The sequence below is a fragment of the Paenibacillus sp. 19GGS1-52 genome, from assembly GCF_022369515.1.
Classification (GTDB): Bacteria; Bacillota; Bacilli; order Paenibacillales; family Paenibacillaceae; genus Paenibacillus_AQ.
Genome location: NZ_CP059724.1, coordinates 4,786,384 through 4,844,054 on the forward strand (window position 1 = coordinate 4,786,384; position 57,671 = coordinate 4,844,054).

Consider the following 57,671-nt stretch of genomic DNA (forward strand, 5'->3'; position numbering starts at 1 on the left):
GGGGATTCTTTCCCTGTTCCAACTGCTGCGTCCCCAGCTCCACCGGTTTGCCCCGCAACGTCTCCAGCTCTTCAACAGGTTGCTGCACAAGACGCAATCCTTCTCCGGGGATGTCCCTCAGCTTCAATTCACGCGGCAGCGACATATTGCCTTTCCATGGATCGGTTGGCATGGTGAACGGATAACGCCAATTGGACATCCAGCCGACATATATCCGGCGTCCGTCCGCCTGCGGAATATCCGAATAGGATACCGCGGCATAGAAATCTTTTCCGTAATCGGTCCAAAGAATCTTTGAGGCCTCATTGTCATTCTTAAAAGTCTTGCCGTCGAAGCTGCCTATAAAGTATTGGGCCGTTGAGCCCTTGGTTACAGCGTTATTGCCAATGCTCAGTGCCAGTACCCACTTTGTTTCACGGCTTCCCTCGACAGGGAGCTCGAACAGATCTGGGCATTCCCATACGGCGGCATGCGAGCCCTGATCAGCACCGAATTCGCTAGTCATTTCCCATTTTTTCAGATCTTGGGAGGTATAGAACCTTACCTTGTTATCCACGGAGACGACCATAATCCATGATTTTGACGGCCCATGCCAGAGAACCTTAGGGTCCCTGAAATCCTTAAGTCCAGGATTGGGTATAACGGGATTCCCTTCATATTTGGTCCAAGTACGTCCCTTATCGGAGCTGTAGGCCAGACTTTGCGACTGCGTTCCTCCCTTAAAATGGGTGAAGATTGCCACCAGTCCTGGCTTGCCGCCGAAAAAACCACTCGAATCCTTCCAGTCAACGACCACGCTGCCCGACCATATCTCGCCAAGTGAATCGCGCAAAAGCGCCACTGGAAGATGCTTCCAATGAATCAAGTCCGTGCTGACCGCATGCCCCCATTGCCCGCTGTTCTGGTAGAACTGGTGATACTCTCCTGCAAAATAGACCATCCCATTCGGGTCGCTCATATTCCCGCTCTCCGGGGACAGATGATACTGCGGACGATATAGCTCCGTATAATAGTCAGGGATCGAAGAATATTCATACGCCGTCGTTACAGCTTGAGAATTATTTACTTTAGTGCCCTTCTCACAGCCGGAAACCACGAGCAACAGAATCACCAGACCCACCAGCTTGCTTGTATTTATACTCATAGCGCCTCCTGACTAACTCCCGATTGATTTCAGATTCCACATATGGAGCGACTGCAGGGATACGCTTCCGCCCTCAGCCTTCATCGTTAATCCGCCCCTCAGGGCAGTTGGATATACCCGGCTCGTTAATGCATATTGCCCGTCATTTACAAATACCTCAATGGACGAGCGATCGACAAACACCTGCAGCTTCAACGTACTGCTTGTTTCCGGCAAGGTAACCGCGCTTATAGATGTATCTCCAGCACCAGAAGTGCAACAATCCAGAAGCAGTTTGCGCTCACTGGGCAAATACCGGATAACCGTTCTTTCCTGGCCATCCTCTGAGACCAGCAGGCTCAGTTCAAGCAGCTTCGCTTGTATGCCCTCAAGGTCAAACTCAACGATCCATTCGCAGCCTTGACCGTTCTTCAAGCTCCAAACAGCGCTTTCACCTGCCGCGAGGGTCACACCGGAAACCATTATTCCTTCCTCCCGCAGTAGCTCCAACTCAGGCACCGGCCGGGAGGCTAGCTTTCCATCCAGCATTAGAACCAGTTCACGCGGAACTGTCATTGCGCCATACCAGCCGCGATCCTCACGTGCCATCTCCGCTCCCCAGTGATCCATCCAGGCGATCATGATCCTTCTACCTTGATTGTCCAGTAGTGTCTGCGCCGCATAGAAGTCAGGTCCGTGATCAAGCATTGCTTCTTGCTCCGGTGTGAATTTGCCGCTCTCATAATCCATTTCGCCGACCATATATAAATTTTTCGCACCCTCCATATTCATGGGCGACAGCACCAGTACATGCTTATCGCCAAGGGGGAACAGATCGGGACATTCCCACATATCGCCATGGGTGCCGTCACTTTCGGCTGCCACTCCCATGTACGCCCATTCCTCCAGATCCGCTGAGCGGTAGAGCAGCGCTTGGCCTTTGCCTTCTCTCCCGGAGCCGATCACCATATACCACAGCTCCCCATGACGCCAGACCTTCGGATCACGGAAACCTGTATTCCCTTCATCCGGGGAGACGGCAATCAGTGGATTAGCGGGATGCTTGTCAAAAGTAATCCCATCTACGCTCGTAGCCGCACACTGCACTTCCATCGGCTGCCTGCCGTCGACATGACCGGTATAGATCAAGGTCAATACGCCATCCTGTTCAATGGCACTGCCGGACCAGCAGCCGTAACCGCCGCTTTGCCCCAACTCATAAGGCTCGGTGGGTGCCAACGCGATGGGCAGATGCTTCCAGTGCAGCAGATCTTTACTTGTCACATGGCCCCAGTGCATCGGCCCCCACTTATCACTGTAAGGATGATGCTGATAGAATAGGTGGTATTCCCCTTTGAAATAAATCAGTCCGTTCGGATCATTCATCCAGCCGGCCTCCGGCATAACGTGATATTGCAGCCGATAATCATCCTGTGCCACAATCTTCGCTGCAGCTGCTACCGCCTCATCCGCCAGCCGGATACTCTCTTTGTGTTGTTGCTTCTCTCCCGAGACATTCATGCTGCATGCTCCTATTCATTGATTAGTTGAGCTAATTGTAGCTGAGACAGAAGAGAAATCATTTCAAAATGATCGGGTGTGGAGTTGTGATGTTTTCAGGGGCTGTTGGGGCTGGGATGCCGTCCATTGCGTGAAAGTTTTGGACTTACGATCTCTGGTATCTTTGGATTTCCTGATTGGAACCGCCTCTCGCGGTAGAAATCCAAAAATAAAGGAGAACGCTATCGCTTCTCCAGTTCCAAAATTTCACTCCATTCCTATATCCCAAAGAGTAGAACATGCAAAGGGGCCTCTACTCAGAAGTTTAATCATCTGAGGAGAGACCCCTTTAAGGTTAATGCCATACTCAACACATAATGAACACTTTTAGGGAATATTGGCGGACAGAGGTTCTGTTATTATCCATCCAAATTTGTCTAGAGCCCGCATCCCATTTCACTCTTAAAGAATTTCTCCACTACCCCTGTTTCTTCAAAAAGCACTCCCGGTACTCCTTCGGGCTTTTGCCGCAATATTTTTTGAAGGAGGTACTGAAATAGCTGGAGCTGGAATAACCGACGAGCATGGCGATATCGGTCAGCTTGAGTTCGTTCTCCCGCAGGAGCTGTTCCGCCTTCGTAATTCTTAGTCTAGTGACATAATCGCTGAACGTGATCCCCACATGCTGCTTGAATAGTCCAGACAAGTAGGTCTCATTCAGATGAAACATATCTGCAAGGGAAGAGAGCGTCAGCTCATAGCTGAAATTCTCTTCCACATATTTCCTGACTGCCTCAACCATATGTTGACCATTGGAAAAGCGTGTTTTCTTCACTTCCTCCATCACGAGCTGCGCCAGCTCCTCAATCTGTCCCATCACCCCTTCACGAGACTGATAGTCGGAAATGGTCATTTGGCAATTCCACAAATATTTCTGCAGTGAGGAGCCTCCCCATTCGAATTTTTTGGCAATGGAGCTGAACAATAGCAGCATCCGCAGTGCAAGGAAGGTAAAAGCGAACATCGGTGTATCTCTTTCACTGGTAAAAATTACATCAAGCTGGTTACGGAAGGCATTCATGTCCAGGTTCTCAATCGCCTGCACCAGCTTCCGTTCTGCCTCCGGGGAGAAGGCTCGCGTCAGCTCCCGCACCCGCTCGCCATCGCCATTCTTATAGACTGTACTTTGGCTCCAGGACAGCATGCAGGAAGCATAACCGTTCTTTAGCCGCTTTAGTCCCTTCATTTCCTCCCCTATCCCCGATACACTTTCCAGCTTCAGATAGCTGCTAATGTTCCGCTTCAGCTCTTGTACGAAACGTTCAGCTTTGCTGTGTTGCTCCGCCCCCTTCTTCACGATGATCAGAAAATACATCATGGAGGAATTGCTCACATCACTGAACGGGTACAGCCCTTTCCATTTGGCTGCAGTCTCCCGGCATAACATTTGAAAGGCCAAATTCAGCAGATCCCGGCGTTCCTGCCGGTCTGTCATTCGTCCTTCCGGGATTCTCATCTCCATGGCCACAAACTGTACCACCAAATCATCCGCAGCAAGCGGAGTCAGCTGGAGCTGCTGCAATCGTTCTTTTACAGCCGCTACGCTGTACCACTCATCCTTCACCATTTGCAGCAAAAAATTCTCCTGCAGCAGCCTAAGCTGCTCATTCTTCCGCAGTAATTCCAGCTGAGAGGCTCGAATATGCTCATGCTCCGCCTTAATATCTTCCCCAAGCTTGCCAAGCAGCTCATTCAGTTCACTGCGCGCTACCGGCTTAAGCAAATAATCCTTCACTCCGAGCTGAATAGCCGCTTTTAAATAATCAAAGTCAGAGTACCCCGACAACACAACAGTCCGCAGGAACGGATACCGCTGCTTGCATATTCTAATAAATTCAATACCATCCATCTGCGGCATACGGATGTCGGAGATAACCACCTGTGGCAAGGGTCCTCGTTCCAGCAGCTCCAGTGCCTCACTTCCGCTTGCAGCCTCCGATACAATGGCAAAGCCGGCAGCCTCCCAGTCAATCTTGGCTTTGATACTATTGCGCACGCCCTTTTCATCATCAACCAGCATAATTTCGAACATCATTTCACCCCTTGATCATTGGCAGCATTAACGAAATCGTTGTCCCCGTCCCCATTTTCGAATCCAGCACAAATTCAAACTGTTCATCATAATACAAAAGACATCGGGATAGCACATTTCGCAGTCCAATGCTGTCTCCCTTATCGTTTAGAATCCCCACGCTGTCCTTCAGCTCCGTATCAGCAATGATATTACGAATCAGCTCCTGCGTCATTCCAACACCGTTGTCCTGAATCTTCAAGTGCAGACGACCTTCAAACAAGCAAGACGTAAGCGTAACCTCGGCGATACCACCTTTTTCCAGACTATACTTCACGGCATTCTCGACCAGCGGCTGTAAAATGAACTTCGCAATCAACAGATCATCGGCTTCAGCCTCTTGGTTAATCTTCACAACAAGATGATCCTCGTGACGCAGCTTCAAGATAAATAAGTAATCATGGATATAACTGAACTCCTCGCTGACTTTGACCAGATCGCTATCCAGGTTCAGAGAATATCGCATCATTTTTGCCAAGGCCTCTGTTGCATCCATGACCAGATCCTCTCTTTTCATCGCCGCAAGACCGCTGATGATCTCCAGGGTGTTGTTGTAAAAATGCGGATTAATCTGCAGCAGGAGCGCCTTGTATTCGGCATTCTTCCGCCGCAGATTGGTCTCAAACTCTGTCTCGATCAAATACTGCAGCCGATGGGTCATCTGTTCGAACACGCCAGTCACATATCCGACTTCGCTCTTCCTAGCTCTAACCTTTGGCATATTCTTCAACGCTAGCTCAAATTGTCCGTGTTTGACATGTCTCATCGCCCGCGCCATCGTACTCAGAGGTTTCGTAATATCGGTAGACAACCATAAAGCAACAACAATAACAACGATAAGTAGAACAAAGCTGGCATACAACAGCGTTTCTTTGATATGAGTAATGGTGGCATACAATTCCGCCTCTGGCACTTCACCGACAATCAACCAGTCTTGCGCTGGAAGTTTACGGTAAAAGAACAAATAATCCATACCTTTCAGGTGGAGCGGAAAAATTCCGCTGGTCTGCCCATCCCTATTATTTTCAAGAATATAAAGCCCCTCGTTAAGCACATTTTCGTAGCCAGACAGGTTCTGGTTTAACACACTGAGGCCATCATCAGTCAGCAAAAAAGCCTTACCACTCTTGCCAAAGCTAATCTTGTCAATATCCTCGCGGAGCAGTTCTGAAGGATAGTTAACTTTGATCACCCCTACATTTTTTAACGATTGCAGCTGCACCAGAGGCAGCACCAAGCTGTTAATATCCCGCGCCCGCATGCTGTCATCAGCCTGTTCTTTGTCCTTATGTGCTTGCGTCCAGCGAACGTCTTGTTCCTTGTACTGCTTATACCAGATACTATTCCTGTAACTCTTATCCTGCGTCCAGAGCCCTCCCTCTTCCTCCGCAAAGGTTGAGATGGAGATCACATTCGAATTATTAATGGCATAGGAAGAGAGAAACTCCCGCAGCTTTTGCTTGGCCAAAAATTGTTCGCCCTTTGTACTCTCATCATTCAGATCAGCCGTGATCCAATCCTGCGTAGTATCGCTGCTCAGAATCTGATTGCCTGTATCCTCGATTTGGGTCAATAGCGTACTGACATGGGAAGCATACTGATCAATGGTTTGCAGGGTCGAGGTCTGGGTGGACGCTTGGATCAGCTTGGCAGATTCCCTGCTCAGGATAAAGACAACAGCGGTAATCGGAATAATCAACAAAATTGAAAAAACCAGCATCAATCTGCTGCGTAACGAGTACAACATGTTTTCGCGCTCCTTGCCTATCAGTATGATCCAAAAACTCAAGAAGAAACGGCTTCGCCGTCCTTTTATGGACGGTGCCCGTTTCTTCGAGAAAAATAAACATAATTTATCGTGTGAAACCTATACATTCTTATCTTTCAGAAAGAGACGACCGGTATCCCGGAATCGCCTCTTTTGAAATGCATTGCGAGCTTTTTTTTATTTTTGTGGCAGATCCTTATAGGCTTTGTCTATTTTTTTGATGGCATCAGCAATAGAGGCATCAATGTTGCGGCCGCTGATCGTAACTTCTTCGAACACTTTGTTAACGGCTTCCGACATTTGCGGAAAGATTGGTGTGATTGGGCGCGGTCTGCCGAATTTCTGGTTTTGGACTACAAAGATATTCTTCGGATATTCGTTCAGCTCCGGAAATTCCTTGGATACGGAATAGCGGGCTGGAATATCCTTCGTGATCGTGCAATAGGTTAAGGCACCGTCATGCCCGGTTACCCAGTTCACAAATTGCCAAGCAGCCTCAGCATTTTTACTCTTGGAGGATATCGCCAACGACCAGCTACCGTTCGCTACTGCCTGTTGTACTTCTTTTGGTAGAGGAGCAATGTCGAAATCTTCTCCTAATTTAAAATTCGGAAATTTATCCGCATAATTCGAGAGCGACCATGAACCGTCAATCGTCATCGCCAGTTTGCTGTTAGGAAACGGTTCAGGTGGATACTCAAGTGACGATACCTTGTCTTTATTATAGAGGTCAGAGAAGAACTGCAACGCTTTTTTGGTCTCCGGCTTATCCAGATAGCCTTTGGAGGTCGTTCCGTCCGGACTCATAATCTCGCCGCCAAACTGCCAGATAATCGGATATTTGAAGTACGCCGTTCCACCCGCATTGCCAAAGCCCTGCGCCGGATCTATTCCGTAAATCCCTTTTGCTGGATCATTAACCTTTTTGGCCGCATCCAATACCTGATCCCAGGTCCAAGCTTCCTCTGGGTTTTTAGATGGAAGAGCAATTCCCTTTTCTTCGAACATTTTTTTATTATAGAATAAAGCAATTGAGGATTCCGTAAGTGGCGCCATATAAATTTCGTTCTGATAAGTATACGTAGCAATAGTTGATTCCGGTATATCCTCCAGATTGCCGTCTGTTTTAAAATAAGCAGTCAGCGGCTGTAATGCACCAGCTTGAGCATAGGAGGCCATATTCGGACCATCAATCGCCATAATATCCGGCGGGTTGCCCGACGCGATCGATGTACGCAGCTTGGTATCATAATCAGAATAAGGGATGGGACTCATCTCAACTTTAATATTTGGATGTTTTTCATTAAATGAAGCTACCAGTTGATCGTAGGCCGAGTTCTCTGCATCATTTCCCGAGTTTCTCCAGAACGTTAGTGTCACTTTCTCTTCTTTAGGTGTAGATGACGCCCCCGCCGGCTCTGAATTCCCTCCCTTGTCTCCACATCCGGCGAGCAGACCGAATGCTAACATCACGCTTAATACGACTCTACTCTTGCTGCTCAATAATGCTCTCCCCTTTCATCTACTTGCTTACGCTTACAACTGAATAATATCAGACCATTCCCACGATAAAATTCATTATCCTCTGCTTCGCACTTTCAAAATATTCGGGATTTCACTGAATACCTGCGCGACCCGAGTTTCTTCCGCGATCTTGAGGTGATGAAAGATAGTCAGGAGGTTATACAAAGCTTGAGCCAGCAGTATGAGATCTATATTACTACGGCAACGTTGGAATTCCCAAGCTCGTTCACGGCAAAATACGAATGGCTGCGTGAGCGGGTATGACCGGGTGAACAATTGGCAGGAGGTCCGGCATTATTTCCTTAAACAAGAACAGCCGGCTTCGCCGTCCTTTTAGGAATGAGATAGCATGCAAGCACACGCAAATGAACCCCGCCGGCAACCAACCGGTGGGGTCCATTATATTTAGAGCTTTATATCTTAAACTTCTCGACCAGACCCAGCAATTCTTTGGCACTTACCGTATTCTCATCTGCCATCGCTGCTTCCTGGAAAGTCTTCTCCACAATATCCGCCGTCTTCTCGGCAATATCCTGAACCCCAATAGCACCTTCATTAACTGTCGCGGCTACCTCATTAACCGCAATAGCGATACTGGATACCGTCATGTTCAAATGTTCAGCAGCAGTATCCAGCTGGTTCATCAGCTCATTTACCATAGAGGCATCATTATTGTATTGCTGGCTGACCTCATTCAAACGCTCGTAATCGCCCAGTACATTCTGGTCTATAAAGGAAAGGATCGCCTCAGAGTTCTCTTTCATTTGCTCAACGGAGCTGTATACACCCTTCACGACGCCTTGTATTCCTGCTGCCGTCTCCGAAGATTTCTCAGCTAACTTGCGGATCTCTCCGGCAACGACTGCGAACCCTCGGCCTGCTTCTCCCGCTCTGGCGGCCTCAATCGCTGCATTTAGTGCCAGCAGATTGGTCTGGCTCGTAATCGAAAGAATCGTATCGGCCAATACATTGATTTCCGATATCGAATTGGATTGCTCAATCGCCTTTTCCATATCAATCCGCACCGATTCATAGATCCGCTTGGCATTCTCCGTAGATTCATTCGCATCATGCTGTAAGGCCAAGGCGCGTTCCGTAATCTGGCCGGAAACTTCGGCCCCTTCCTTAACTCTGCCGGAGATCGTTCTTACGTTGTTCTCAATCTCATGAATTGCGGCGGTCATCTCTTGGGTCGAAGCCGCTGTCTCTTCCATACCTGCAGATAATTGCTCTGTAGTAGCCGAATTATCATGGGCATTTTCTCTTACGTAATTAGACAGCTTCTCCAGCGTTTCCGCATTATCCAACACCTTGGTAGAAATCGTGATTAAGCTTTCGGCCATTTCCCGCAGAACCGCCCGGGTCTTGAACATGGCTCGGGCGATTGTCCCCGTCTCATCCTTACTCTTGCCCAAATACTCATATTTTTCATTATATTCCAGATCAAGATCTGCTGTTTTATTAATCAGTTCTGTGAGCTTAACAATGGGTGAAGAAATCCTCCCCGCTACGACAAAACCAACAAATATGGTAAGCACGAGACTGATTATACCAATCAGCAGAATAAAGTTGGTCATATCATGCACAGGTTTCGTGATTTCACCGATATCCCCTGTCAGGACTAACGTCCAATTGGTTTCGGGCAATACTGTATATGCTGCTTTTTTATCCTTACCATTAAAAACATATTCCACGATGCTATCAGCCGGTTTCTCACCGCCTTTTATACGTTCAACTACAGCCTTAATCTGTGCATTCTCTACAGATGTTCCGATCTTCGTCTTATCCGGATGGTATAATATTACGCCGGTCTCATCAACCAGATAGGCATACGAGGAGGCTGCGCTCATCACCTTGGCACTTGCTAAGTACTTTATGATACTATCTGCACTTACAGCCGAAGCTACGAAGCCGATCATCTTCCCATCACTCTTTACTGGATGTACGAAAGCCAGTACAAAAGCTCCTGTGGCTTTGGACTTCAGTGTCTCACTGATTACAGGCTCACCAGTCTTAATCACAGTCTTTGTATAATTTCTGTCACTAAAATCTGTTCCCTGCGTCTTTAGGTTACTATCTGCAATGGCTATACCTTTCATATCAACAACAAACATATGCTCAAGGTTGCCAGCATCCTTCACCAGCCCTTGAAGCTTAGTATCAACTTCAGCCTGGAGCTTGTCTCCTGTTGGAATTCCGCCGTTTCCAGCTTTGAGCAGCAGATCAGTAATCTCTGTCTCTCCGGCAACCAACTGCATATTCCTTTTTTCTTTATCAATCATTGCTTCGATCGTTTCTGCTTTGTCTGTGTTGATTTGCTTCATTGAAGATTCGGTAAGATCCATAATGGTGCTGGTGGACTTATTGTACGTAAATCCTCCCATTAGTGCAGTTGAAAAGACTGTAATAGCAATCATCATAACCGATAGTTTCATTCGAATCTTCATATTAATCTACGTCCTTCCGCCTTGTTCTCTACTCGCCCCAAACGAATTACAATTTCAAAAAACGAATTACATTTATTACAATTAATATCGGAAATATGAGTATGATTATGAATATTGCAACGTAGAAAAATAGAATATATTATCGTATTTTGTCGAATTTTAAAGATTAAAGTTTTTTTATGTTTATTTTGAACTAAGACAGAAAAAAAGACAGACCGGATAATTCATCCGATCTGCCGTTTTTCCTTAACTTACATCTTAAACTTCTCGACCAGACCCAGCAATTCTTTGGCACTTACCGTATTCTCATCTGCCATCGCCGCTTCCTGAAAAGTCTTCTCCACAATATCCGCCGTCTTCTCGGCAATATCCTGAACCCCAATAGCACCTTCATTAACTGTCGCGGCTACCTCATTAACCGCAATAGCGATACTGGATACCGTCATGTTCAAATGTTCAGCAGCAGTATCAAGCTGGTTCATCAGTTCATTAACCATAGAGGCATCATTATTGTATTGTTGGCTGACCTCATTCAAACGCTCGTAATCGCCCAGTACATTCTGGTCTATAAAGGAAAGGATCGCCTCAGAGTTCTCTTTCATTTGCTCAACCGAGCTGTATACACCCTTCACGACGCCTTGTATTCCTGCTGCCGTCTCCGAAGATTTCTCGGCTAACTTGCGGATCTCTCCGGCAACGACTGCGAACCCTCGGCCTGCTTCTCCCGCTCTGGCGGCCTCAATCGCTGCATTTAGTGCCAGCAGATTGGTCTGGCTCGTAATCGAAAGAATCGTATCGGCCAATACATTGATTTCCGATATCGAATTGGATTGCTCAATCGCCTTTTCCATATCAATCCGCACCGATTCATAGATCCGCTTGGCATTCTCCGTAGATTCATTCGCATCATGCTGTAAGGCCAAGGCGCGTTCCGTAATCTGGCCGGATACTTCAGCTCCTTCTTTAACCCTGCCGGAGATGGTTCTTACGTTGTTCTCAATCTCATGAATTGCGGCTGTCATCTCTTGGGTAGAAGCCGCTGTCTCTTCCATACCTGCAGATAATTGCTCTGTAGTAGCCGAATTATCGTGGGCATTCTCTCTCACGTCATTAGACAGTTTCTCCAGCGCTTCCGCATTATCCAGCACCTTGGTAGAAATCGTGATTAAGCTTTCGGCCATTTCCCGCAGAACCGCTCGGGTCTTGAACATGGCTCGGGCGATTGTCCCCGTCTCATCCTTACTCTTGCCCAAATACTCATATTTTTCATTATATTCCAGATCAAGATCTGCTGTTTTATTAATCAGTTCTGTAAGCTTAACAATGGGTGAAGAAATCCTCCCCGCCACGACAAAACCAACAAATATGGTAAGCACGAGACTGATTATACCAATCAGCAGAATAAAGTTGGTCATATCATGTACAGGTTTCGTGATTTCACCGATATCTCCAGTCAGGACTAACGTCCAATTGGTATCGGGCAATACTGTATAAGCTGCTTTTTTATCCTTACCCTTAAAAACATATTCCACGATGCTATCAGCCGGTTTCTCACCGTCTTTTATGTGTGCTACTACAGCCTTAATCTGGGCATTCTCTACAGGTGTTCCGATCTTCGTCTTATCCGGATGGTATAATATTACGCCGGTCTCATCAACCAGATAGGCATAGGAAGAAGCTGCGCTCATCACCTTAGCATCTTCCAAATATTTCATGATACTATCCGCACTTACTGAAGCGGCTACAAATCCTATCATCTGCCCTTCGCTCATCACGGGATGTGCAAATACTACAACATAAGCACCAGTAGCTTTGGATTTCAGCGTCTCACTAATAACTGGTGCAGCAGTTTTGATCACGTCCTTCGTATAATTCCTTTCACTATAGTCTGTTCCGAGTGTCTTAGGGTTACTATCTGCTATAACAATGCCTTTCATATCAACAACAAACAGATGTTCCAGATTACCAGCATCCTTTGCCAGTCCCAAAAGCTTAGCATTGACCTCAGCTTGAAATTCGTCTCCCACTGAAATCCCACCGCTACTGGCTTTAGTAAGTATGTCAGTAATCTCTGTCTGGCCAGCTACGTTTGCCACATTTCTTTTTTCTTTATCAATCATTACTTCGATCGTTTCTGCTTTGTTCGTGTTGATTTGCTTCATTGATGATTCGGTAAGGTTCATAATAGTGCTGGTGGACTTATTGTACGTAAATCCTCCCATTAGTGCAGTTGAAAAGACCGTAATAGCAATCATCATAACCGATAGTTTCATTCGAATCTTCATCTTATTCTACTTCCTTCTCTCTGATTTCTACTTTTCACTAAATAATTTTATTTTCAGAAAACAAATCATATGTATTACAATTATATCGGGTGCCTGTGTATGATTATGAATATGTACAGCAGAAAAAAGAAAATATTATCGTATATTGTCGTATATTGTCTAAATTTAAATATCAAAGTATTTTTATTATGAATTTTGAACTAAAATAGAAAAAACGACAGACCGGATAAATTATCCGATCTGTCGTTTTTTTTAAGAATGTGCCTCTGTTTTGGGTACCCTCTTGCCTGCGTCTTCCAGCAACAAGCGCCTAGCCCTGCCCCGAATAAAAAATCCGGACGCTGCAGCTAGAATCTGCTGGAATAACATCCCCGAAATGACCGGAAGCGCAACAGCGGGAGGAAAATACTTTACGGCAAGTACAGCGCCGGCGCTCAAATTGCGCATACCGGAATTAAACTGAACCGCCACTGAATCTTCGTAATTCCAGTGAAAGCGGCGGGCCACTAATGCTCCAACCACATAGCCAAGCACAACGGTTACGAAGGTTATACCAATAATTAAGGCCAGTTTGCCATCTGGATGCTTCAAATAACGGGCAATACTGGCACCGTTAATAGCTACAACAATGAACAGTCCTACTTTAACAAATGGTGACAGCGGCGGGCCACATACGGTGCTGATCTTCCCCTTGGTCCACTGATTCAGCAGCATTCCTGCTAGAGAAGGCAACACGACCATCCACAGCAGCCCCTTCATCATATCTCCCAGCTGAATCTGTACACTCGTACCCATCAGCAGATGCAGTGTACCTGGCACGATAAGCGGTGAGAGCAAGGTATCAATCAGAATAAGTGCCAGTGTCAGCGCGATATTGCCACCGTATATGGATACCCAAACCACACTGACTACACCCGTAGGAATCGCAAACAACAGCACGTAACCCGTTACCGTATAAGGATCATCCGGAAAAATAGCCATCGCCACCAGCCAACCAATCAGCGGCATAATTACATGGAGAATCAGCATGAGGATAATCAGCTTCTGCGGTTTAACGAGAACGGTCAGCAGATCACGGAAATTGGACTTAAAGCTACCGATTAGCGTCATCATGGCAAATATCCACGGCACAAGGCCTGTGTACGGCAGCAGTCTGCTTTCGTTCAGCACACCGACCACGATCGCTGTCGGAGTGATCAGTGGCATTATTTTTTCCAAAAAGCTATTCGAGCGCACTAGTCCATTCCGAATTTGGGTAAGCATTTGGTCCTCCTTCCCTCTGTTTGAAGCTCCATTATGACGAACTTACACTCCTTGCGGAAACAATGCATCCAGCGCCGGACAAGGAAGCTTATCCAAAAATTGCGCCAACGGTGCAGGCATGTTGCTGTAAAGATCCTTAAGTGAGGTACCCTCATAGATATTGCCGATAATCACCGGATGGCATAACTCTGAAATAAGAATATCCCCGTTGCCATGCAAATGCAGCTGCTTTTTCCCTTCGATACAATGTGGAAAATAAACTCCAGGCTGCTCCTGAAATCCCAGTTGCTCCATAAAACGGTCCATGCAAGTAAAGTAGAGAATCGTATCCTCATTCTTCTGTGTGATCAGCTCATTTACAGCATTTTTTAATTGCTCCCGAGCTGCAATCGATTTCCACCCGGTGTGATCCATGATTATACTATTCTGAATCTCATGGGTACGGACACCCATCGCATAGACATGTTCACTAATTTCCTTCATATTATCCTGCGTTTCATTGAACAGCAGGGTCTCCAGAACCGTATCTACGCTAGTTGCTGCAAAGAGAGTAATGTTCTCTCTAATTTTCTCATAGATGCTTGGATGGATATTGTAGTAACGGGAGAAGGCTTCTTCATCCGTAAAGTTAAAAGAGATATGTATCGTCGTCAATCCTGCGGTCACCAACTGACCGATTCGTTCTGCATTCAGTAGACTTCCGTTGGAATTCAGCTGTGTCGCAATGCCTCTCGATGAACAGTAGGTTACAATCTCTACGCAGTCTTGAAACTTTAAAGTAACCTCTCCGCCGGACAGCCGCACTCTTTTGAGTCCAGGCAATTCTTCCAGAATACGAATGACTTCTCCTGCCTTGATGCTTTGTCCGTCATTTCTATTATAAGCACAGCAGTAATCGCAGCGAAAATTGCAATTGGAAGTTACTCCTATTTCCAACCCCTCTAGCTCATAAGTAAGCGGCTTGTCTAATTCCAGTGATTTATAACGCATGCTCTAAAGTCCTCCTGAGTAATATAATGTCTGCCTAGGGTTTAACCTTAGAGATTATAAAGGTTTGTGCTCCAGGTTTATGTGAGGTTTATAATAGCCAAACCAAACGTTCCACCAATACATTACTCTTATTCAGTCTTGAATGCGTTTTGCGAGACATATACAAACCGCTCTGCCCTTGCCATCACATGGAACTTCTGCTCCGGGAAATGCTGGTACAGATAATCAACAAAATAACCTGGATGCTCGGCATTCCCTGCGAATACATCATAATGCAGCGGAATTACCGTCTCAAATCCGGCTACAGCCGTGAACTCCGCCGCTTCCCGATAATTCATATTGCCGACAATATTACGTGCATTCCTGAAATAGTCCCGGCCATTAATCGGCAGCAGCGCAAGGTCAATATCATGACTGGACACGGTCTCGATCAGCGCAGGAAAAAGTACGGTATCTCCTGCATGATAGAAGGTAACTCCGTTAAGTTGGATAATATAGCCTACATACTGAGGATTGCCCTGTTCATCCAGATCCAGTTGTTCGTGCGCTGCGGCAACCGGCAATACCCGAAATTTGGGACCGATGCTGCTCCACTTCTCCGTCTCTGCTAGTATATATTGTTCTTCCTTCATGCCCAGCCCCACAAGCTGAGACTCACATACAGCCGGAGCCATGATCTTAATGGAAGGATTATTTCTGATCATCCACGGAAGGGCCTCTTTATCCAAATGGTCTTCATGGTCATGTGTAATAAGGCATACCTGAGCATTGTTTATATCCTCCGGGGCAAGGGCTGGCGGATAGGTACGATCTTGATTCTGCGACACGTATGGATCAATGTACAGTGTAACTCCATCTCCTTTGACAATCACACTTTCCTGACCGAGAAACCATACCGCTAGACAGCCATACGGCACCTCCGTTGCATCCACCTCGTGTATAAGTTGTGAACCCTTACGTACATTCTGCTTCTTCATAATCCTTTGCCTCCTTATATATAACCACAGAAAAACAGGCTGCCCAAGGGTAGCCTGTTAAATGTATCACAAATCTTCTACAGTTCCACCGACTTGCTCATTTCGCTCCAGACCGGTTCTCCAATCAGACCTAAACGCCAGATGGCAATGCCTTTAAGACCATAGCGTTTGGCTAGTCCGATCTTGGAGTTTACAGAAGTTTCGTTCTCACTATGCACCGATATGCCAAGCAGCAGCTTGTCCTTGCTAACCTGCTGTAACGCAAGCCGGATGCTTTCATCCACTTTGTTCAGTGGCTCTGGCCCGGTCTCGTTCTCATAGGCATAAGCCATGATAACCAGATCGTCGGCAAGGCTTCCCAGCGTTTTGTAATCATAGCCTTTATAAGAGCTGTTCAATGGATGAAGAATGACAGTTAACTTAAGAGCATTGGCGCGTGCTTTTAAGGATAGACTTTTGACGAAAACATTATACTCCGCCCGCACTTTCGCCTTGTCTCCTGTGAGACCTAATCCCTCCAGATCCAGCGCGATTCCCTGAAAGCCATTCTTTGTAGCCGTATCGATAATGCCTGTGATCGTCTGTTCCTGAAGCGACATGTCTTCCATATTCTTGGTCAGCTCCAGCTCCTTATCCCCAGAGAAGACCATTAAATAAGGTGCCGTTCCTCCGGCAGCAGCATTCAGCACAATGGATTCCGGTGTCACATCACCCGCAGGCTGCGGCCACTTGAAATCAGTACCCGTCGTCGTGAATTGTCCACTCCGATCAATCCCACTCCAGCCAAAGGCCATCGCATTGAAGCTTGGAATCCGCGAGACTTCACCGTAAGCACCCAGGGCATAGAAGCCCAGTGTGTAGATATCTTTTTTCGGAGAAATAATAGATACAGTTTTGGTAGACTGGTCCCAGGATACGCCTGCACCAAACTGTCCACTGAAGAAGCTCAGCGGAATCAAAGTGTTGTTACGCACACTTTGCGGAGCCACAGTCAGCTTCACGGCTGCTCCATTAACTGCTGCATTCTTGCTGCCCAAGGTGAGAATGACCGTCTTCGCACCTGTTGCATCACTCTTGGTGGCAGTAATCTTCTTCGCCGCCTGATTCCACTCCACCTTAATTCCCAAGGCTTCAGAAATGGCCCGGAATGGGACCATGGTCGTTCCGTTCATCACAACAGGATCTACCGGAAAAGGCAGTGGATAACCGTCCAGCATAATACTGACCCCGCTTGCAGCAGCTTGTGTGGAATTCCCTTGTACCGCTGCAGCACCGCCTAGTGAAATAGCGCAACACAATAATAGCTTGCCAAACTTCTTCATATTTAATCTCCGATCTATTGTGATATGAATCTAGTCTTCCTACTCCAATACCCAACTCTATTATTTTACCAAAATAGAGATATATAGCAAATTAATAGATGGTCACTTTGGAGTGGTAGAGTCCTTTCACTCACGTAATCGGATTACATAAAGACACTTAGGAACAGCCCCAGCGCGCGATCAGCATCCACATCCACAGCCACCTCAATGAAATGTCCAACTTTTGGCTGAGGCCGTAAATCTGCTACAACCATCCCTGCTGTATGCTCTCCCTTGTGCTCTACGCGAACCTTCATTTGCCGATAGGTTACGAGGTCCGGCTGCAGCGCGACCATAAGGGCGAGTGGATCATGCAGCGGTGCACTGTTTTGCAAATAATTTGTTTCACGGTAGAAATTAAAATAATGCCGGAGCGATTGCTCCATAAACGCAATAATAGCCTTATTTTCTTCACGTCCATACCGGTTCAATAACTCCAAATGCTCCGCTGTAATTCGTGTCTTCAAAGTAACGTCAAGACCGACCATCGTGATTGGCAAGCCGGATGTGAATACATGGTCGGCGGCCTCGGGGTCACCCCAAATATTGGCTTCGGCAACCGGGGTTGAATTTCCAGGTCTAAAGATCGTGCCGCCCATGACAACTACTTTTTTCAAGGTCTCTTTAAGTGTCGGTTCCATCTCTAAAGCCAACGAAAGGTTGGTCAGACGGCCGAGCGTAACCAGTACAATTTCACCGGGATTCTCCTTGGCTGTTCGTATAATAAATTCAGATGCCGTCTCGCTAACCGGACGCTGAGTAGCGGCAGGAAGCTGAACATCGCCTATCCCATTCTCGCCATGCACATGTGTTGCAAATCCCGTAGACTCGCGGACGAGGGCTTGAGAAGCACCGAGGGCTACCGGAATCTCATACCCAGGCTGGGCTAAAGCCAGTAACCGCAATGTATTATCTGCCGCCTGCTCAACATCTATATTTCCGAAGACGGTGGTGATGCCCTCCACAATGACATTCGGGGCCCGCAGAGCATACAAAATTGCTAGAGCATCGTCAATGCCAGTATCGCAATCAATAATTATACGTGTTTTGGTCATCATGATTTCACCACATAGGCTTTGGCGGCCCGACTGAAACGTTCGAGCGCCTCGACCAGAATAGATCTTGGACAGGCCATATTAATCCGCAAGTGGCCTACGCCTTCGGTTCCAAATACAGAGCCTTCATTAAAAGCTACCTTAGCCTCACTGTACATCAGCTTCTTCAGCCCGGCGATATCCAGCTTCAACTCGCGGCAATCGAGCCATAACAGATAGGTGGCTTGAGGACGCATGACATGTACCTGAGGCAGATGCTCAGACAGGTAACTAATGGCATAATCGACATTTCCGGCGATGTACTGCTGCAGCTCATCCAGCCACTCTTCTCCTTCATTGTAGGCAGCTTGTACTGCTTCCGGTGCCAGGAAGCCAGACATATGTAGGCTCAGAGCTTTCAAGCGTTGATCGAATTTCCGTTTCAAGTCTGGGTTCGAAGTCACAATATATGAAGTTTGCAGCCCAGGCAGATTAAATGTTTTGGTCGCTGCAAGTGTGGTAAGAGTAATATTGGCGATTTCTGCAGATAACGAAGCAAACGGAATATGTTTATGCCCTGCCAGTGCTAAATCACAGTGAATCTCATCAGAGATGACCGTCACCTCATAACGCAGACATAATGCTCCAAGCTGCAGCAGCTCCTCCCGCTCCCATACTCTTCCGCCCGGATTATGCGGACTGCAGAGCAGCAGCAGCTTTGCCCCTCCCTGCATTAGTCCTTCCAACTGCTCAAAATCCATCTCAAACCGGCCGTTGCGCTCGATGAGCGGATTCTTGGCTACATTACGATCATTCATATTAATCACATCATAGAACGGATAATATACCGGCGATTGTATAATAACCTGATCTCCTGGCTTGCTGAACAATTCTACCGAGAGACTTAGGGAAGTAACGATTCCAGGAGAATCCGTAATCCATTCCGGTTGAATCTCCCACTGATGCCGTCTGTTAAACCATGCTATAATCGCTTCTTTATACGAGTCGCTGGACACACTATAACCGTAAATTCCCTCTTCAGCCCGACGCAAAAGCGCTTCCTTCACCGCTGGTGGACTTTCAAAATCCATATCAGCTACCCATAGAGGTAGGATATCCTTGTCACCAAACAGCTTCTCGGACTGGTCCCATTTATAGGAGCGGGTATTGCGGCGGTCTATTACACGATCAAAATCATATTTCAACAAAAGTCACCTCATCCTTCTCAACTTGTTCAGTCATTGTATCATGAGGGAAAGCATTCTGGCATCTTCACCACAGCAAAAAGGGTAACACCTAAGTGTCACCCCAATTCCCTCATCATTTTATCTCTTCACAGCAGACTTGCCAATCGCCTGACCCACTTGCCTCAGAATATCCGACATGGAAGCCGGATCATTTACGTCATAATCATCAATGTTCAAACGCAGTACAGGACAAGCGGTAAACTCGCTGATCCATTGGGAGTATCGGCCGTGCATCTCTTCCCAGTACGATACGTCCGTCTGAATTTCCATCTCGCGCCCACGCTCATTAATGCGCATCAGGATGGACGGCAAAGAGCCTTCAATATAAATCAGTACGTCCGGGTGCGGGAAATAAGGAGTCATGACCATCGCCTCATACAGACTTGTATAGGTCTCATAATCCGTCTTGGACATCGTGCCTTTATCGGCATGCATTTTGGCAAAAATACCGGTATCCTCATAGATGGAACGGTCCTGGACAAAACCGCCGCCCAGTTCGAACATCTTCTTCTGCTCTTTAAAGCGTTCAGCCAGAAAATAGATTTGCAGATGGAAGCTCCATCGTTCGAAATCATGATAGAACTTCTCTAGGTAAGGATTCTGGTCAACCTGCTCCAGTGAGATTTGAAATTGCAGGCGTTCGGCCAGAGCGGCTGTTAAGGTGGATTTACCAACTCCTACTGTGCCAGCTACAGTAATTAATGCATGATCCGGGATGTTATATTTATTCATTGCATAAGCTCCTTTACACGAGAGGCTATCTCCACAAAATGTTCTCTATTTTCCACAAAATCGATCAGATTCCCGTCAATCGTGAGTATGGTTGTCGATGGTTCGCGGATAGCCAGAGAGGCCATCGCAGCATCATAATCTTCGATTAACTGCTGTAAATAAGCCGTTTCTATGGCTTCTTCAAAAGAACGCCCACGTTTGGCGATTCTCCGTAATAACGTATCCAGATCTGCTTTAATGTAGAGAATGATATCCGGCTTCGGCAGATCATCCGTCAGCACATGATAAATTTGCCGGTACTTATCACGCTTCGTGCCTTTCAGTGTTCGTTCGCCAAAGATCAAATTCTTATAAATATGATAATCCGAAATAACCGGCTTACCCTTATCTATGTAATGAATCACGGTATCCTCAAGCTGCTTGTAACGGTTGCAGAGAAAGAACATCTCCAGTTGAAAGCTCCAGTCATCCATATTCTGATAGAATTTATCCAGAAACGGATTCTCCTCCACAATTTCTTTAATGACGGGAAGCTGCAATTCCTCTGCCAGCATCGAAGCTAACGTTGTTTTACCAGCTCCAATCGGCCCTTCCACTGCAATAAACGGTGCATGTTTCATTGATGCTACTTTCCTCCTCGAATACGGACAATGCTAAGCAGAAACAGCAACGCTATCCCTACTAAAAAACAGACTAAGCTATTGTATCACAGGAGCGCTACATTGCGAGAGCATTTATTTGTGAAACTTTCCTGCCTTCAGAAGCATCTAAGTTTACGGTGATTATTTTATTAATTTCCCTTTATATGAAAATTAAGTAAATACTAGAGAAACCACAGTAAATAATACAATCGTTGACCTGCCTAACCTGCCCTATATTGTGAACGGCTCCATGTACCTGTCACTGCGTTTTATTAGCGAGAGGCTTGGTGCAACTGTTAACTGGCTCCCGCAGGAAGAACGGATCGCCATAACATTTCAATAAAACAAGAAAAACCTGAAGCTCCACCTCATGTTCTTGTCTGAATCTATACCACTGGCGTTAGATGATGAATGGAGATGAGTCGAGAGGGAGGGGCCTTTCTTTCGGATACAATTGGAGGAATAATGAACTGGGCGCAGCAGATTTTGGCTAAATGTTGTATTTTTTGCAACATTCCGCTCGTAAATAGTCACTTATTGGTGAATTGTTGTAAGGAATACAACAAATTAATGCAAAATAAACTCCACAGCTAGTGAATGTTGTATTTCATACAACAATTCCTATTTGCAGAGTAGATATAACAAATATTGTTGTAATTAATACACTATTTTCATTGGAGAGCTAGCTGCTATGTGCATTTCAACTTTTTTGGTTAGGGTCAAGCTTCCCGAAAATCATATAAATTCTTAAATATAAATTAAGGGATGCCCCCGTAACTACGAAAAATCTGCCGGGGGCATCCCAATGTTTTTGAGCGAAATTCATCACTTCGTTAAATCTCCGCGCCAAAACTCGTTTTCTTATTCTCCAATGCTTTAATCAGTTTTGAGCGCAGATGGGTTAGCCACTCAGGCTCATGCTCCCATTGTTCAGCCATGGATCTCAGAATGCGAGTATATCCATATAAATTAGCAAAGCGGCGGCAGGCAGTCGCGACTGATGAATACTCATCTGGGAGATTGTACTCGCTAACATATCCGTCCATAAAGCATTGTTTCTTATGGTTGTACAACTCAGAAGGAAAACAGTCCTCCAAGCTATCAAGTGCCTGCTCTATATCCATAACATACCAGTGATACATAGCATCGTCGAAATCAATAGCATTACAAGCATTTGTAGCTTCATCATAAAAAACATTATCATATTCAAAATCATAATGTATGAGCCCAAAATTTTCTTTAGTGATAGGAAGATTTGAAAAATAATCCTGCAGTAATTGGGTTTCTGCCAAAGCCGCTGTTTCTAGTGGAAGCTCCATTAGCGTTTCCTTCATCCATTTTAATACATCGCTGTATGACCATCTTTTGTGATGAAGAGGTGTATACTCACTGGATAATTGATGAAGCTTTCCTAATGCCTTGCCATGGCTGAAGATAACAGCATCGCTACAATCGGTCTTACTAATCTGAACACCGGCCACATGTTTAAATACAGAAGCAAAATATTCACCCCACGGAGTTTGCAGCTCGACCAGTTCCTCTCCATTCGTGGCTCTAACGGATTCCAGAACTCCGTAATGGCGGTTACGTAGGTAAGCAATAAACTCCAATTCTGCTAAGATATTGTCCTTACACTTCTCAGTTTTTGGGGCAAACCTTAACAACTGGCTATTCCCTTGGCATTCAAACGGATAAATGGCATTGGAAGATATTCTATAGTACTGAAACCGTTCAAGAGATTCTTTATCAAATTCCCAATTCCTCAATACCATTTCCGCTAAATCCTCATTATTAAAAAGATATCTCAACTTCAACATTGACCTGTAGCTCCTTATTTATTAGATACTTGTAGTTGAATTCATATTATCCAATATCCTCCAGATCAGCAATGTAAAAAACCTTTTAATTTATATTGTGCAGCTCTATCCTTCCAGAAGAGGCATCGTGCATCAAAAAAAGGCGTCCCGCCGGCCATGGATATGGCTGGTGGAACGCCTTCTACTCTAACTTTATTAAGACAAACGGCCACTGAAATCTTCATAGGCGAACTGTTTGATCACCTTGATGCCCTCTTCGTCGTTATACGAAGCAATCGCCGGCAGGTTTACGCCGTTGAACATGTGATTCTTCACCATTGTATAGTGCCCCATATCGAGGAAGATCAGCTTGTCGCCGTACTTCAGAGGTTCCTTGAAGGAATAATCTCCGATGACGTCTCCTGCCAGGCAGGTCATACCGCCAAGTCTATAGGTGTATTCATATTCGCCTGAGGTTCCAGCACCGATGATGCCCGGTCTGTACGGCATCGCCAGCACATCCGGCATGTGACATTCGGCCGAAGTATCCAGAATAGCAATGTCCATTCCATTGTGCATCGTATCCAGCACGGTCGCGATCAGATATCCGGTATTGAGTGCAATCGCCTCACCTGGCTCCAGATAGATCTGCACATCATATTTCTCTTTCATATGCAAAATGCAGCGGACCAGCGTATCCAGATCATAATCAGGACGAGTAATATGATGGCCGCCACCAAAATTCAGCCATTTCATGCCTTTCAGATACGGTCCGAATTTCTCTTCGACCACCTTAAGCGTACGCTCTAGTGTATCTGAGTTTTGCTCGCACATCGTATGAAAATGCAGTCCATCAATGCCTTCCAGCTCTTCCGGCCGGAAATTTGGCAGTGTGACTCCCATTCTGGAGTAATTGAAGCAAGGGTCATACAGCGGTACCTCAATCTCTGAATACTCTGGATTGACACGGATGCCGCAGCTGATCTTCTTCGGAGCATTTTGCACGCGATCCTTGAACCGATTCCACTGGTCAAATGAGTTGAACACAATGTGATCACTGTAGCCCAGCAGCTCTTCAAATTCAGAGTCTACATAAGCCGGTGCGTAGACATGCACTTCTTTGCCCATTTTCTCATAGCCCAGTCTGGCTTCGAATAAGGAGCTGGAGGTGACGCCATGCAGATATTTAGCAACCAGCGGATACATGGAGTGCATGGAGAATCCCTTTTGAGCCAGCAGAATTTTGGCGCCAGTGCGCTCCTGGACAGAATTCAGTACCTCAAGATTACGAGTAAGCAGTCTTTCATCTATAAGGTAGCTGGGTGACGGCAAGGAGCTGATGTCGATATCAATATCATCCATACTCAAAGCCCTAATCTAGCAGCGTTGGCGAGAAATCTTCTTGCCAAGGGAGCCCTTGTTTATTCAATTCTTCCATGAATGGATCTGGATTAAATTCTTCAACGTTGTACACGCCGGGTTTTTTCCAGATTCCTTTTATAATTAACATAGCCCCGATCATCGCAGGAACACCAGTGGTATAGGAAATGGCTTGGGAACCTACCTCTGCATAACACTCTTCATGATCGCACACATTGTATACATAATAAGTTTTAGGTTGGCCGTCTTTGGTGCCTTGGATAATACAGCCTATGTTTGTTTTGCCTTTAGTTCTTGGTCCCAGGGAAGCTGGGTCAGGCAGAATAGCCTTCAAGAACTGCAAAGGAACAATCTCTTTGCCTTCATACATGATCGGCTCAATAGAAGTCATACCCACATTCTCAAGCACCTTCAGGTGATTCAGATAATTCTGTGAGAAAGTCATCCAGAATCTAATCTTCTTCACACCTTTGATGTTAACAGACAAGGACTCCAATTCTTCATGGTACAAAAGATAAATATCTTTAGGACCAATCTCCGGCAGATCGTATACTTTTTTCTCAGTAAGCGGTTCAGTTTCAATCCACTCGCCATTCTCGAAATAACGGCCATTGGCAGTAATCTCACGAATATTGATTTCTGGGTTGAAATTGGTCGCAAACGGATAACCGTGATCACCTGCATTGGCATCCACAATATCAATAGTATGGATCTCATCAAAATAATGTTTTTGTGCGTAAGCCGTGAACACACCCGTAACACCAGGGTCAAAGCCGCTGCCGAGCAATGCGGTAATACCCGCCTTCTCGAATCTTTCTTTATAAGCCCACTGCCAGGAATATTCAAATTTAGCTGTATCCTGTGGTTCGTAGTTAGCTGTATCCACATAGTGAACTCCCGTTGCCAGGCAAGCATCCATAATAGTCAGGTCCTGATATGGGAGAGCGACATTAATAACGACATCCGGCTGGAAGCTCTTGATCAGTTCAATGACCTCATCCGTATTATCAGCATCAAGCTGAGCAGTAGAAATCTTCGTGCGGCCACCGGCCAATTTATCTTTCAGAGCATCACATTTCGCCAACGTCCGGCTAGCAATACAGATCTCTTCAAATACATCAGGGTTCTGGCAACATTTATGAACAACCACGCTGGATACGCCGCCAGCGCCAATAATTAACGCTTTTCCCAAAATTAAAACCTCCTAAAGTTTTGTTAGCATATGCTACTCAAGAAATTACTTCGCAAAACTACTTCGTAAGCATTATCTAAAGTTTTGTTAGCATATGCTTCTTGTGAATACTTCGCAAAACCCGCATCGTAAGCAGAGTCTGAAATTCCATTTGCAAAATCAACAAGGCTGATTATACAGAAAAAATTTCAATAAATCAATAAAAAACGACAAAAAATGATATTCCTTGTGTAAATTCTTCTTATTTTCCTGTTAATACTCTGATATGCATGAAAATACACTGGAATCCTTTGTTTTTCACTTGTTTATTCGTTAATCTTTAGTTTGTAAAGCAGTTCATTAGGGAGCACATTATCGTAGACTAGGACAACTAGGCTATTGTAACACAGCAGAGATAGACTTCATACGAAATATTCAAAAATCGTTTGAGTTGCTCTCCCAAGACTAAACTCATCCAATTAGTATCCACCAAATTTCTCGGATTATGATATACAAAAAAACACTGAAAGGACATCGCTGTCGTCTCAGTGTTTATATTCTTTTGCAGAGTGAACGCTAGCCTACTGGAATAGCCGCTCTTTGATATTCCTGCATTATATTATCGATGATTTGCTGCACAGGCAAAATCTCTTTAATCTCATGCACTCTGGACCCGGCAAACACCAAGCCATTGTGTACATCCCCTCGAAGTGAGGTGAGCAAGGATTCCATCGTACAGAAACGATGTGAACACACTTTAAGACAATCGTTGCACTTGGCTATTCTGACTTTGGCATCATTGCTGAGTAGATCGGTGAACTCATTTCTAATCGCTCTGCCCAGCAGCCCTACAGAAGATTTCACCAAGACTGTATCGCCTTGCTGAGCATCTACGTACCTCTGTTTGAAGGACAAGGGCGCATCACATTCATTACTAGCCACAAACCGGGTACCCATCTGCACACCGGAAGCACCAATTCGCAGTGCTTTGGCCACATCTTCTCCAGTCAAAATACCTCCAGCAGCAATTACCGGAATATTAACCGCCTCTACCACTTCAGGCAGAATATCAAACATAGATCTGTCAGTGCCCAGATGTCCACCAGCTTCAAAGCCTTCTACCACGACTGCCGAAGCACCCAGTTTGGCGGAGATTCGAGCAAGCTTGGCCGATGAAACAATGGAAATCACCGGTGTGCCATGCTCTTTCCCCCAAGCGTACATATCTCTGGAAATTCCGGCTCCTGAAATAATGAAATCCACTTTTTCTTCCAAAGCAGCTTTCATCTTCTCGGCAAAGTCTTTCATCGCAAACAATACGTTCACGCCGATATATCCAATGCCTTTAGAGAGCTCTCTTGATTCTCGAATGTGTCTTCTAAGTTCCTCAGTGGAAATACCTGTCCCGGAAATCGTTCCTATTCCACCAGATTTTGCAACAGCAGCGGCAAGACCACTAAGGGAAATACCCACACCCATACCACCTTGAATAATAGGAACCCTGGATTTAATACGTCCAAATTGTATGCTAGGAAAATTCAATAAAGCACCTCTTCACTGTTTGTATGGACCTTTAATTGATAGAACTCGAAATAGAGTTACAGCCTCAAAGATACCACAGTGGAAACATTGCTGATATGACTCAACGCATGCTGGACAATGTATTTTTACCCATTATTCGTAGCGCAGAGATTCCATCGGGTCTAATTTAGCTGCTCTAGAGGAAGGCAACACTCCGGCAATCACACTGATTAATGTACTGACGACTAGGCCAAACAGCATGTATTGCGGGGTTAGCAGAATCAGTTCAACGCCGAAGCTATCGACCAGAACATTGTTTAAGATAAGACTGAGTCCCCAAGCAGCGGCAACAGCGATTACACCACTGAATAAGCCCAATAGTGCAGACTCTGAGAAGAAAATTCGGCGAATGTCTTTCTTTCGGGCACCGATTGCCCGCAAAATCCCGATTTCTCTGGTCCGTTCCACAACGCTAATATTGAGAACCACTAGAATCATTATGCCCGATACCAACAAAGAAATTCCCGCGATTCCAGATAATAACCAGGAAGCCATTTTCAAATAAGTCGTAACCCGTTCCATAATACTGGCTATTGGAGAGCTAGTGAATCCTGCTTTTCCTACTGCAGCTTTAATTCCCTCGACATCATTGATATTTGCTGCATACGCATTTAATTGACTGGGTTGTAAGCTTAAAGATTGTTTACTAAAGGCCTTATCCAGAGTTGCATAGGCAAGATACGCGTTAGATCCACTTATAGGACCTCGGTCGGCCTGCTCATAGATACCTGATACAACTAGTTCTGCAGCAACGGAAACCGGTTGATTCTGTGCATTCATTTCATTAATATATAAGTTTACTTTTTTCCCCACAAGTGATGTATAGGTAGCTTCAGAACTCAATTTCTTGGCAAAATCGGCTGTCAGCAGCACCTCATTCTCAGCAGGCAGTGCTCCTTGCTTGATATCCGCTGCTTTAATGGAATCGGTTATGGTTCCAAGTGACGAGAGCTCTTGGCTCTTATCATTGAAGACAACGTTGCTCTTCCCTGTGATTGTCGTTACCTTTTCGACTCTATCCACATTTTTTATGCTGCTAATCACATCGTAATCCTGCTCAGTAAGTGGCTCGGTTGCTGTTTGTTGATTAGGACCCCGGTTTTCCATTTTCGCTCCGCCCTCAACAGGTGCCTGCTTCACCACATCCACCAGCAGCGGATTCAAGCTTGAATTGATTTCATTATTCAAATAACTGGTTACACCATTACCTAAGGACAGCATTAGAATCACACTTAGAATTCCAATCGCTCCACCTGTAGCCACAAGAATATTCCGCTTCGCATTCAAGGTCATATTATCGATAGCCAGTTTAAAAGAAGCGGCAAAACTTAAATTTTTACCTTTTTTCTCTTCCGTCTCTTTTACAGCCAGATAACGCTCTTTCAAATGCTGTTCTTCTTTAATACAGCCATCTTCCACCGAGACAATCCGGCTCCCAAAGTTCGCTACTCTCTGCGAATGGGTGACTGTAATAATAAGCACGCCTTTTTTCGCAATCGAATCCAGTAGTTCAAGGATTTGTTCACTGGTGTCCTGATCGAGCGACCCTGTAGGTTCATCTGCCAGAATAATGTCCGGATCATTTGATAACGCTCTGGCTATGGCTACACGCTGTTTCTGCCCCCCAGACAACTGGTTAGGTCGTTTATGCAGGTGATCCTTCAAGCCAATTTCCGTCAGAATTTCCTTCGCACGTGTTGTCCGTTCCTTCATACTGCTATCCGTCATTTGCATGGCAATCATCACATTATCAAGCACGGACAAATGAGGAATCAGATTAAAGCTTTGAAAAATAAAGCCGATTTTATCTTTTCTATAGGCATCAATTTCCATTTCCTTCATGCCTCTAAGCGTCTTCCCCTGTACAATTACATCGCCCTCGTAATCAGAGTCCATCCCGCCAATAATATTCATTAAGGTTGATTTGCCCGAACCAGATTCTCCTAGAATGGAGACAAATTCACCACTTTCAAACTCCAGATTCACTTCTCTAAGCACTGACACCTTTTCTTTTCCAGCAATCCGATATGATTTATTCAGGTGTTTGATTTCTAATAACTTCATAACTACTCCTCCAGCTCCTATTATCTATCTATCTCTTCTATTAACTGCATAGTAACACTCTTATATGTACTGAGAGTGAACTGAAGCAATATTCTCGTTGCTAGGAATGGCGTAAAGCTGTCGGCGGAACGCCGCTGTGCTGCTTAAAGCTTTTGCTGAAATGAAATTCATCGCTGTAGCCGCAGCTCTGGGCAATTTCTTTCATATTTAGACTGGTGTACAACAGCTGCTTCTTGGCATGCTCATGGCGAATCTCACTTAAATAGGCTTTAGGGCTCTTATGAAGGTACTGTTGAAACAGGCTTCGCAAATACGAGGTGGATATCTTATAGCGTTCAGCCAGCTCTAGAAACCTAAGAGGCTCCCCATAATCCCTTTCCAGCTCGTCCTTTACCTGTAGGAACAGGTCATAACCTAACCCTCTATCTACCTTGGCAGATTCATTGGTTTGCAGCATTTTATACAAGAGCTCATACAGAAGCGCCTTGGTCCTTAGGTCACTGGCAAACTGTCCAGGCACCCAAAGTCTAGTAAGTTTTTTAAATAAATCATCATATTGATCCGCTAGTTCTTCCTCGGGTTTCAACATAAATGGTAACGGCAGCGGGCCTAGTGGACTGAGCTCCATTTGATCAGGAGTAGCCTTTGAAGTGCTGAACAGCGATACTAGCACCATTGTAATACGCAGAGGATAGTATCGATGGGATTCCATCTCCATCTGAAGACCCGGCTGTAAATAAAAAAGTGTCCCTGCCTCTACGCTGATTTCTTTCTCTGTCCAAAAGGTTCCTTTCCCCTCGTGAATCCAGTAAAAGCTATGAACATTAATGTTATGGCGGTTATCCTTCCAGTCCGGCAATGTACGTTTATCATGAATCCAGTCAATCTGAATGGCGAGATCTTGCATGTTTTCCTTCATGGCAGGCTCCTCTAATCTATTCAAATACAGATGAGTAGAGCATAGAAGTCAGAAGCGTTTTTGACAAGCTATTCGTATTCATATTGCCATGTTTATTCCTTAGTATGGCTGATAAACTAAAGAACAAAATCGAACCGTAACAGAGGAGACTCTATATGACAGAACAAGATCAACCCCACTTTCAAGAACTGGATTATATGCCCTGGATTGAAAAAACAGCTCAGAACAAGGCGGATCAGACCCTTTATCAACAACAGCTTGTTGCCAAATATACATGTTGCTTCGGGGAAGACAGTTTCGTGTCACCACAAGCGGTGATTTTTCCGGATAAGCTGCAGATGGGGGACCGCAGTTATATTGCCGGGGGAGCACTAATCCGCAATACTACGCTTACTATGGGCAAAGATTGTTCTATTAATAGTTACTGTGTTATCACTGGGACAATCACGATCGGCGACGGTGTAAGAATTGCTTCGCATGTCAGTATGTATGGATTTAATCATGGTCACGCATCTACTCAGATCCCTATTTTTCAACAGCCTTCAACTTCTATGGGGATTAAGATCGGGGATGATGTGTGGATTGGAGCCCATTCGGTCATTGTTGACGGAGTACATATTGGTGCTCACAGCATCATAGCGGCAGGATCAATAGTAACAAAGGATGTTGCTGCTTATAGTGTAATTGGGGGGAATCCGGCCAAACTTATTCGCAGCAGACTTTCAGTTGAACCTGGGTCACACTTATCTGAGAAGCTGGAGGAGCCCGCATTGAACGAACAAACCTTGTTACAAAAATTGCAGTCCTTCGGCGAGCAGGCTCGCCAACAGTTAGTTCCTTTACTCCAACATTATTCAGTAGCTAGTGGACACGAAATATTTTTTCAGGATCAGCAGCCGAATTTCAAACGAACGGTTCGAGCGTATTGTGATGCTGTCGAGATTGCAGCCATGTTCGGCAGCTTGCCACCCGGTTGGACCCGTGAGGAACTAATTGCTAAACTACAAAGCTTTCAGGATGTCGCAACAGGTCTGCTGCCTGATCCCTGGTCTCCACCCGCACCAGAGATTTATAAACCAGAGCTGCTGTCGGATCATCTTGCTCGCTATCATCTGCTGGCTGTAGGTTATGCTCTCGAAGTACTTGGGGATTCCTTGCTCCATCCCGTTCAGGTTATTGAGCAGATGAGCGCAGAAACATTATTTCAGCACTTGGATGCGATGCCTTGGAGCCATGATGCCTGGGGCTGTGGGGATTGGATTGACTGCTACGCAACGGGAATCTATCATAATCTGCAGCATTTCAGCTCCCGGAAACGCCCTGATGATCTATTTGGCTGGCTGCAGACGCATTGCGATGAACACTCTGGCCTATGGGGTTCCCCTAGCGCAGAAGACGGCTGGCTGCAGCCCGTTAACGGATTTTATCGGCTGACTCGCGCTACTTACGCTCAATTTGGCATTCCTTTGCCCTACCCAGAGCAGGCTATCGATACTATTCTTGCCCACAGCCGGAATCGCAAGTTCTTCGGAGAGAACCGCTTGAACGCCTGCAACATCCTTGATGTAGCCCATCCTTTATGGCTTTGTCTGAAGCAGACCGATTACCGTAAAGCGGAAATCATCGACTGGGCGGAAAGTCAGCTTAAAGTGATCCTTAACAACTGGGTCAACGAGCGAGGTTTTAGCTTTCATTTGACGCAGAAGCAGAATACAGGGCTGCAAGGAACGGAAATGTGGTTAAGTATTATCTACCTTTTGGCAGATATTTGTGGAATCAGTTATTGCCTGGGCTATCAGCCCAAAGGAGTGCATCGCACAGATTCGGCCTTTTCATTGATTTCTATAGCTTAATAATCACCTAATATTACACAGGCACGAGAGATGCCGATAATTCCCATTAAACTGTCATTTGCCGCCTTTTACTGCGTTATTTACTGCCTTTTTGCCTTTGACACATTACAACTTCCGGAGCATAATTACTTTCGGCGCATTTTTGAATTATAATGCAATATTGAAGGTACATCCGGTGTCTTCATGTGTTAGCGCAAAGGAGGATGGAAAAGTTTATGAAACAAAGATTTGATATAAGGAACAAACCTATTCTACTATTTAGCTTTATTTTGTTGTTAAAGAGTGCTGTGGCTTGGTTCGTCGTCTTTAGCGATGGTCCCACATGGAGCATGCTGCTTACCGAGATTCCATTCTTCATTGTCGTATTTGGCTTAATTGAATGGATGGCCACCAAGCGCAAGTTTCTGTATTACATGATCGCCAACCTGTTTATTACCCTGATTTATTTTGCCGTCCTCATGTATTACAAATATTATGGCGTCATCGTTACTTATCATGCTTTGGAGCAGGCTGGTAAAGTTACCCAAGTTGGAGAAAGCACCTATTCTCTGCTAGATCCCTATTATCTATTTATTTTCGTCGATATTGTTGTGTTTATGTGTTATATGTTCCGCCCCAAATACATCGCTACCTGGAAAGAACGTGGTGTTAACCGCCGCATGAATCGGCCAGCTTTGTTCGGGATCATCAGCGTATCGTTCGCGCTCTGCATGTTTAATATTTGGCCTAATCATGCCAGCATGAATGAGAATAAAAAAGCGGAAAGCATGGGGCTCCTGAGCTACGAGGTATATACCATCTTTGCGGATAGTACTGAAAATGAAGAAATCATCGATAGCAAGGATATCTCCCAAAGTTCCGTCAATGAGCTTAAAGGGATCACAGAGCCCGAGTCTCCACTGTACTGGGAAGCCGACAAAGGCAAGAATCTGATTGTAGTCCAAATGGAATCATTCCAGAACTTTCTAATCGGCCTTACCATTGACGGACAGGAAATTACCCCAAATATGAATAAACTGGTTAAGAATGAATATTATTTCGATAACTTCTATTCAAATGCCGGACAGGGAACAACCTCAGATGCGGAATTTGTGGTAAATACTTCACTCTATGTTCCTCATCATGAGGCAGCAACCTCTTCCAACTATATGGATAAAGCGCTGCCCAGCCTGCCGAAGCTGATGAAAGCAAATGGTTATCAAACGGCTACGTTCCATACAAACAGCGTAGAGTTCTGGAACCGTGTGGCCCTTTATAAAGCTATTGGTTTCGATAAATATTATGACCAGTCCTTCTATGGTGATGACGATCACATCGCTTTCGGTTCTTCTGACGAAATACTGTATGCCAAGACGGTTCCTGAACTTGCTAAACTAGATGCCCAAGCTGATCCCTTCTATGCTATGGTCATCTCCATGAGTGCGCATCATCCTTACCGTCTTCCAGAGTCCAAATTCAAAATAAAGCTGCCTGAGCGTTACGAAGGCACCTTGGTCGGCGACTATATTCAAGCCCAGAATTATGCCGATTATGCAATGGGACAATTTCTCGCTGATTTAAAAACCAGTGGATTATGGGACGACAGTGTAATCGCATTTTACGGTGATCATCAAGGATTGCCGCTCTATTCCCTTAGTGGCGCTGAAAAAGATCTTATGAAAGAAATGTTCGGCCGTGAGTATGGCTATACCGATATGTTCAACATTCCATTCGTAATCCACGCTCCGGGTGCGGTTCAACCTGTTAAGTTCAGCCAAACGGGCGGACAGGTCGATATTTTGCCAACGTTGGCTAATTTATTAGGGATTTCCGTCAAAGACCAGCTTCATTTCGGTGAAGACCTTCTTAACCAGAGTACCAATCTACTTCCTGTTAGACACTTTCTACCCACCGGGTCCTTCATCAACGATACGAGCATGTACTTGACCGGTATTTCTTACGAGGATGGAACCAACTACAACCTGACTGACAACTCAATCACCAAAGACGGTTCTACAAAGGCACAATTTAACGCTATTGATCGACTGCTGAATATGTCCAATAGTTATATTTTGCAGTTGCCGGATTTAGTGAAGGATGAAGCGAAAGACAAGTAGCTGTATCCAAATATTGAAACACCAAGAAACCTCTCCTTTGTCAAATGGAAGCACGAGCAGCCATTTGACAGGAGAGGTTTCTTGGTGCACTACATTCTCGTAATGATCTTGTCGATGATCCCATATTCCAGTGCATCCTGGGCAGACATGAAGTAACGCGCCTTCTTAGAAGCTCTGGCTTTTGCCCATGAACAGGGGCAGATTCCTGCATTGTTGGAGCTGATCTGGCAGGACGCAGTGGCACCGCAACCGAGATGAGGTTCGCAGCTTAAACAACCTTTTGCCTATCGATTAGGCTGTTGCTTCTGCATATTCCCGCTCAACTTCTTTCTCGACTTCCTTCTCAACTGTCTTCTCTACGGAAGGGGTCACTGCAGCGGGTTGAACGACAGTGGGCTGAGCGACAGTGGGTTCCTCAAAGGCAACCGTCTCCACCTCGTGCAGCTTAACAAGGTTCGGATTGGAAGCTGCTTCGACTGTTGGCTCTACCACTGTATCTTCATTGATCTTAAATATATTGATTTCCTGGAACAATTTTTGTGAAATTTCATTGATTTCCACAGCTTGTCGGGCAATATCGCGAATAGCAATATCCTGCTGCATACTGGAGGCGTTGACCTCCTGAACGCCCGCCGCCGTCTCCTCGGCAATGGCAGCAACGGAATGAACAGACTCGGCAAGTCTCGTATTCATCGTCTGGGTCATATCCACCTTATCGTGAATTTGTCCGATCTGTTTACTGATCTCGGCAATGGAGTGATCGATCGCCGCAAAAGAGGAAAGCGTCTCAGCCACCTTATGTTCCTGCTCTTCCAAATTCTCTTTCGTCTCCAGCATATTGCTCTGGAATTCAGCCATGCCTTTCTGCAATTCACTGATAATCTTGCTGATATGCACCGTTGAATCCTTCGTTTGGACGGACAATTGTCTAACCTCATCCGCAATCACGGCAAAGCCTTTGCCATAGGTTCCTGCTCTTGCCGCTTCAATCGCAGCATTCAGAGACAGAATATTCGTCTGCTGTGAGATTTCCGTAATGGAATTTGTAATTCTGGAGATATCCTTGGATTGCCCGACCAGCTTATTCAGAGCATTATAAACTTTGCCTACAGATTGACTGGACTGCTCAGATACTTCACGCAAAGCGATAACGGCTGCCGATCCTTGGCGGGTGTTCTGATTGGCTGTTTTGCTGGTCAACAACATAACCTCGGTATACTCCGTAATCTCATGAACCTCCCGTTCCAACTGCTGAATCAGGATCGCACTTTGTTCGGATTGTCCAGCCTGCTGCTCCGCGCCAACCGAAATCTCCTGTATGGTTCTTACAATATCCAGATTGGTATGAGCGGTAATGGATGAGGATTGTTGAAAAGAATCCGAGTACGAAGCCAGCGCTGAAGCAACAGACTGCGTTTGCTGGAGCATGGCTCGTACCCGCTCTACCATATGGTCAAAATGATGACTGAGCGTACCTAATTCATCGTTATAAGGTGAATTGATCTGCTGGCGCAAATCACCTTCAGAAATTTTGAGCAGCGCTGCCTGCAGTTTCTTGACGGGAGATAGAAAGGAACGGATTAGCATCCAGGCAATAATCAGTGTAAACAGAAATACGAAGCCCGCTGCGTATACTACAACAGAGGATGTACGATTTAAGAGTAGAAAGGAATAATCCTGCGCTTGCTGGGCGTTCTCGGCTGCCGCCGTATATAATTGCTCATTGGTCTTTAACATAGCTGTATTCAAAGCCAATGCCTTTGTATGCACGTCGTCAATTTGTTCCAAAACGGTCATCGGGTCCAGATTCTCATCTTCCATAGTCTTAACTAATTTATCAAAAAATCCTGTATACTCTCCTACCTGACTTCGTAAAAGCTCCAACTCCTTGGACTCTGATGAGTTCTCCTCAAATCCCAATTTGCTCAGCTCCGAAACCAGCTTCTTTTGCTTGTCCTTGAACGAATCGACGAACTCCAGATCACTGGATTCGGCAAGCGAAGTTTCCACACTATTTAATTCCTGCAGTTGCTGAGTGATCGTAGAAACGGTAATTCTTTTTTCCATTTCCGCCTTTTGCGTTTCCATCGAAACTTCAACCTGATTTATTTTATGACCCTGATAAAGGGCCACTCCCATGAAAAAGAGAGTGACAGCAGCGAAGCTGAATATCAGCTTCCATTTCATAGAAAGGTGTAAGAAGTTAACCTTCAAACGTATCATCCTCCATATAAGATCTCAAAATGCAATAGGTACTTTCTACCATTACCTTGATTGTAGAAGCCGGATATTAAATACTCTGCACAGTTTTGTATGAGAAACGTAAATATTATGTATTCAATTTGTGAACAATCTACAATCCTGCGTGATGCTGTACGTCAGCACCTCATCAAGGGTTCCGCGCCCTTAAGGCTTGATATTACTGGAATTAAACGCGGTGGAAATCCACCAGGTCGCTGGCTTGTTCACCGAATCCTTATGCCAGTATCAGGTTGCCAATCGTATAGGTACCAGCTGGCACAAATACGATCCCTTTTGCCTAATTTCCCATCGCTGTTCAATGAACGCCAAAAAATCCCACTTCCGAGTAGATGAAGGAGATGCTTATATTATATAAACCTCAAGATGGAGGTTACCCTTTGATTAAGACGCACAACTACGTAACGTCTGGCTTTCAGGCGTTACGCAATTGCTTGTTGTAGGTCAATCCGGTACTGAGCTCCCATACGAATCCTTGTCTATAAATAGCCTGCAGTCCGTATGTGTACGCAGGATAGTAGATGGGCAGTCCGTAGTGATCGGCTCACGTAGTGTACGGGCTACCGCGTTCTGTTTCGTACTGCCAGGCACCATGCAGAACAGCCATTTAGCTGATAGCAGTGTGGGGATCGTCAGCGTCAACGCTTGCAAGGGAACCGCGTCTAATGTTGCAAAACATCCGTCATTCACCTGCTGCCCCCGACAGGCAGAATCAAGCGTTACTGCCTTAACTAGCACGGGATCATGAAAATCGGCTACTGGCGGATCATTGAAGGCCAGATGTCCATTCTCTCCGATGCCCAGACAGACTATATCAATAGGCGCTTGGGCCAGCAATTCGCCGTAGCGCTTACATTCTCCATCGAGATCACCATCGGTCTGGATATAATGCACAACACCAGGCTGGACCCTGTCGAACAATCGCTCCCGGAGATATGTACCGAACAACTGTGGTGCTCCTGCTGGTAAACCAGTATATTCATCCATATGGAAGGCGGTGACTTTTGTCCAATCAATATCTGGGGCAAGTGCGAGCGTGTCGAGAAATTCATTCTGTGAAGGAGCAGCAGCAAATATAATTCTGACGCTTCGCTTGGAGGCTAACAATGCCCGAATGGCGATAGCTGCTTCCATTGCAGCGGCCTCTCCGAGCGCCTGCCTATTCGCATAGACGCGCACTAGCAGTGAATCGGCCATTTCCGTATGGATAGCTGTATCTTTGATCATGAGCATTGCCTCCTTTATTCTCCCCGAAACTCACCGGGGGTAGAACCGGTATGGATTTTGAACAATTTAGTGAAATAGCTCTTGTTCTCATAGCCGAGTTGTTCGGCAACATACTCTACGCTTTTGGAGGACTGGTCAAGCAGTTCCTTGGCATGCTCCATCTTGGTATGAGTCACATAGTGGATAAAGCTCATCCCGGTTTCTTTTTTGAACAACCGGCTGAAATAACTGGAATTCAAATGAGTATATTCGGCAACTTCCTCCAGCGTAATCTTTTTATTCAGATGCCGATCTACGTAAAGCTTAACCTTCTTGATCTCTTCCCGGCGCGTTTGCTGGTAAATCTCACGGATAAAGGGCAGACGCTCCTGGAAAAAACGAACGGCCCAGCCTTCGAGTGTATGGATATGATCCATACTGGCAATGGTATCGTGCAGAATCTCCAGCGAGAAGGTAGACTGGAATTGCTGTCGGGCCTGTAGCCGCATCTGGTTGTCATACAGCAGCTTAAGTGTCCAATCCTTCACCAGCCGGGGTGTGAAGCGGTGCTCACGGACAAAGCGCATCCACTTCGCCAGAAGCTCATTCAAGCGATCTGCCGATTCTTCGAGAAACGCTTCGCGAATTTCCTGAGCAGCCTCCTGATAGTAAAGGAATAAATCCTCTTCTGTGAAAGGTTGCACCTGCAACAGATCGATAATATCACCTTCTTGCAGATAGAATGCATTCTCTGAGCCCAAGGCCAATAAATGGCCAATGCCCTCCCGGAATGATTCTATACCTGCAGGAATACGCGAATACTGAAAGGAGACGGTTCCCCCAGTTGACTGTTGAAGAGCGGCCTGAAGCTTTCCAAGCCTAGATACCTGTATTGAATCATTATCACATAGGTTGTCATAAGGAAATACAAGCACAACATCCCGTGGGCCATGCGGCAAGCATAATGCGCCACCACTAATCTGAAACACATCTGTGGTAGCTGCTTCAAGGAGCTGAAGTATGCTTAAATCCCCTTGTTTTCCATGCTCCTCCTCATACCCAACGATCCGGCAGAGCACAGCCATACTTCCGGTCTGCTCTGGAGCAAGGCCAAGCTCCTCCGCATCCCCCCTCCACTCCGTGTAGGGTATTTCTTTATTAGCGATACGCCGCAGCACGCTTAGCTTCAGCAGTGCTTTTTGATTCTCTGCCATCCCCTTCCATTTGAGTGTCTGCGCCACTTCTTCGTCCCTGCGCATCAAATCGTCGCTGATTCCCTGCAGCAGATTAACTATCATCTCCTTGCTGATGGTTTCCTTCAGAATATAGTCATTAACCATCAGTTTTACAGCCTGCTGCGCATAGGTGAAATCATCCATGCAGGATAATACGACCACCCGGGGGTCTCCATCCAGCTGTCTAAGCTCACGTATCAATTCAATTCCATCCATGTAAGGCATCCCGATATCTGTAATCACGATGTCCGGCATGCTTTCCTGCGCCTTCTCCAGCGCAATCCGTCCATTCTTGCAGGTGGAATGAGGAGTAAGTCCCAATTCATTCCAGGGAATCATCGCCGAGAGAAATTCCAGAACAGGATAATCATCATCTACCAGCATCACGCTATACATCGTCTCCACTCTCCCTTTCATAACCTTGACTCTGGATTTCATCCGGAAGTACAAACAGAAAAGTGGTGCCTCCTCCAGGAACACTGTCAATACTTACTTGAAAAGAGTTGCCATAGGTTAGATAAAGACGTTCATATACGTTGGAAAGCCCAATATGGGCAAGACGGCTATTTAACATCGACTCGTCAGCGGTATGCCCGGTTGAGGCAACTTCACTCCGAAGCCTTAGTAAGATTGCTTCATCCATCCCCTGACCATCATCTTCAATCTGAATCGATAACTGATGGTCCATATTCCAAGTCCGAATGCGGAGAGTGCCGCTCTCTTGATGCAGTCCATGAATATAAGCATTCTCAATGACTGGCTGCAGCAAAAATCGTGGAATAACAACTCCCAGACTTGTCGAAGTACATTCCGTTTCCAGCTTCACCTCATCAGCCTGACGGAAATTCAACAATTCTACATAGCTGCTGATAATATGCAGTTCATCATGCAATGTGGTATATTCATCGCGCTGCTGGATGGTCATGCGCAAGAGCTTGGATAAGGCGAACAATAGCTCCGCGTTCTCTTCGTCCCCCTTCATCATGATGCGCAGCCGGATCGAATTGAGAATATTGAATAGAAAATGCGGGTTAATCTGTGATTGCAGCATAGCCAGCTCCGCTTTACGCTTCTGTGTCTGCTCGACCTTGATCTGAATAATCATTTTTTCTACCCGATCCAGCATATGGTCAAAAGACTTGCCAAGTCGTCCGATTTCATCATAGCCGCGTATACCGGAACGAATGCCCAGCTCACCCTTTTCCACACGTGCTGCCACCATGTCGAGCCGAATCACTGGCTTCGTAAATTGGCGGACCAACGCTACTAGAATCAATAGAAAAAAAGCCCCCAGTACAATCTGAACGCCCGAACTCCAGCGACGCGTCGCGCTAATCTGTTTGACCGCTTCACGATAAGGCACTGTACTAACGATCCGGTAGCCTCCATAAGGAAGCTCAACGCTGCTGAGTAAATATTGTTCATCCTGATAGCTGATGAAGCCCGTATCCCCGCTAATCTCCAGTTCTCTCGACAACGTAAAGGGCTGTCCAAGCAGTGCTTTATCCTGTGAAGCCATAACCTTTCCGTCAGGACCGATTAACAAGGTCTGCTGCCCGCGCTGATCACCACTAAAGATCTGGCTGATCCGGCTTTCGGCAATACTGACAACTATATAGGCATAGGTCGTGTTTGAAGATAACTTCAGATTGCGGGCAATCGTTAATACCTGAGGACTGTTGCGCGTTTCCGCAGGGATATAATTATCCAGAACCCCTGCCCAGTACAGAACAAAAGCGGATTGCTCCCGCACCTTGTCCATCCAGGGCTCATGAAGCAGTGCATTGACGTCAAAGTCAGCATAGGAGTAATTCGTGAACGATTGCCCGTCCGAAGTCAGAACGGTGACATAGGTTTTTTCCATCATTGTGGTGACATTTTCGAGTTTCTTGGTAACTTCCTTGAACTCCAACAGACTGTTTACGGGATCGAACTGCTGCAGCTTGCTGCGCTGCCAATTCTCTTTCAGAATGAGATTAATGCCGGAATCAAATTGAATATAATTCGAGACGAGTACCATATTACTTAGAAGATTGGAGATATACATACTCTCCTGCTCCAGAGATCGGTGCTCGTTCTTGATGACCTGGGAGCGAAGAATATGCTCGGTATAGGAGTTTTCGATGTAAAGGGTAATAGAGGCGGGAACGAACAGACAGAGTAGAGATGCCACGAGAAGCTTATTACGAAAACCGAGTTTCCAGCGGTTTGGAAGCACCGGCATTCCTCCCTTCACCATCTTAAAGAGAAAGGGAGTTTTCCCCGTTTTTGCCGAGACGGCCGTATAGGACCTCTTGAAGGCTTGGCGGAGTCACTCCCCTAACTTCTGGGTCGTTGTCTCTATCATATCAGCTTTCCGTCTTGTAGAATATCCATTCGTCTCTTTATTCGACAAATTTTGCTATTATTTTTCCCTTACTTATTCGCATCCACAATTTTTTGAAGCCCCTGCTGTGCGTTCTTTATTGTTGTTTCCAAGTCCTGCTGCTTAAGAATGTACAATTCTGTTTCTTTAGTAAAAGCTTCTTCCAGTTCTCCTTGATAGGTTGGTGGAACACTCAGCGGTGCCGGAAGAGCGTTTTTGATTACAAAAGCCAGAGAATCAGCATCAATTTTATCTGGGCTAAGGGCCGTTTCTTTGACGCTGGCGATGAATTTATCTACATCCTGCTTCTTCCATGCGGAATATACATTTTGCATTTGTTCACCTTCTGTAGAATACCAGCGAATGAAATCGTATGCCTCCTGCTGATGTTTAGATTTATCCAGGATACCTACATAGTTGCCATTTGCAATACTGACACCCGACGGTTGTCCCGTCGCATTCGACGGCATCGGAGCGAAAGCGGTCGTAAACGTAGCCGGGAACTCCTCCGAACCGCCGGCTGATCCGATCATCCAGTTACCTGTAACAATCATCGCCGCATGTTGGGTGAAGTATTCTGAACGGTAGGCAAGTTTCTGGGAAATCGTATCGGCATAGGGTACAGCAATTTGATCCTGTTCAGCTTTCGAACGCAGCTCCAGCGATTGCCGGATTTCGGGACTATCAATATTCACTTTACCCTCATTAACCAGATTGTTGTTCTTCGCTTGGTTAATTAGTGCTAGTTCCCAATACATTGCCCAAGTGTGAAAATAGGTGCCATACGTCTTGGAAGGTCCTGATCCGCTGGTCAGCTTCTTCGCATAGTCGAGATATTCTTCCCAGGTCCATTCGGTTGGAACCGCTAATCCGGCCGCATCCAGCTTATCTTTATTTAAGAGGACAAAATAATTCTCCAGCGTATCGGGGAGCGCATAGATATTGCCATCTATAGTAGGATCTATCGAGTATTCGTCTGACAAAGTAATAGCTTCTTTAGCAATTAGATCATTCAGGGGAGTCATCAGGCCGAGGCCGGCACGCTGCGAGTAATCCGTTGCTCCAGGCATAAAGGCCACATCCAGATCTTCGCCGGAAGCGACAAGCAGATCCAGCTTCTTCATCCCCGCCACCGAATCACCGCTGTCAGAGAGTTCAACATACTCTAGTGTGACGTTCGGATGTTGTGCCTCATAGGCCTCCAGAATGGGTGTTATATCCGCCTCTGGTGACCAATGCGCCACCTTAATTGTAACGGGTTCTGCAGTAGCTGGAGATTCTTCAGTCGCCTCTGGTGCGCTACTAGCGCTGCTATTGGGGGAAGCATTATTGGTGTTAGCCGCCGAATTGCCACAGCCTGCCAAGACGACAAGGAGCACACTAATCAATACGAGCATAAACATATTCTTTTTCATTAATAACACCCCTTATAGTTGATATTCTCCCATGCTAAAGCTGCCGACCCTACAGTTCCCAATCCTCTCCTCATTATATACTTCAGCTTACCGGGCATTTGGACTACAGCATCTCTTCATCATCCCTTCACCCCCCCAAGGCAATTCCATCGATGACTTGCTTCTGACCAACAATAAATATAATCAGCAGCGGTACGATGGCGGACACAGAAGCGGCCATAATTAGTGAATAAAAGGCTCCGTTGCGATCTGCAAAGGCATTCATGCCAAGCTGTAATGTGAATAGGGATTTACTGTTCAGAAATACGAGCGGCGTCTGAAAGTCATTCCAGGTCCAGATGAACCGCAAAATGGCATAGGTCGCGATGGCTGGACGAACGAGCGGAAGCAGTATAGAGGTGAAGATCCTGATATGTCCTCCCCCATCAATCTGGGCGGATTCAATGTATTCATCAGAGAGTGAAGCGAAGAATTGTCGAAGTAAAAAGGTACCCAGTACACTGAATCCGCCGAGCAGGATTAAGCCCAGATGTGTATCATACAAGCCTGCTGAACGAAACATGATGAATAACGGCACCAAGGTCGCTTCCGAAGGAATCATGTACGTAGCTAGTACAATTGCGAACAGCGTATTACGGCCGCGAAAATGTATTTTGGTGAAGCCGTAGGCTGCCATGCTGGATACAACTACCGATAAAAGTGTAGTTAACATGGTTACTTTAATCGAGTTCCAGTAATAGAGCGCAAAGTTCGCTTTCCCGAACCAGACGGATTCGTAATTAAAGCCTGCTCTCCAGGTTCTGGGAATCCACTCGATTGGATATTTGAATACATCAGTCTCTGGCTTGAATGAAGCAGAGAGCATCCAGAGAAACGGTAGTAGAAACACGACGCCGAGCAGCGCCATGATTATCGTAATTATGGCTTTTACCCAATCGATTCGTCCAGTATTCACCCTTGTCCCTCCTAACAATGTTGTAAGCCTAGGTTTAGTAATTAACCCAAAACTTCTGGCTGATCCACTGTAACGCCGTAATGGCAAGCAAGCAGAGGAACAGGATCATGACCATGGATGAAGCATAGCCGGTCTGCAGATCGACAAAGGCTGTCTGGTACATATCGTAGACCACCACAGAAGTCGAATGAGCGGGGCCTCCGTCTGTCAGCACCTTAATCAGCGCAAAGGATTTGAAATTGCCGATAATACCAGTCACTAGTAGAAAAAAAGTAGTAGGTGTCAGCAAAGGTAAGGTAATCGAGCGAAATTGCGACCATTTGGTCGCGCCATCTAAGGTGGCTGCCTCATACAAATCGGCGGGGATATTCTTCAGCCCGGCGTTATAAATAATTAGGGATACACCAAGATCAATCCAGATCATGAGCAGCATAACTGACGGAAGGGCAAAGTTAGGATCTGCCAGCCATTTCGGAGGGTTGTCCATTCCGAGCGCTGAGAGAAACCCATTTACGGGTCCATAAGAAGGATGAAATAACACCTGCCATACAACAGCGACAGCCACTACACTAGAAATCTGCGGCATAAAATAGATGACTTTGAAAGCACCTGGCGCATATACATGATTCGAAATGACAACGGCCAGCAGCAACGCTATCACCATCCCGACCGGTACGGCCAACAGCATAATAAAGTTATTGCCGAGCGATTTTAGAAACACATCATCCTGAAACAAGGCGCGAAAGTTATCCAGACCGATGAATTTAATCTTATCGAACCCGGTCACAAAGGACCATTTGGTAAAGCTTAAAGTGAACGAGAAGATCATCGGAATTAAAGTGAAGATAATGACACCCAGCAGCATCGGGCCAACAAATAAATACCCCATTCTCATTTCTTTCCTTCTTCTTTTTCTGCTAGGCTTCGTAGCTTGAAGGGTCTTTGGAACAGCCAGCGTCATCTTCAAGGTTTCCGTCCCCCCCTTTGTGTTATGTTAACTCTCATTATAAGAAGCCTGTCTTGATTCCATAAGTCACATTTCTGACTCATTTTAGAAAAATTTTGACTATCTCATATAAAGGTAAAAAATGAAGCGATATTGCTCAAAATAGTTGATTTACAGTTAGGAGGGGCTTTGTTATCTTCTAAGCATGAACCGTTGCCCACTTCTATAGAGGAAAGCCGGTTACACATGAATTAGGAGGAATGACAGTGAACGCAAATTCTGACATCATGTCCGCTTATATGGATACTATCATTGAGCTCCTGAATGAGATCAAAAGCGAGCCGCGGGAACGTCTGCATCAGGTAGCCTCCCTATTGGCAGATCACATCGCGGAGGACAAACTTGTTTATCTATACGGTCCGGGTGGACATTCCAACATGAATGCTACCGAGGTATTCTTCCGCGCCGGCGGCCTGATGCATATCAGTGCCATATTAGATGAAGGCACAATGATCTCTAATGGAGCGCTGCGATCCATGGCTATTGAAAGAACTCCTGGTTACGGAACGATCGTCATTGAAGATAATAAATTAGGCCCAGGGGATATTCTGATCATTGCCAATGCCTATGGGATCAATACGGCTTGTATCGATGCGGCTGTAGAAGCTAAACGGAGAGGCGTTATAACCATCGCTGTGACCTCCGTTGGCCATGCTGAAGCTACGCCTAAAGACCATATTGCCCGCCATCCTTCCGCACAAAATCTATATGAAGTCTGCGACTATTATTTGGACAGCAAGGTGAAGCCCGGCGATGCTGCGCTGCAGATTGACGGTATTGAGCCGAAAATGGGCTCAACCTCCACCTTTGCCAATGCCTTTTTACTCAATTCTTTAATGATGACGACAGCAGCCTATTTAGGAGAAAAAGGAATTGAGGTTCCGGTATGGCGCAGCGGTAACGCACCGGGCGGAGATGAGTGGAACAACCGCTTCATTCAGCGCTTTAAAGGCCGGGTTCGCTGGTTGTAAGAAAGGGAGGCATCCATGAATATCAATCTAATTCCCCAGCCGCAGTATGTGCAAACCCGAGGAAGCGGGCTAATCACTGATATTTCCGTATGGCAAGTTGAACTGCAAACGCCTGTGGCTGATTCTCGCTTATCTTCGCTCTCCGCGTCGATCTTTGGCGGAGTAACGAAAACGGTTATTCCAGGTAGCATCTATGCGTTGGTCTCTACTGGACAGCCTATTAACCTGCGGATGGCCATGCGTGTGGAAGGTCGTAATGACGGTTATGTACTGATTCTAGAAAAAAGACATGTGGAGATTTATGCCTTGTCTGCCTCCGGACTGTTCTACGGATTGAAGACATTGGAGCAACTGCTTCGGAACCAGAGTGGCAGCACTTCCCCACTCACAATTATAGATTGGGCAGATCTGCGGCTGCGCAGTGATTATCTGGATCTGCGTACGGTCTATCCAACGTTTGAACTCATTCTCGAGTATGTGGCTGAATTGTCCAGCTACAAGATTAATACACTAGTCGTCGAATATGAGGATAAGCTGCCTTTTCGTAGGCTAGGCTTGCTGCGTCATCCCGAGTTCGCTTTTACGGAAGAAGAACATCGACTGCTTCTGCAGACAGCCTACGATAATTTCATCACCATTATCCCTAAGCAGCAGTCCTTCGGTCACCTGGAATACATTCTGAAGCATCCCGCCTACATCGGTTTGCGTGAAACCCCGGAGTCCGTAGCCGAACTGTGTCCGAACCGCCCGGGTTCCTTTGCGATGATGGCTGAAATTCTGGAGGAAGTGGCCTCACTACACCCGGACAGTGAATATCTTCACCTAGGCTGCGACGAAGTCTGGAGTCTCGGAACCTGCGAGGATTGCCGCCAATCGGGACTTACCCGTGAGGCCTCCTTCATTCGGTTCGTCAACCGTTTGGTCGAAACAACGATCAGTCTCGGCAAAAAGCCGATGATCTGGCATGATATGCTGATGCATGCCACAGTCGAAGAAATTGCTGCACTGGACAAACGCGTGCTTGTCATAGTGTGGATTTATGGTGGGCACCGGATGAAGGCAGATGCCCGGCAGATCCTCCATAAGCTGCAGGATGCCGGTATTGAGATTATGGGGGCCTCCTCCGTCCGCTGCTGGGACGATAACGGTGATCAGAACTATCCGGTCATTCACAACCGGATTAACAATATTCTAGATTGGGTTGAACTGGCCCAATCGGAGCAGCTCTATGGCATTATCAACACGAATTGGGCCTGTCCTTTTTCACTAGGCAGTCCGTATGGATTGTTTGAGACCTCGCGTTATCCGGCGTTTTTCGCTGCAGACCAAGGCTGGAATTTCCATGCAGATACCCATTCTTTTCTGGAACGATTCTTACGCCAGTTCCATGGCGTACCCATAGAGGAATTGCCGCCTGAAGAGTGGAATGATTATGTTGTAACCGATTATTATCAATTGATTCCGCAGCTTTTGCCCTCCATTACGCAGAACCGTCTGACCGCCGAGCTAATTGATGCCATGATTCAATTTGAAATTCCCGCACAGCGCCGTTCTCCGCTCCAGACCTTTCTGTTCCGTGGAGTGCTGTCGCCGGAAAGTGAGGAAGTTTTTACTTTTCTACGCGATAAGTACAAGAGCGGGTATGGGGATTTAATGAAGGCCAAACAGAATATGCAGACCGTGCTTGCAAAGCTGCTACCGCCGAGTATGGCCGAACTATTTATCATGTCCAGATTTTATCGACCAGAGTTGTTTGAAGCTAATTTGCGTGAAATTATTACAGACCTTGCCATTCTAGATACGGAAGCGGGGTAATATCATGCCTGACATGCTCGTCAAGCTGTACAATCTGCCAGAGAAACAGGAACTGCTAATTAAGCTGCAATCACAAGGTATTAGGATCAAACGCGCCATGACCGCGGATAAACACAGCATCGTTGAATTCGTGGGCACTCATTTCAGCGCAAATTGGCGTAATGAATGTGAATGTGCTTTTTCCCAATTGCCCGTTAACTGTTATATCGCTGTGAAAGACAAACAGATCATCGGCTTTGCTTGTCACGACGTTGTGGTTAAGAACTTTTTTGGGCCGACTGGTGTGCTCGAGGAATACCGCGGTCTTGGCATTGGCAAAGCGCTGCTGCTGGAATGTTTGTATACGATGCATGAGAATGGTTATGGCTATTGCATGATCGGTTGGGTGGAAGAGGCAATCTCCTTCTATGAGAAAACAGTCGGGGCCATCACCATCGCGAATTCATTCCCCGGTGCCTATCAAGATATGATTGGCTTGGATTAGCGAAGCAAACAATAACGATTTTACGGCAAATAGGGTGTCTCGATAGCCATGCAAATGGTCTGTTGAGATACCCTATCTCTATTTAACCCTACCTCTTGCAATTGACGTAACGTAAGGTGCTACAATAATTACATAAGGCGCCTTATTATACAATGAAATGGGAGTTGTCGATGAGTGGATTCGTAGCAATTGATAAGCTAGCTGCACAGTGTGGGCTGACGAGCCGGACGCTGCGTCACTGGGAAACAGAAGGATTGTTTAGAAGTCAGCGGGATGTTAATTCTGGTTGGCGGATTTATGATGAGAAGGCTAGGCTTGCCATTCAAGTTATCGCCTTCTTGCGAAGGTTCGAAATTGGGATCAAGGATATCAAACCCGTCCTGGCGGAGATGTCGTTTCAGTCGATGTATCAAGTGCTAATCCAACATTCTGAGGCTATTCTTGCGCAAAAATCCGCTTTTTCGTTGAAAGAGGGCGAAATACAGTCTCTTTTACACAATATCACCCCCCTCACCCATGAACCTATCACCAACACATTGTTAGCTCAGCTAAATGAAATATCGCTTCACCCCTTTGATTTAAATAACAGGGAGGTTTTATCCATGGCAGATACAAACACTCAACCTATTGCAAATCAAGTAAGAATCGTTACACTTCCAGTTATGAGACTTGCTTATAATGTTGCGGTAAGCTCCTCTCCCGAGGAGGAAGCTATAGAACCCATTGTTGAATGGCTAACCGTCAATAATCTGCTTGGAACTGCCCGTTTGTTAGGCGGCAATGTGCCACCGCTTCCCACAGCTAAGTGTAAGCCCTATGGTTATGGAATGTGTGCCTCTATTCCAGAGAATGTAGAAATTCCTGAGCACCTGAAGGAGATGCGGTTTGAGGGAGGACTGTATGCCATGATAGAAAGCAACGATGATATCTTTGGCTCGTGGCAGTCCCTTATGAGCTTATTAGAGAAAAGCCCTGAATATACAGCAGATCATGACTCCAGATTATGCTGGGAAGAGCATATCCGCAACGACCGTCCTGAAGGCAGCGGAAACCAGTATCTGTTGAATTTGCTGGAGCCAGTGCAAAAAAGGGGATAGCCGGAGCTCAAAGGCTGGACTGCATAACACATACGATGAAGGGCTGCTTATCCATGCAATCCATACTCATTCATTATTATCAGGACATGCGGTTGTTCTGCAAAGAAACTGGACTTAGTCCGCTACAAAACCGTAAAGGATTACGCTCATCCTAAAATCGGTGTGTATTCGAATAAAAAAGTACGTTCTATCCTAACTGCCTTCCTGTATCGTGAAAGATGAACCTTCACGAGACGGGGAGGTTTTTGATTACATCATAGAAAGGTCACAAGGATTACCACTACAAGGTGGGTTAACCCAAGAAGATTATAAACGCCAATCACGCCATTAATATTTAATTGAATAAGAGCTATATAATTTCCGATTAATGTTCGGACACATGAGCGCGAAGATATTTGACTAATTGGTCTGGAATGGATATAGTGGGTCTTATACCTTTCGACTTTTCTCTAAAGAAGTCTATTCCACCAAAGAAAGCGAGGCATCTGAATGAGTGATTTTTGAATTTCCCTATGTCCCAAATCCGTCCCCCCAACAATTAGAAGGCAAAGCTGCGCTACAGCAGCATCTTCAAATGTTGGATAAAATGCTTGTGATTACTTCTTTCACTACACCAATTGTTCATGTGTCAGCTAACTCTCCGGTGTTCTTTGCACAGTTCGAAGGAAGCGACATACTCCTTGCGGATGGTAAGCCCTATGAACAGCAATATATATCAGTCGTAGAGCTTAGGGACGGCAAGATTGTGCGGTATCAGGACTATTGGAATCCGTTAGCCATGATGTAATCCATTAATCATAGAGGAGCTGTTCTCATGTATACAGAACCATCAACTCGCATTCTGCTCACAGGGGGTCAAGGAAAAACTTCCTCCCGTATCGCACAACTGTTAATAAGCCAAGGATATTCTCTCCGAAGTGCAGGACGTAGCGCAACCAAGATGAATGAAGCACTGGCTGACCATATACTCTTTGACTGGTATGACGACTCCACCCACGAAACGGCTTTGCACAACATTAGCGCAATTTATCTCGTTGTCCCGACTGATATACATCCCGAAGAAGTCATGATTCCCTTTATTCGTAGAGCACTGGACGCTTCCATTCGCCGATTCGTTCTGCTGTCCAGCGCATCGGTATCAGAGCATGGACCGATTTTCGGCCCCGTACATCAGTACCTGCAAGAGCACGCGCCTGAATGGGCCGTGCTGCGTCCCTCTTATTTTATGCAAAATTTCACCGAAGGCGGACATGGGCATACCCTGCGTCAGCAAGGGCAAATCTTTACATCTACCGGTGACGGCAAAGTAGGCTTCGTGGATGCAGAAGATATTTCCGCGGTCGGCTATCATGCGCTGACCGACAAGACACCACACAACAGGGAGCATATTATAACCGGACCTCAATCACTTAGTTATGCTGAAGTAGCCGCTTTGATCCACAGGATAACCGGCTTAACCATACAGCATCTCTCCATTCCGGAAGAACAACTGGTGCAGGCGCTGACTGCTGCAGGTGTACCAGCACCCTATGCAGCTATGCTGGCGGAGTTGGATCACCGTATCCGCGTGGAAGGATCAGAAGACCAAGTTACAGACACTGTGCTGCGTATAACCGGACGAGAGCCACGTTCACTTGAGGATTTCATTCAGAACAATAGGACCTGGTTCCAGCCAATCCTTAGTTCATAAGCAACTATACAAAAGGGCTATCCCAACCGTCATCACAGATGACCAGTGGATAGCCCTTTCTATTGTACTAATAGGATTCCCCTTCACTCGACTTCATGATGGATAGCACAATCTGCATGATGCTGACCAGTTTCTGTTCATCCATTCCCAGCTTCGCCGCAAATACCAAGGCTATACGCTCATGCGCCAGAAACCGGGACAGGTCTCTTATATTCACTTCCTGGCTTAGTTCACCCTGTTCCATCCCGATTTCCAGCATCGTATAAAAGGCCTGCTCCACCTGTTCGGTATTCGCATGCATATAGGCGGCTAACTCCTCATCGTGAGTCGCCTGCTCAATTGCACTGCTGATGATGAAACACTCTCGGCGCAAGTCAGGATCTGCGAGTACCCTGATCATCGTGGTGAACGCCTGCTCTACTTTGTCAGTGACCGTTCCTGGCTGATCCATCAATTCCTGCAAGTCGCAATTTTTTCGATCCATATAGTATTTTACTGCCGTAAGGAATAAATCACGCTTAGTGCCGTATGTGTCATATATACTCTGGCGGGCAATACCCAGCCCGGTTATTAAGTCCGGAAGCTTGGCGCCTTCATAACCCCGGCTCCCAAAGACACTCATAGCTTTATGCAATACTTCATTCGTATCAAATGCTTTTGTTCTTGCCACCCTCAGCGCCCCTTTTTATATTTATCATAGGACAAATAACGGAGAGCTGCAACGACAGTAGAAATTTAGCTCAAGCTGTTCGGCTTTTTGATAAATAAAGACAATCCGACATTAATTACCGCTAACAATAAACCGATCTTAAATACCAGGGATGATCCCGCTGCTGTAGCTTTTGTCAGATCATTCGCAACTGTTGCTAAGTAACTGCTCTGTTTGGCTGATAGAATCGAGATCATGACTGAAATACCAATAGCACCAGCTACTTGTTGAACGGTTTGAGTTAAGGCAATCCCATCTGGTTCTCTTTTTCGAGCAAGTCATAGGTAGATAGCTTGTGGTTCACCGCATCAAAAGCTCTGTCCAGCTCCACTTGCCTTCTTGTAAGCTCCAGCTTGTGTGCTTCCAAGATAGCTTTTCTCTGCGGTATCGTCGATTCACCTTGAAGCGCCAGATCCACAATTTGTTTCAAGGCGGTGACCGTCATCCCAGTCATTCGAAAACAGGTTATCAGGTTTATCCAGTCCAAATCACGTTGTTCAAAGATACGGTTCCGGTGCTGATCCCTTTGTATAAAAGGCAACAGCCCTTCTTTCTCATAGTAACGTATGGTATGAGCAGCAAGCCCCAAGCGCTCTGAAGCTTCTTTTATCGAAAAACCCAATATTCTCACCTCCCGGCGATTTGTGAACTATGTTTATACCTACGAGTTTTATATCTCTTCAGTATACAGTTTAAAGTACACTTCAAGGCAAGCATTACTATTTTTCAAATCACAAAAATTTATTTTCTCTTAACATCTATCCCCTATACTGAGATTATATATGAGCAATTGGGAGGAGATTATTAATGCCTAACATATGGATGCATATTGAATACGGACAGCAGCTGGCTGACGAGTTCCGCGACCGCCTACCCTTCTTGGCCGGACTGAAGAACCACGGGAACTTATACCGCTTAGGCTGTCAAGGACCGGATTTCTTACTGTACCATAGCTTCCTTCCCTGGAGAACGGACACTGGGGCAACCCGATTGGGCGATCATATGCACAGCCGCAACTGTGGACCGGTATTGATCGAATTCTGGCAAAGAATCCGTGAGCTTGCTCCTGCAGATTTGCCGGAAGCTCAGCTGTATTTCTTAGGCTTTCTGACTCATCATTTGCTGGACCGGAATCTTCATCCTTATGTGAATTGGAAGGCAGGCTATAAGCAGCGGAATCATGGGCGGTTCGAAATTGCCCTTGATACGGTATTTATGAAACGGGCGAAGCAAGTGAATACCTGGCAGATGCCAGCCTGGAAAGAAATAGACGTGGGTTCCGGGCTTCCTTACCCGATCCATACTATTCTGCACGAAACCGCGTTAAATTGGTATCCAGAGATTATGACTTATCTTCCAGCTGAAAGCTGGCATGAGGCTTACCTTGACTTGGTGCTGGCTCATAAATGCCTATATGATCCAAGAGGCTGGAAGAAAGCAATCGTGTGGGGACAGGCGCGTAGTCTTTTTTATCAAAAGCTTTCTCCCGCCGAAGAGCAACTGGATTATCTGAACGAAAAACATTCGCAGTGGAGACATTCGGCGCTGTACTCTGAAGCCCGAACGGAAAGTGTTCCAGAGCTGTGGGAGCAGGCGCTTGCGGAAGGAAGGGTCGTCCTGCAAGCCTTAGCCGATTGGCTGGCTTGCACCATCCCCGCAGAAGCTGCCCGGAGGCTGGATGCTTTCAAGCTAGTGCTAGGTGACCGTTCCTATGACACAGGTAAAGAATGCAGCAGTAACTTGTTGAATTTGTATGCCGAGCCAATCTGGGAAACAAACACCGTCAGCTAGAGTGATACAATCCAATACAAGCTCTTCAATATTTAACATCCGGTTGACCCCCAACGAATAGTCGCCTGTTATGGTTAGGGTAACACGAACATTGGGAGGGGTCGCCTTGCGTCTTGCCTTATTTACGGATACTTTTCTTCCGCAAACGAACGGTGTTGCCCGCACACTTTACCGCTTGACCGAACATTTGAACCACCGTGGCATCGAGCATCTGCTGTTCACACCGAAATCAGCCCCGGAGGACAGCTATGCCGACCCGGTTCGACCCATTGCCAGCATCCCCTTTTTTCTGTATCCCGAATGCAGGCTTGCCCTGCCGAGTATGACGTCCATCCAGAACGAACTCAAAATCTTTAAGCCCGACTTGCTTCATCTGGCAACTCCTTTTAATATTGGCCTATCCGGTCTGCGTTACGCCCATAATCATAATCTCCCTCATGTTGTTTCCTACCACACCCATTTCGACCGTTACCTTGAATATTACCGAATGAAAAGATTGCTCCCCCTCTATTGGAAATTTATGAAATGGTTCCATAGTTCCTGCGATGCTACTCTAGCACCATCACATGAAACGCTCGATTCACTGCGACTGCAAGGCTTTAGCCGGCTGAAGCTATGGTCCAGAGGGATCGACTGCCATCTTTATTCGCCGCAGAAGCGCAGCCTTGAGGTGCGGGCGCGTTATGGAATTACTGCCCCTCTGCTGTTGCTGTATGTAGGACGGATTGCCCCGGAAAAAGACATTTCCACTCTTGCACTCACTATGCAAAAGCTGCCTGAATCCATGCAATCTCAGGTTCACTGGCTAATTGTCGGTGATGGCCCCCTTCTGCCAGAACTGCGTGCCCAAGCACCAAGCAATGTTACCTTCACTGGTTACAAGCATGGCGAAGAGCTTGCAGAGCTCTATGCCTCGGCAGATCTATTCGTCTTTCCATCCAGTACCGAAACGTTCGGCAATGTTGTCCTCGAGGCGATGGCCTCTGGTCTGCCTGTCCTTGCCGCGGACGCAGGTGGAGTAAGAGATCTGGTTGTGCCGGGTGACTCCGGTATCATGGTTGAACCCCGAAGTCCGGAAGCCTTGGTTCATGCCATCTGCACATGGGGCAATCAGCCTGTTCAGCTGGCAGCTATGGGACATGAGGGTCGCCGGCTGGCGCTAGGCCGCTCTTGGGCGAGTATTTTTGACAGGCTTATTGAAGATTATGAAGAAGTGATTGAAGACAGACATACAGCTGCGGCTAGTACGACCTTTATCGTGAACAGTAGATCTAGCACAGTGCATCACTAAATATTTGCAAATGGAGAAGGATCAAAAAAACAAAACAAGCCAGTCTCCAATAACTCGGAGACTGGCTTATTTGTTAGCTATTAAAGCTTCGAAGTGCAAGAATTATGAATCTAAGGAGTCTGCGGATAGATCTCGGGCAGGGGTTCCGACGGTTTAACTTCCGGTTGGATATCAGGCTGGATCTCGGGCGGAATATTAGGTGGCTGTGACTCCGGGATCACATCTGGCCTAACTTCAGGAACGACTGTTGGAGGAACCTCAGGCGGTAAATCCTTGTTCATAGTAGACACCTCCTCTCCCTATATTTTAACCTGCCACAGAAAAAGTAAACATCCGATGGATTTACGGTGTCCAGCATTCATTACAGCCGGTTAAAGGCTCTTAGAAAAAGCATGTTTCCGATGATCAGTTCTGTTGTCCACCAATATTCACTAATAGCAAATTCCTTATCAAAAGCATTCCACTTCCATGTTAAATCCCATACGCCATCAGCATTTCTTGTAGTCAGTAGGTAATCAAGTTCTTCAGTGACCAGTGCCTTATTCTCTTCATAGAGTGAGCTATCTGGGGATTTGATAAATGTTGAAGGTCGACAACTGTACCCATGCCAATCCTGTGAGTCACGTTGAATCAATTGAGTGATCTGCTCGTTCACGTCTTCCTGCACTCTGGTGAACATAAAGTGATCCTGCAAGTTCGCTTTCTCAATAGAATTTATCATGGCCACCAAACACTTCAGCGGGTGCATTTCAAGCTTGGAGTTATGTAGAAATAATTCGATCAGTTCTTCTGCAACGCCCATTCCTAGTTTATAGAGCCCGCTGTCTCTTTCGGCAAATTCCAGGATAAAACCTACTATAGTAGCTGTTGGATTATATTCACTGCGGCTAGTACTTGAAGAATCTGTATGCCACCAAGGCGCGTGTGGATAATCATTATTTGATGCTACTGTATTATTCCATCTTCTCTCCGCAAATTCAGCGCCACTATCCAAGTAATTTAGAATCCCCTGCACAATAAGATGATGTTTATCGCTAAATTTAATTTCGCACAGTTTCTCTATGGCTGTAGTCGTCTGAATGGGCGTAGAGTTTGGGTTCCATGAATCTGCCTCCAGAGCATGACCAAAACCACCGTCCTCATTCTGATAGGATGACAAGACTTCTACTATATCCATCTGGCTGCCCTTCTCAAAATGATATTTCCATCTCGCAAAGTCTATGGGGCGTGCATTACGATACACTAGCTTACTTATTCTCTCAAAATCCGCCTTTGATAAATTCACCCTTTATCCCTCCAGCAGCAATGTTTAGTCCTCATAGCCATTAAAGCATATAGAATGAGCCTAAGACTAGCTTGATTTCAGGCAGGTACCGCAGCAGGTATAAGCTTGATAAAAATGAACCGTGTGAGCGGCCCAACCAGAATCAGCTGCAGCGGCAACGCACAGATGAAGTTTTTGCCCAGTGCAGACAGATAGGCCATTGGCAATTCTGCTGTAAAGCCTACATGGAGCACCGCACCGTAGAAGGACATCAACACCACCATGCCCATAACCATAAAAGAGGATATAAGCAGAATCTTTTTGATCATCGGATCAGCTGCTTTGGTCAGTTTACTAGCGATCCCCTTGGCAACTTTACCGACAACGAACACATCCAAGATTAGAGCAACGATAAATGCGGGCAGGTAGCCGATGATCACATGCTGTATCCATGTCCCAGACCATCCTTCGAGTAGAATCACATTATAAATACACATTCCCAAAACCATTAAAGCACACATAATCAGCGTAAAAATAAATCGTTCTCTTTTGTTTCTCCCCATGTCCTTACTCCTTATATTCTCTATTGTCCACTTGGTTTACAATATCATGCACCCTTTTTAAAGTCAACCAAGTTGACAATATCGTCGAATGATTTATACTATGTAAAATGCCTTATATGCGGGAGTGTATAGATGAATATGAATTTACAGGAAATGAACCTGATTGATTTACTTAGCGAAAAACATCTGGCTTTACGAAAAAAAGTGACCCAGATGGACCCGGATAATATTAATAAAACAGAGTCCCATATTCTCGCGGTTCTTGAAGTCCATTCCATGCTCTCCATCTCGGAAATAAGCAGAATTATTAATATCTCGCGCCAGGGAACACATAAAAGTATTCAGGGCCTCTTATCACGAGGTTATGTAGAAGCTGTAGAGGTTGCCGGGAATCAGCGCGATAAACATATCGTCCTAACTCCCAAGGGAATAGAGTCCAATCGAGAGAGGCTAGTTATCAAAAAGCAATTAGAGCAGCAAATCATCAATAAGCTGGGGAATACGAATGTAGAGCTCATTAAAGCTCTTTTAAAAGAGGATTGGCTGGAGAATTAGTGAGCACAGACCCATACTCTTCCCTCACCCCGAACAAAAAAGACCCGTAAGAGGTGCCTTTTCGCAAAGGCTCCTTATCTACGGGTCTTTTTTTTCGTTCGATACAAAACTTAGTTAAGAGGTTTAGTAACTGTACTATGATCCAAGGTGACTGCAGTCTGTGCCAACAGTCGGCCATTGATCGAGGCACGAGTAGCCAAAGTGATATTGGTCATGCTTAGTACGTTGCCCTCAAGATGTGCGTCCGTTCCAAGTGCAACAGTAGATGCTGACTGCCAAAAGATATTTTTGGCTTGTACACCACCAGTCAGGATAACATGGGTGCCACTCGCTTGGTTCAAACCTCCAGCGATCTGGAAAATGAATACACTATTCGCATCACCATGAAGCGTAACATCCGAATTGATCAAAACGTTGTTGCTCCACTTATAAACCCCTGCTGTAAGTGTTTTTCCGCTAAGGTCCCCATTATACAGTTCGCTATAATTGATCGCTCTTCCGGCGGCATCGGTAAATGCGGTCTGCATGTCGTTTACCGCGGTAGTAAGATCAGTAGAAGTTGGAGTTGTATAATTAGCAGCGTATATCTTTCCAGTAACTTGAGCAGATGTTGAGAATTGATTAGTAGCATCTGCTATCAGAGAAAATCCAGTAATAGCCGTATCCACAATTGGACTAACACCTATGTCTCCAGTTATTGCGGAATCGGGTACTGTAGAGATACCAGTCTTAGACAAGATCACAAAATTCCCAGCCATACCCAGCTCTACCGGATCAGGTACTAATGTAGGTATTGCACTTATAACATTGGAATAGGAACTTACCAGACCTGTGTTAGCGGCTGTTATTTTGAAATAATACACGGTCCCATTCGTTAAGCCAACCACATCATAAGTAGCTGTTGTTACTACACCCGGAGTGCTAATTAATTGATAGGTTATAGCATCCATTGATTGATACACATTATAATATGTAGCTGCTGTAACAGAGTCCCACGCTAAATTAAGATGTGAATCTTCTGCTGTCGCTACAAGATTGATGGGTGCGGCAAGTGTAGGTAACGGTGTGGGCGTAGGGTAGATGGTCCCTGTTCCGTTTCCCGATGTTGCCGTTGGTG

General features: G+C 45.9%; 47 protein-coding genes and 1 pseudogene (2 of these 48 only partly in view). 13 read left to right on the forward strand and 35 right to left on the reverse strand.

Features of this window, described 5'->3' with window-relative positions; translation table 11 throughout:
- The 5 genes from H1230_RS22420 to H1230_RS22440 all read right to left on the reverse strand — a co-directional run.
- Nucleotides 1-1,144: the 5' portion of a glycoside hydrolase family 32 protein gene (locus tag H1230_RS22420; RefSeq protein ID WP_239712088.1), read on the reverse strand. 695 nt of this gene lie to the left of the window's left edge; only the first 1,144 of its 1,839 coding nucleotides appear in the window; it begins with the start codon at nt 1,142-1,144; its stop codon lies beyond the left edge, outside the window.
- Between the two features lie 12 nt (nt 1,145-1,156).
- Nucleotides 1,157-2,644: a glycoside hydrolase family 32 protein gene (locus H1230_RS22425; RefSeq protein WP_239712089.1), complete on the reverse strand. Its 1,488-nt coding sequence runs from the start codon at nt 2,642-2,644 to the stop codon at nt 1,157-1,159.
- Nucleotides 2,645-3,101: 457 nt separating this feature from the next.
- A complete protein-coding gene (locus H1230_RS22430) occupies nt 3,102-4,718 on the reverse strand; it encodes a response regulator transcription factor (protein WP_239712090.1) in 1,617 nt (538 codons plus the stop codon).
- 1 nt (nt 4,719) lies between these two features.
- Nucleotides 4,720-6,501, reverse strand: coding sequence for a cache domain-containing sensor histidine kinase (locus H1230_RS22435; protein WP_239712091.1), 1,782 nt, complete (start codon nt 6,499-6,501; stop codon nt 4,720-4,722).
- 198 nt (nt 6,502-6,699) lie between these two features.
- Nucleotides 6,700-8,025, reverse strand: coding sequence for an ABC transporter substrate-binding protein (locus tag H1230_RS22440; protein WP_239712092.1), 1,326 nt, complete (start codon nt 8,023-8,025; stop codon nt 6,700-6,702).
- Between the two features lie 123 nt (nt 8,026-8,148).
- Between H1230_RS22440 and H1230_RS22445 the strand changes: the two genes are divergently transcribed.
- Nucleotides 8,149-8,310 (forward strand): 5' nucleotidase, NT5C type, encoded by a 162-nt coding sequence (locus H1230_RS22445; RefSeq protein WP_275591262.1) that lies wholly within the window; start codon nt 8,149-8,151, stop codon nt 8,308-8,310.
- Nucleotides 8,311-8,459: 149 nt separating this feature from the next.
- Here H1230_RS22445 and H1230_RS22450 read toward each other — a convergent pair whose 3' ends face one another.
- The 10 genes from H1230_RS22450 to H1230_RS22495 form a co-directional block, all read right to left on the reverse strand.
- On the reverse strand, nt 8,460-10,493 hold the full coding sequence (locus H1230_RS22450; protein WP_239712094.1) for a methyl-accepting chemotaxis protein: 2,034 nt from the start codon (nt 10,491-10,493) through the stop codon (nt 8,460-8,462).
- 251 nt (nt 10,494-10,744) lie between these two features.
- Complete coding sequence (locus H1230_RS22455; protein ID WP_239712095.1) at nt 10,745-12,778, reverse strand: methyl-accepting chemotaxis protein; 2,034 nt, start codon at nt 12,776-12,778, stop codon at nt 10,745-10,747.
- 252 nt (nt 12,779-13,030) lie between these two features.
- The gene (locus tag H1230_RS22460; RefSeq protein ID WP_239712096.1) at nt 13,031-14,041 is read right to left on the reverse strand and encodes a bile acid:sodium symporter family protein; all 1,011 of its coding nucleotides are present in this window, start codon (nt 14,039-14,041) and stop codon (nt 13,031-13,033) included.
- 42 nt (nt 14,042-14,083) lie between these two features.
- Complete coding sequence (locus H1230_RS22465) at nt 14,084-15,031, reverse strand: radical SAM protein (protein WP_239712097.1); 948 nt, start codon at nt 15,029-15,031, stop codon at nt 14,084-14,086.
- A 128-nt stretch (nt 15,032-15,159) separates the two neighbouring features.
- Nucleotides 15,160-16,008 carry an MBL fold metallo-hydrolase gene (locus H1230_RS22470; protein WP_239712098.1) on the reverse strand — a complete coding sequence of 283 codons (849 nt, stop codon included), beginning with the start codon at nt 16,006-16,008 and terminating at the stop codon, nt 15,160-15,162.
- Nucleotides 16,009-16,085: 77 nt separating this feature from the next.
- Nucleotides 16,086-17,330, reverse strand: coding sequence for a stalk domain-containing protein (locus tag H1230_RS22475; RefSeq protein ID WP_239712099.1), 1,245 nt, complete (start codon nt 17,328-17,330; stop codon nt 16,086-16,088).
- 143 nt (nt 17,331-17,473) lie between these two features.
- Nucleotides 17,474-18,427, reverse strand: a complete 954-nt coding sequence (locus H1230_RS22480; RefSeq protein ID WP_239712100.1) for a nucleoside hydrolase — start codon at nt 18,425-18,427, stop codon at nt 17,474-17,476.
- Nucleotides 18,424-19,608, reverse strand: a complete 1,185-nt coding sequence (locus tag H1230_RS22485) for a MalY/PatB family protein (RefSeq protein WP_239717488.1) — start codon at nt 19,606-19,608, stop codon at nt 18,424-18,426. Before H1230_RS22485 ends, H1230_RS22480 begins: the two co-directional genes overlap by 4 nt.
- 120 nt (nt 19,609-19,728) lie before the next feature.
- On the reverse strand, nt 19,729-20,382 hold the full coding sequence (locus tag H1230_RS22490) for a deoxynucleoside kinase (protein ID WP_239712101.1): 654 nt from the start codon (nt 20,380-20,382) through the stop codon (nt 19,729-19,731).
- On the reverse strand, nt 20,379-21,002 hold the full coding sequence (locus H1230_RS22495) for a deoxynucleoside kinase (RefSeq protein ID WP_239712102.1): 624 nt from the start codon (nt 21,000-21,002) through the stop codon (nt 20,379-20,381). The genes H1230_RS22490 and H1230_RS22495 overlap by 4 nt, the downstream gene beginning before the upstream one ends.
- Nucleotides 21,003-21,213: 211 nt before the next feature.
- On the opposite strand from H1230_RS22495, the pseudogene H1230_RS31745 reads away from it, so the two are divergent.
- A pseudogene (locus H1230_RS31745) lies at nt 21,214-21,366 on the forward strand (stalk domain-containing protein); the annotation flags it as partial.
- Between the two features lie 490 nt (nt 21,367-21,856).
- Here the strand turns inward: H1230_RS31745 and H1230_RS22500 are convergent.
- The 6 genes from H1230_RS22500 to H1230_RS22525 all read right to left on the reverse strand — a co-directional run bounded on the left by H1230_RS22500 (nt 21,857) and on the right by H1230_RS22525 (nt 29,934).
- Complete coding sequence (locus H1230_RS22500; RefSeq protein WP_239712103.1) at nt 21,857-22,840, reverse strand: phosphotransferase enzyme family protein; 984 nt, start codon at nt 22,838-22,840, stop codon at nt 21,857-21,859.
- Nucleotides 22,841-23,035: 195 nt separating this feature from the next.
- Nucleotides 23,036-24,172 (reverse strand): carboxynorspermidine decarboxylase, encoded by a 1,137-nt coding sequence (gene nspC, locus H1230_RS22505; protein ID WP_239717491.1) that lies wholly within the window; start codon nt 24,170-24,172, stop codon nt 23,036-23,038.
- 19 nt (nt 24,173-24,191) lie between these two features.
- Nucleotides 24,192-25,391 carry a saccharopine dehydrogenase family protein gene (locus tag H1230_RS22510; RefSeq protein ID WP_239712104.1) on the reverse strand — a complete coding sequence of 400 codons (1,200 nt, stop codon included), beginning with the start codon at nt 25,389-25,391 and terminating at the stop codon, nt 24,192-24,194.
- A gap of 555 nt (nt 25,392-25,946) precedes the next feature.
- The gene (locus H1230_RS22515; RefSeq protein WP_239712105.1) at nt 25,947-26,912 is read right to left on the reverse strand and encodes an NAD(P)H-dependent flavin oxidoreductase; all 966 of its coding nucleotides are present in this window, start codon (nt 26,910-26,912) and stop codon (nt 25,947-25,949) included.
- Nucleotides 26,913-27,044: 132 nt separating this feature from the next.
- On the reverse strand, nt 27,045-29,015 hold the full coding sequence (locus H1230_RS22520; RefSeq protein WP_239712106.1) for an ABC transporter ATP-binding protein/permease: 1,971 nt from the start codon (nt 29,013-29,015) through the stop codon (nt 27,045-27,047).
- A 100-nt stretch (nt 29,016-29,115) separates the two neighbouring features.
- Nucleotides 29,116-29,934, reverse strand: coding sequence for a helix-turn-helix transcriptional regulator (locus H1230_RS22525; RefSeq protein WP_239712107.1), 819 nt, complete (start codon nt 29,932-29,934; stop codon nt 29,116-29,118).
- A gap of 155 nt (nt 29,935-30,089) precedes the next feature.
- On the opposite strand from H1230_RS22525, the gene H1230_RS22530 reads away from it, so the two are divergent.
- Both H1230_RS22530 and H1230_RS22535 read left to right on the forward strand, forming a co-directional pair.
- Complete coding sequence (locus H1230_RS22530; protein ID WP_239712108.1) at nt 30,090-31,787, forward strand: acyltransferase; 1,698 nt, start codon at nt 30,090-30,092, stop codon at nt 31,785-31,787.
- Between the two features lie 215 nt (nt 31,788-32,002).
- Nucleotides 32,003-33,883 (forward strand): LTA synthase family protein, encoded by a 1,881-nt coding sequence (locus H1230_RS22535; RefSeq protein ID WP_239712109.1) that lies wholly within the window; start codon nt 32,003-32,005, stop codon nt 33,881-33,883.
- Nucleotides 33,884-33,972: 89 nt separating this feature from the next.
- Here the strand turns inward: H1230_RS22535 and H1230_RS31750 are convergent, their stop codons facing one another.
- The 8 genes from H1230_RS31750 to H1230_RS22570 all read right to left on the reverse strand — a co-directional run bounded on the left by H1230_RS31750 (nt 33,973) and on the right by H1230_RS22570 (nt 44,279).
- Nucleotides 33,973-34,107: an ATP-dependent Clp protease proteolytic subunit gene (locus tag H1230_RS31750; RefSeq protein WP_481857184.1), complete on the reverse strand. Its 135-nt coding sequence runs from the start codon at nt 34,105-34,107 to the stop codon at nt 33,973-33,975.
- A gap of 67 nt (nt 34,108-34,174) precedes the next feature.
- On the reverse strand, nt 34,175-36,097 hold the full coding sequence (locus H1230_RS22540) for a methyl-accepting chemotaxis protein (RefSeq protein ID WP_239712110.1): 1,923 nt from the start codon (nt 36,095-36,097) through the stop codon (nt 34,175-34,177).
- 489 nt (nt 36,098-36,586) lie between these two features.
- Nucleotides 36,587-37,369: a glucosamine-6-phosphate deaminase gene (locus H1230_RS22545; RefSeq protein ID WP_239712111.1), complete on the reverse strand. Its 783-nt coding sequence runs from the start codon at nt 37,367-37,369 to the stop codon at nt 36,587-36,589.
- A 14-nt stretch (nt 37,370-37,383) separates the two neighbouring features.
- Complete coding sequence (locus tag H1230_RS22550; RefSeq protein WP_239712112.1) at nt 37,384-38,979, reverse strand: response regulator transcription factor; 1,596 nt, start codon at nt 38,977-38,979, stop codon at nt 37,384-37,386.
- A complete protein-coding gene (locus H1230_RS22555) occupies nt 38,972-40,801 on the reverse strand; it encodes a sensor histidine kinase (protein WP_239712113.1) in 1,830 nt (609 codons plus the stop codon). Before H1230_RS22555 ends, H1230_RS22550 begins: the two co-directional genes overlap by 8 nt.
- Before the next feature lie 197 nt (nt 40,802-40,998).
- Nucleotides 40,999-42,363 carry an ABC transporter substrate-binding protein gene (locus H1230_RS22560; RefSeq protein WP_239712114.1) on the reverse strand — a complete coding sequence of 455 codons (1,365 nt, stop codon included), beginning with the start codon at nt 42,361-42,363 and terminating at the stop codon, nt 40,999-41,001.
- A gap of 127 nt (nt 42,364-42,490) precedes the next feature.
- Nucleotides 42,491-43,270, reverse strand: coding sequence for a carbohydrate ABC transporter permease (locus H1230_RS22565; RefSeq protein ID WP_239717493.1), 780 nt, complete (start codon nt 43,268-43,270; stop codon nt 42,491-42,493).
- An 82-nt stretch (nt 43,271-43,352) separates the two neighbouring features.
- Nucleotides 43,353-44,279, reverse strand: coding sequence for a carbohydrate ABC transporter permease (locus H1230_RS22570; protein WP_239717495.1), 927 nt, complete (start codon nt 44,277-44,279; stop codon nt 43,353-43,355).
- A 251-nt stretch (nt 44,280-44,530) separates the two neighbouring features.
- Between H1230_RS22570 and H1230_RS22575 the strand changes: the two genes are divergently transcribed.
- From H1230_RS22575 to H1230_RS22600, 6 genes are all read left to right on the forward strand, one after another.
- A complete protein-coding gene (locus H1230_RS22575) occupies nt 44,531-45,295 on the forward strand; it encodes a sugar isomerase domain-containing protein (protein WP_239712115.1) in 765 nt (254 codons plus the stop codon).
- 15 nt (nt 45,296-45,310) lie between these two features.
- Nucleotides 45,311-47,110 carry a family 20 glycosylhydrolase gene (locus tag H1230_RS22580; RefSeq protein ID WP_239712116.1) on the forward strand — a complete coding sequence of 600 codons (1,800 nt, stop codon included), beginning with the start codon at nt 45,311-45,313 and terminating at the stop codon, nt 47,108-47,110.
- Nucleotides 47,111-47,114: 4 nt separating this feature from the next.
- On the forward strand, nt 47,115-47,594 hold the full coding sequence (locus H1230_RS22585) for a GNAT family N-acetyltransferase (RefSeq protein ID WP_239712117.1): 480 nt from the start codon (nt 47,115-47,117) through the stop codon (nt 47,592-47,594).
- 170 nt (nt 47,595-47,764) lie between these two features.
- Nucleotides 47,765-48,691, forward strand: a complete 927-nt coding sequence (locus H1230_RS22590) for a MerR family transcriptional regulator (protein WP_239712118.1) — start codon at nt 47,765-47,767, stop codon at nt 48,689-48,691.
- A gap of 493 nt (nt 48,692-49,184) precedes the next feature.
- Entirely contained in the window at nt 49,185-49,478 is a 294-nt protein-coding gene (locus H1230_RS22595) for a nuclear transport factor 2 family protein (protein ID WP_239712119.1), read from the forward strand.
- A 27-nt stretch (nt 49,479-49,505) separates the two neighbouring features.
- Nucleotides 49,506-50,381, forward strand: coding sequence for an NmrA family NAD(P)-binding protein (locus H1230_RS22600; protein ID WP_239712120.1), 876 nt, complete (start codon nt 49,506-49,508; stop codon nt 50,379-50,381).
- A 67-nt stretch (nt 50,382-50,448) separates the two neighbouring features.
- Here H1230_RS22600 and H1230_RS22605 read toward each other — a convergent pair whose 3' ends face one another.
- A complete protein-coding gene (locus H1230_RS22605) occupies nt 50,449-51,051 on the reverse strand; it encodes a TetR/AcrR family transcriptional regulator (RefSeq protein ID WP_239712121.1) in 603 nt (200 codons plus the stop codon).
- A 280-nt stretch (nt 51,052-51,331) separates the two neighbouring features.
- Nucleotides 51,332-51,712, reverse strand: coding sequence for a MerR family transcriptional regulator (locus tag H1230_RS22610; protein WP_239712122.1), 381 nt, complete (start codon nt 51,710-51,712; stop codon nt 51,332-51,334).
- Nucleotides 51,713-51,897: 185 nt separating this feature from the next.
- Here H1230_RS22610 and H1230_RS22615 point away from each other — a divergent pair, with 185 nt between their 5' ends.
- Both H1230_RS22615 and H1230_RS22620 read left to right on the forward strand, forming a co-directional pair.
- Nucleotides 51,898-52,881, forward strand: a complete 984-nt coding sequence (locus H1230_RS22615) for a zinc dependent phospholipase C family protein (protein WP_239712123.1) — start codon at nt 51,898-51,900, stop codon at nt 52,879-52,881.
- 106 nt (nt 52,882-52,987) lie between these two features.
- Entirely contained in the window at nt 52,988-54,172 is a 1,185-nt protein-coding gene (locus H1230_RS22620) for a glycosyltransferase family 4 protein (RefSeq protein ID WP_239712124.1), read from the forward strand.
- Nucleotides 54,173-54,282: 110 nt separating this feature from the next.
- Here H1230_RS22620 and H1230_RS22625 read toward each other — a convergent pair whose 3' ends face one another.
- The 3 genes from H1230_RS22625 to H1230_RS22635 form a co-directional block, all read right to left on the reverse strand.
- Nucleotides 54,283-54,462: a hypothetical protein gene (locus tag H1230_RS22625; RefSeq protein WP_239712125.1), complete on the reverse strand. Its 180-nt coding sequence runs from the start codon at nt 54,460-54,462 to the stop codon at nt 54,283-54,285.
- Between the two features lie 71 nt (nt 54,463-54,533).
- Entirely contained in the window at nt 54,534-55,457 is a 924-nt protein-coding gene (locus H1230_RS22630; protein ID WP_239712126.1) for a hypothetical protein, read from the reverse strand.
- A gap of 77 nt (nt 55,458-55,534) precedes the next feature.
- Entirely contained in the window at nt 55,535-55,999 is a 465-nt protein-coding gene (locus H1230_RS22635; RefSeq protein WP_239712127.1) for a DUF2798 domain-containing protein, read from the reverse strand.
- A 132-nt stretch (nt 56,000-56,131) separates the two neighbouring features.
- Here H1230_RS22635 and H1230_RS22640 point away from each other — a divergent pair, with 132 nt between their 5' ends.
- Nucleotides 56,132-56,554 carry a MarR family winged helix-turn-helix transcriptional regulator gene (locus H1230_RS22640; RefSeq protein ID WP_239712128.1) on the forward strand — a complete coding sequence of 141 codons (423 nt, stop codon included), beginning with the start codon at nt 56,132-56,134 and terminating at the stop codon, nt 56,552-56,554.
- Between the two features lie 110 nt (nt 56,555-56,664).
- Here H1230_RS22640 and H1230_RS22645 read toward each other — a convergent pair whose 3' ends face one another.
- Nucleotides 56,665-57,671 carry the 3' portion of an ice-binding family protein gene (locus tag H1230_RS22645; RefSeq protein ID WP_239712129.1) on the reverse strand. The gene runs 709 nt beyond the window's last position, so 1,007 of the gene's 1,716 nt are visible here — the last part of the coding sequence; the start codon falls outside the window, past its right edge — the gene reads right to left on this strand; the stop codon is at nt 56,665-56,667.

What these genes read in the sequence shown, in the direction of transcription:
- H1230_RS22425 (WP_239712089.1), bottom strand. Translation starts at nt 2,644, where the DNA reads ATGAATGTCTCGGGAGAGAAGCAACAACACAAAGAGAGTATCCGGCTG.
- H1230_RS22430 (WP_239712090.1), bottom strand. Translation starts at nt 4,718, where the DNA reads ATGATGTTCGAAATTATGCTGGTTGATGATGAAAAGGGCGTGCGCAAT.
- H1230_RS22435 (WP_239712091.1), bottom strand. Translation starts at nt 6,501, where the DNA reads ATGTTGTACTCGTTACGCAGCAGATTGATGCTGGTTTTTTCAATTTTG.
- H1230_RS22450 (WP_239712094.1), bottom strand. Translation starts at nt 10,493, where the DNA reads ATGAAGATTCGAATGAAACTATCGGTTATGATGATTGCTATTACAGTC.
- H1230_RS22455 (WP_239712095.1), bottom strand. Translation starts at nt 12,778, where the DNA reads ATGAAGATTCGAATGAAACTATCGGTTATGATGATTGCTATTACGGTC.
- H1230_RS22460 (WP_239712096.1), bottom strand. Translation starts at nt 14,041, where the DNA reads ATGCTTACCCAAATTCGGAATGGACTAGTGCGCTCGAATAGCTTTTTG.
- H1230_RS22465 (WP_239712097.1), bottom strand. Translation starts at nt 15,031, where the DNA reads ATGCGTTATAAATCACTGGAATTAGACAAGCCGCTTACTTATGAGCTA.
- H1230_RS22470 (WP_239712098.1), bottom strand. Translation starts at nt 16,008, where the DNA reads ATGAAGAAGCAGAATGTACGTAAGGGTTCACAACTTATACACGAGGTG.
- H1230_RS22475 (WP_239712099.1), bottom strand. Translation starts at nt 17,330, where the DNA reads ATGAAGAAGTTTGGCAAGCTATTATTGTGTTGCGCTATTTCACTAGGC.
- H1230_RS22480 (WP_239712100.1), bottom strand. Translation starts at nt 18,427, where the DNA reads ATGATGACCAAAACACGTATAATTATTGATTGCGATACTGGCATTGAC.
- H1230_RS22490 (WP_239712101.1), bottom strand. Translation starts at nt 20,382, where the DNA reads ATGAATAAATATAACATCCCGGATCATGCATTAATTACTGTAGCTGGC.
- H1230_RS22495 (WP_239712102.1), bottom strand. Translation starts at nt 21,002, where the DNA reads ATGAAACATGCACCGTTTATTGCAGTGGAAGGGCCGATTGGAGCTGGT.
- H1230_RS22500 (WP_239712103.1), bottom strand. Translation starts at nt 22,840, where the DNA reads ATGTTGAAGTTGAGATATCTTTTTAATAATGAGGATTTAGCGGAAATG.
- H1230_RS22520 (WP_239712106.1), bottom strand. Translation starts at nt 29,015, where the DNA reads ATGAAGTTATTAGAAATCAAACACCTGAATAAATCATATCGGATTGCT.
- H1230_RS22525 (WP_239712107.1), bottom strand. Translation starts at nt 29,934, where the DNA reads ATGAAGGAAAACATGCAAGATCTCGCCATTCAGATTGACTGGATTCAT.
- H1230_RS22530 (WP_239712108.1), top strand. Translation starts at nt 30,090, where the DNA reads ATGACAGAACAAGATCAACCCCACTTTCAAGAACTGGATTATATGCCC.
- H1230_RS22535 (WP_239712109.1), top strand. Translation starts at nt 32,003, where the DNA reads ATGAAACAAAGATTTGATATAAGGAACAAACCTATTCTACTATTTAGC.
- H1230_RS22545 (WP_239712111.1), bottom strand. Translation starts at nt 37,369, where the DNA reads ATGATCAAAGATACAGCTATCCATACGGAAATGGCCGATTCACTGCTA.
- H1230_RS22550 (WP_239712112.1), bottom strand. Translation starts at nt 38,979, where the DNA reads ATGTATAGCGTGATGCTGGTAGATGATGATTATCCTGTTCTGGAATTT.
- H1230_RS22560 (WP_239712114.1), bottom strand. Translation starts at nt 42,363, where the DNA reads ATGAAAAAGAATATGTTTATGCTCGTATTGATTAGTGTGCTCCTTGTC.
- H1230_RS22565 (WP_239717493.1), bottom strand. Translation starts at nt 43,270, where the DNA reads ATGGCGCTGCTCGGCGTCGTGTTTCTACTACCGTTTCTCTGGATGCTC.
- H1230_RS22570 (WP_239717495.1), bottom strand. Translation starts at nt 44,279, where the DNA reads ATGACGCTGGCTGTTCCAAAGACCCTTCAAGCTACGAAGCCTAGCAGA.
- H1230_RS22580 (WP_239712116.1), top strand. Translation starts at nt 45,311, where the DNA reads ATGAATATCAATCTAATTCCCCAGCCGCAGTATGTGCAAACCCGAGGA.
- H1230_RS22585 (WP_239712117.1), top strand. Translation starts at nt 47,115, where the DNA reads ATGCCTGACATGCTCGTCAAGCTGTACAATCTGCCAGAGAAACAGGAA.
- H1230_RS22590 (WP_239712118.1), top strand. Translation starts at nt 47,765, where the DNA reads ATGAGTGGATTCGTAGCAATTGATAAGCTAGCTGCACAGTGTGGGCTG.
- H1230_RS22600 (WP_239712120.1), top strand. Translation starts at nt 49,506, where the DNA reads ATGTATACAGAACCATCAACTCGCATTCTGCTCACAGGGGGTCAAGGA.
- H1230_RS22615 (WP_239712123.1), top strand. Translation starts at nt 51,898, where the DNA reads ATGCCTAACATATGGATGCATATTGAATACGGACAGCAGCTGGCTGAC.
- H1230_RS22635 (WP_239712127.1), bottom strand. Translation starts at nt 55,999, where the DNA reads ATGGGGAGAAACAAAAGAGAACGATTTATTTTTACGCTGATTATGTGT.
- H1230_RS22640 (WP_239712128.1), top strand. Translation starts at nt 56,132, where the DNA reads ATGAATATGAATTTACAGGAAATGAACCTGATTGATTTACTTAGCGAA.